At 42.5% G+C, this 40,554-nt stretch carries 34 protein-coding genes and 1 pseudogene (1 of these 35 only partly in view); 14 read left to right on the forward strand and 21 right to left on the reverse strand.

Annotated features, from left to right (window positions below):
* The 3 genes from MSI_RS02190 to MSI_RS02200 all read right to left on the reverse strand — a co-directional run.
* On the reverse strand, nt 1–1,655 hold the 5' portion of the coding sequence (locus tag MSI_RS02190) for a methyl-accepting chemotaxis protein (protein ID WP_009103202.1). Its footprint begins 232 nt before the window's first position; only the first 1,655 of its 1,887 coding nucleotides appear in the window; its start codon is at nt 1,653–1,655; the stop codon falls past the left edge of the window.
* Between the two features lie 196 nt (nt 1,656–1,851).
* Nucleotides 1,852–2,703: a YitT family protein gene (locus tag MSI_RS02195; protein WP_009103204.1), complete on the reverse strand. Its 852-nt coding sequence runs from the start codon at nt 2,701–2,703 to the stop codon at nt 1,852–1,854.
* Between the two features lie 15 nt (nt 2,704–2,718).
* Complete coding sequence (locus tag MSI_RS02200; protein WP_009103206.1) at nt 2,719–3,210, reverse strand: dCMP deaminase family protein; 492 nt, start codon at nt 3,208–3,210, stop codon at nt 2,719–2,721.
* A gap of 192 nt (nt 3,211–3,402) precedes the next feature.
* Between MSI_RS02200 and rny the strand changes: the two genes are divergently transcribed.
* Entirely contained in the window at nt 3,403–4,935 is a 1,533-nt protein-coding gene (rny, locus tag MSI_RS02205; protein WP_009103208.1) for a ribonuclease Y, read from the forward strand.
* Nucleotides 4,936–5,039: 104 nt separating this feature from the next.
* Here the strand turns inward: rny and MSI_RS02210 are convergent, their stop codons facing one another.
* The 11 genes from MSI_RS02210 to MSI_RS02260 form a co-directional block, all read right to left on the reverse strand.
* Complete coding sequence (locus tag MSI_RS02210) at nt 5,040–5,891, reverse strand: 1-acyl-sn-glycerol-3-phosphate acyltransferase (RefSeq protein ID WP_009103210.1); 852 nt, start codon at nt 5,889–5,891, stop codon at nt 5,040–5,042.
* Between the two features lie 21 nt (nt 5,892–5,912).
* A complete protein-coding gene (locus tag MSI_RS02215; RefSeq protein ID WP_009103213.1) occupies nt 5,913–6,488 on the reverse strand; it encodes a hypothetical protein in 576 nt (191 codons plus the stop codon).
* A gap of 1 nt (nt 6,489) precedes the next feature.
* Entirely contained in the window at nt 6,490–6,945 is a 456-nt protein-coding gene (locus MSI_RS02220) for an ASCH domain-containing protein (protein ID WP_009103215.1), read from the reverse strand.
* A gap of 12 nt (nt 6,946–6,957) precedes the next feature.
* A complete protein-coding gene (locus tag MSI_RS02225) occupies nt 6,958–7,257 on the reverse strand; it encodes a hypothetical protein (protein WP_009103217.1) in 300 nt (99 codons plus the stop codon).
* Nucleotides 7,258–7,270: 13 nt separating this feature from the next.
* The gene (locus MSI_RS02230; RefSeq protein WP_009103219.1) at nt 7,271–7,954 is read right to left on the reverse strand and encodes a hypothetical protein; all 684 of its coding nucleotides are present in this window, start codon (nt 7,952–7,954) and stop codon (nt 7,271–7,273) included.
* Between the two features lie 115 nt (nt 7,955–8,069).
* Nucleotides 8,070–9,122 carry a sugar ABC transporter substrate-binding protein gene (locus tag MSI_RS02235; RefSeq protein ID WP_009103220.1) on the reverse strand — a complete coding sequence of 351 codons (1,053 nt, stop codon included), beginning with the start codon at nt 9,120–9,122 and terminating at the stop codon, nt 8,070–8,072.
* Nucleotides 9,123–9,161: 39 nt separating this feature from the next.
* Nucleotides 9,162–10,730, reverse strand: a complete 1,569-nt coding sequence (locus tag MSI_RS02240; protein WP_009103223.1) for a response regulator — start codon at nt 10,728–10,730, stop codon at nt 9,162–9,164.
* A complete protein-coding gene (locus MSI_RS02245) occupies nt 10,723–12,273 on the reverse strand; it encodes a sensor histidine kinase (protein ID WP_009103225.1) in 1,551 nt (516 codons plus the stop codon). The genes MSI_RS02240 and MSI_RS02245 overlap by 8 nt, the downstream gene beginning before the upstream one ends.
* Complete coding sequence (locus tag MSI_RS02250) at nt 12,270–13,247, reverse strand: substrate-binding domain-containing protein (protein WP_009103227.1); 978 nt, start codon at nt 13,245–13,247, stop codon at nt 12,270–12,272. Before MSI_RS02250 ends, MSI_RS02245 begins: the two co-directional genes overlap by 4 nt.
* Nucleotides 13,248–13,260: 13 nt before the next feature.
* A complete protein-coding gene (locus MSI_RS02255) occupies nt 13,261–15,687 on the reverse strand; it encodes an AAA family ATPase (protein WP_009103228.1) in 2,427 nt (808 codons plus the stop codon).
* Nucleotides 15,687–15,998 (reverse strand): ATP-dependent Clp protease adaptor ClpS, encoded by a 312-nt coding sequence (locus tag MSI_RS02260; protein WP_237706476.1) that lies wholly within the window; start codon nt 15,996–15,998, stop codon nt 15,687–15,689. The genes MSI_RS02255 and MSI_RS02260 overlap by 1 nt, the downstream gene beginning before the upstream one ends.
* A gap of 64 nt (nt 15,999–16,062) precedes the next feature.
* Between MSI_RS02260 and MSI_RS02265 the strand changes: the two genes are divergently transcribed.
* The 4 genes from MSI_RS02265 to lptB are packed head-to-tail and all read left to right on the forward strand — an operon-like array spanning nt 16,063 to nt 18,944.
* Nucleotides 16,063–16,896 (forward strand): rhomboid family intramembrane serine protease, encoded by an 834-nt coding sequence (locus MSI_RS02265; protein ID WP_009103233.1) that lies wholly within the window; start codon nt 16,063–16,065, stop codon nt 16,894–16,896.
* 1 nt (nt 16,897) lies between these two features.
* Nucleotides 16,898–17,488, forward strand: a complete 591-nt coding sequence (gene lptC, locus MSI_RS02270) for an LPS export ABC transporter periplasmic protein LptC (protein ID WP_009103234.1) — start codon at nt 16,898–16,900, stop codon at nt 17,486–17,488.
* Complete coding sequence (locus MSI_RS02275) at nt 17,485–18,210, forward strand: LptA/OstA family protein (protein ID WP_009103235.1); 726 nt, start codon at nt 17,485–17,487, stop codon at nt 18,208–18,210. The genes lptC and MSI_RS02275 overlap by 4 nt, the downstream gene beginning before the upstream one ends.
* On the forward strand, nt 18,207–18,944 hold the full coding sequence (lptB, locus tag MSI_RS02280; protein WP_039923967.1) for an LPS export ABC transporter ATP-binding protein: 738 nt from the start codon (nt 18,207–18,209) through the stop codon (nt 18,942–18,944). The genes MSI_RS02275 and lptB overlap by 4 nt, the downstream gene beginning before the upstream one ends.
* A 14-nt stretch (nt 18,945–18,958) precedes the next feature.
* Here the strand turns inward: lptB and MSI_RS02285 are convergent, their stop codons facing one another.
* Nucleotides 18,959–20,914 carry a bifunctional diguanylate cyclase/phosphodiesterase gene (locus MSI_RS02285; protein WP_009103240.1) on the reverse strand — a complete coding sequence of 652 codons (1,956 nt, stop codon included), beginning with the start codon at nt 20,912–20,914 and terminating at the stop codon, nt 18,959–18,961.
* A gap of 130 nt (nt 20,915–21,044) precedes the next feature.
* Between MSI_RS02285 and MSI_RS02290 the strand changes: the two genes are divergently transcribed.
* The 3 genes from MSI_RS02290 to MSI_RS02300 all read left to right on the forward strand — a co-directional run bounded on the left by MSI_RS02290 (nt 21,045) and on the right by MSI_RS02300 (nt 25,085).
* Nucleotides 21,045–22,487: a hypothetical protein gene (locus MSI_RS02290; RefSeq protein ID WP_009103245.1), complete on the forward strand. Its 1,443-nt coding sequence runs from the start codon at nt 21,045–21,047 to the stop codon at nt 22,485–22,487.
* 211 nt (nt 22,488–22,698) lie between these two features.
* The gene (locus tag MSI_RS02295) at nt 22,699–24,402 is read left to right on the forward strand and encodes an AMP-binding protein (protein WP_039924030.1); all 1,704 of its coding nucleotides are present in this window, start codon (nt 22,699–22,701) and stop codon (nt 24,400–24,402) included.
* Between the two features lie 2 nt (nt 24,403–24,404).
* On the forward strand, nt 24,405–25,085 hold the full coding sequence (locus MSI_RS02300) for a tRNA-uridine aminocarboxypropyltransferase (protein ID WP_009103248.1): 681 nt from the start codon (nt 24,405–24,407) through the stop codon (nt 25,083–25,085).
* Here MSI_RS02300 and MSI_RS02305 read toward each other — a convergent pair.
* From MSI_RS02305 to trxB, 3 genes are read right to left on the reverse strand one after another with little or no spacing between them, the layout of a single operon-like run.
* Entirely contained in the window at nt 25,082–26,755 is a 1,674-nt protein-coding gene (locus MSI_RS02305; protein WP_237706477.1) for a glycoside hydrolase family 3 protein, read from the reverse strand. The genes MSI_RS02300 and MSI_RS02305 overlap by 4 nt on opposite strands.
* Before the next feature lie 22 nt (nt 26,756–26,777).
* Nucleotides 26,778–27,341 carry a hypothetical protein gene (locus tag MSI_RS02310; RefSeq protein WP_009103252.1) on the reverse strand — a complete coding sequence of 188 codons (564 nt, stop codon included), beginning with the start codon at nt 27,339–27,341 and terminating at the stop codon, nt 26,778–26,780.
* A gap of 9 nt (nt 27,342–27,350) precedes the next feature.
* Nucleotides 27,351–28,265 carry a thioredoxin-disulfide reductase gene (gene trxB / locus MSI_RS02315; RefSeq protein WP_009103253.1) on the reverse strand — a complete coding sequence of 305 codons (915 nt, stop codon included), beginning with the start codon at nt 28,263–28,265 and terminating at the stop codon, nt 27,351–27,353.
* Nucleotides 28,266–28,429: 164 nt separating this feature from the next.
* Here trxB and MSI_RS02320 point away from each other — a divergent pair, with 164 nt between their 5' ends.
* Nucleotides 28,430–28,927, forward strand: coding sequence for a DUF2147 domain-containing protein (locus MSI_RS02320; protein WP_009103256.1), 498 nt, complete (start codon nt 28,430–28,432; stop codon nt 28,925–28,927).
* Between the two features lie 410 nt (nt 28,928–29,337).
* On the opposite strand, the gene MSI_RS02325 is transcribed toward MSI_RS02320, so the two are convergent.
* The gene (locus tag MSI_RS02325; protein ID WP_009103258.1) at nt 29,338–30,681 is read right to left on the reverse strand and encodes an MATE family efflux transporter; all 1,344 of its coding nucleotides are present in this window, start codon (nt 30,679–30,681) and stop codon (nt 29,338–29,340) included.
* A 74-nt stretch (nt 30,682–30,755) separates the two neighbouring features.
* On the opposite strand from MSI_RS02325, the gene MSI_RS02330 reads away from it, so the two are divergent.
* The 4 genes and pseudogenes from MSI_RS02330 to MSI_RS14970 all read left to right on the forward strand — a co-directional run bounded on the left by MSI_RS02330 (nt 30,756) and on the right by MSI_RS14970 (nt 35,908).
* Nucleotides 30,756–31,973 carry a glycosyltransferase gene (locus MSI_RS02330; RefSeq protein ID WP_009103260.1) on the forward strand — a complete coding sequence of 406 codons (1,218 nt, stop codon included), beginning with the start codon at nt 30,756–30,758 and terminating at the stop codon, nt 31,971–31,973.
* 2 nt (nt 31,974–31,975) lie between these two features.
* On the forward strand, nt 31,976–33,652 hold the full coding sequence (locus MSI_RS02335; RefSeq protein WP_009103263.1) for a radical SAM protein: 1,677 nt from the start codon (nt 31,976–31,978) through the stop codon (nt 33,650–33,652).
* A gap of 51 nt (nt 33,653–33,703) precedes the next feature.
* Nucleotides 33,704–35,311, forward strand: a pseudogene (gene lysS, locus MSI_RS02340) (lysine--tRNA ligase); the annotation flags it as partial.
* A gap of 90 nt (nt 35,312–35,401) precedes the next feature.
* Entirely contained in the window at nt 35,402–35,908 is a 507-nt protein-coding gene (locus tag MSI_RS14970; protein ID WP_255324458.1) for a hypothetical protein, read from the forward strand.
* Nucleotides 35,909–36,065: 157 nt separating this feature from the next.
* Here the strand turns inward: MSI_RS14970 and udp are convergent, their stop codons facing one another.
* Together udp and MSI_RS02350 are read right to left on the reverse strand one after the other, a co-directional pair.
* A complete protein-coding gene (gene udp, locus MSI_RS02345; RefSeq protein ID WP_009103268.1) occupies nt 36,066–36,851 on the reverse strand; it encodes a uridine phosphorylase in 786 nt (261 codons plus the stop codon).
* A 27-nt stretch (nt 36,852–36,878) separates the two neighbouring features.
* The gene (locus MSI_RS02350; RefSeq protein ID WP_009103270.1) at nt 36,879–37,895 is read right to left on the reverse strand and encodes a ribonuclease III domain-containing protein; all 1,017 of its coding nucleotides are present in this window, start codon (nt 37,893–37,895) and stop codon (nt 36,879–36,881) included.
* A gap of 97 nt (nt 37,896–37,992) precedes the next feature.
* Here MSI_RS02350 and MSI_RS02355 point away from each other — a divergent pair, with 97 nt between their 5' ends.
* Nucleotides 37,993–40,485, forward strand: coding sequence for a glycoside hydrolase family 3 C-terminal domain-containing protein (locus MSI_RS02355; RefSeq protein ID WP_009103273.1), 2,493 nt, complete (start codon nt 37,993–37,995; stop codon nt 40,483–40,485).
* Nucleotides 40,486–40,554: the final 69 nt, after the last annotated feature.

The raw sequence follows: 40,554 nt of genomic DNA on the forward strand, positions 1-40,554 counted from the left end.
CTGTCATTCATGCCGCGAAGTGCATTACTAATCTGCATGGAACCTTCATTCTGTTCCTGCATTGCGTTCTTAATGTGAGTTACCAGCTGCTCTGTTTCGGTGATTTTTTCTGAAACCACACTGAAGGCTTCACTTGCCTCGGTAGAAGCAACTACTACCCCCGAAATTGATTCCCTGATGTTATTCAGCTGCTGCCCGATTGTCTTAGACTGGGCGCTTGAAGTTTCAGAAAGCTTACGGATTTCATCAGCAACAACCGCGAAGCCCTTACCTGCCTCACCTGCATGTGCCGCCTCAATAGCGGCATTCATAGCAAGAAGGTTTGTCTGACTTGCAATATTTGCAATTGCAACATTGGCCTCGTGCAGCATCTTACTCTGTTCTTCAATCTGCTGAATACGGGCATTTACATCCTGCTGTTTTTTAACACCAGTATCGGTATTATCTGCAAGCAGAGTAAAGGAGCCCGCCATCTTATCAACAGAAGAGTTTACAGAAGCAATATTTCCTATCATCTCTTCAACGGCACTTGAAGCATCCGTTACACTTGAGTACTGGCGTTCAATCATACTGTCTAGCTGTGTGATGTTTGTAGCAATTGTATCAACTGCATCAGCTGCCTGATGAACACCGTTTGTCTGCTCTGCAATCTGACCGCTTATGTTATCAATATGGGAAATAATCTGAGAAATTGCACTTGCCGTCCCCGAAGCATTCCCAGCAAGCGATTCACCAAGCGAATGCATTCCGCCAGCCTGAGTTTTAATATGAGCAATCGCCGTTCGAAGTTTTTCAATTGTGCGGTTAAAGTATTCACTTAAACGTGCAATCTCATCATTACCAGAAACAGGAAGTTTTGCAGTCAAATCTCCTTCACCTTCGGAGATATCCTTGAGATTTTCTGTAATTCGCGCAATCGGATGAACAAAGGTAATTACAATTACCAGAACAAAAATAACGCAGGCAATTACAATTACAATAAGTCCCATCAGTATCTGTTTTATGAGAATTGTATGGAACAATCCTTCCTGCTCTTTATGTTCCGCCGCAATTGCAATATCAATATCATCAATATAATTACCGGTACCGATTACCCATTTGTAAGGTTTATAAGGTGCCGTATAAGAACGCTTTGGCTCCGGTTTATCACTTCCAAGCTTTGGAAATTTAAAGTCTGTAAAGCCACCGGCATCAGTTTTTCCAATTTCAATAAAGTCTGCAACCATGTGTTTACCGTCTTCATCAGTCCAGTCAAGGCGGTTTGTACCCTCGGTAGCGGGTTTTGGCGGAAGCAGGACGTTCACGCCGTCAAAAGTATCAATCCAGAAGTAGCCATCACTTCCATAGCGGACACCGCGCATAATTTCCTTTACACGGGCCTGGCGCTCTTCAAGAGGAAGTCCTTCTTTCTGGTAAATTTCATCATAAGTTTTGATTACAGTGATTGCATTCTGAACCTGCCACTGAATTTTTTCATCATAAGCGCTGAGCATAAGACTCTGCTGTTTTTCAAGCGTATATTTCTGAAGTGACACAATAGTTCTCAGTGCAACACCGGTATAGGTTATGGCAACAGCCAGCAGAATAAAAACGGATATTCCACCGACTTTAAATTTCAAACTTCCAAAAAAGCCGTGATTTTTGATTTCAGCCATTAATTAAGCCTCCTGAAACTTGTCTAGTCTTCTCATTAATTTTTTGGATAAGAAAATTATAACATAGAATTATTTTCAGTAAAGTAAAAAGTAGCAGGAGGCCTAATCTTGTTATTTTCATCGCGTGGTAAAAATGCCTATTACAGTTAATTTATGCAGGTACCACGCTACACACTTCCGCTATCGCAGAAGTGTCCTAATCTTGTTTCTTCATGATAAAATTGCCCTTGAGCATTTTTGTCTGCATGATGTTTACAAAAGCTCCAGGGTCGGCTTCTTTTATAGAACGGACAAGCTTAAACTCTTCATCACTGGAAATTACAGTGTAAAGCATCTTTCTTTCAGCACCTTTATAGCAGCCCTTTCCGGTAAAAAGAGTTGCATCGTGGCCGGTAACCTGGCGGATTACACCAATCAGTTCGTCTGTATGGTCAGAAATAATAAAGAGTGTAGATTTTTGATAGCGTTTGTAAAGGGCATTTAAAAGCTGGGTTGTTGCAAACTGAAATACAATAGAATATAGGGCGCGTTCCCAGCCAAAAAGCAGTCCAAAAACAGCCAGCACCATAACGTTAAAAATCAGAATCATATTCCAGATACTTCTTCCAGTTTTTTCTGAAACATAAATCGATATAAAATCGGTTCCGCCGCTTGTTGCTCCGGCAAGAAGACAAAGGGTAATTGCAAAGCCGTTTAATAAGCCACCGAATATAGAACAGAGGATAGTATCATCAGATGCTACAATAGTAATGGCAGGAATGAAGTCTGTAAGAATACCAGAAAGAATAATCATCCATATAGAAAGAAGGGTAAAGTATTTTCCAACGTATTTAAAGCAGATGATTGCAGGAATAAGGTTGAGTCCCCAGTAAAATACCGTAAAAGGAATTTTTATGCCGGCAAACTTTAAAAAGATTTCCTGAAGTAAAAGGGTAATTCCCGTAAAGCCGCCTGGAAGCAGACCACCTGTATGAACGAAAGTCTTGATGTTTACTGCCATCAGGGCAGCCGCAAGCGAAACTACCAAAAAACGTAAAAATAGCTTCATTATCTGCCGCCTTTTTTACAGAGTGATTTTTATTTCCCTTCCGCTGCTTTCATAGTGAATGTATTTTACGCCGGCAGCATCAAACATCTTTTTAGATGCAATAACGCTTGGTGTTCCGTCGTATTTATTATCATCGTAAATTACAGTTTTAATTCCGCACTGAATGATTGCCTTTGCGCATTCGTTACAAGGAAAAAGCGAAACGTAGATTTTTGCACCTTCAAGACTTCCGCCCCTGTAGTTCAAAATTGCGTTCAATTCACTGTGAGTAACGTAAATATATTTTGTATTGAGGGGATTTTCATCTTCGCGTGACCAGGGAAATTCATCATCACTGCAGCCGCGAGGAAATCCGTTATAACCCATAGAAAGAATTTTATTGTCTGACGAAACAATGCAGGCTCCAACCGGAGTATTAGGGTCTTTTGAGCGCAGTCCCGAAAGCTTCGCAACTCCCATAAAATACTCGTCCCATGAAATGTAATCAGCTCTTTTTGGTGTAATCATAAAGTTAATTATATCATCAAATCCATATACGGGCAAACCAAAGAGAAAAATTCAAATAAATATAGAAAATAAAAAGTCTTAACATATTTTTATATTTTTTCTTCATATATAATTAAAAAGCCTTTGCATTTTCTTCTATTGTACGTTATTATTAATAAGAACATTCTAAAAAAATTATGCTAGGAGAAAAGTATGCCAAATGTAGTTTGGTTCATTTCTCTCCCTGTTGTTGGAATTGTTCTTGGATGGATTATTCGCTGGATTTATGCCAGATTTCAATTAACTGCTTCTGAACAAAAAGCAGAACGTGTTAAGCAGGAAGCAATTCGCGAAGCTGAAGCACAGAAAAAAGAAATTTTGTTAAATGCAAAAGATGAGCTCATTCGGGAAAGAAATCAGCAGGAAAGAGAAAATCGTGAACGCCGCGCAGATGTTCAGCGTTACGAAGCAAAAGTAAACAAGAAAGAGGAACTTCTTGATCAGCGTGCTCAGGAATTTGAAAAAGCTGAAAAAGAACTGACAGACAGAAAAGCTGCAATGACAAGACGTGAAGAAGCCCTTTCTAAACAGGAAGAGCATTACCGTCAGGAACTGGAGCGCATTTCTGGTCTTTCAGCAGCAGAAGCTAAAGAACTCATTATCAAGAACCTTGAAAATGAGGCTCGCCACGACGCACAGGCTCTCATCAACAAAATTGAACAGGAAGCCCAGCTCACAGCTGAAAAAAAGGCAAAAGACGTTCTTATTACAACTATTCAGCGCATTGCACCGGAAACAACAGGTGACATTACAGTTGCAACAGTTTCTTTACCAAGCGATGAAATGAAGGGACGTATTATCGGTCGTGAAGGACGCAACATCAGAACTCTGGAAACTTTGACTGGTGTTGATATTATCATCGACGATACACCGGAAGCAGTTGTAATTTCATGTTTTGATCCTGTCCGCAAGGAAATTGCAAAAGAATCACTTGAACGCCTTATTTCTGACGGCCGTATTCATCCGGCAAGAATCGAGGAAATTGTTCAGAAGGTTACTCATGAAGTTCAGAACAAGATTTACGAAGAAGGCGAAAAAGCCCTCTTTGATCTTGGTATCCACAACATGAATACAGACGGTATCCGCGCTCTTGGACGTCTTTACTTCCGTACAAGCTACGGACAGAACGTTCTTAACCACTCTAAGGAAGTTGCAAAAGCAGCAGCTATGCTTGCAGCAGAAATCGGTGCAGACCGTGAACTTGCAAAACGCGCAGCTATCCTTCACGATATTGGTAAGGGTGCAGAAAACGACAGTGACCAGAACCACGCAGAAGTTGGTGCTGAAATTGCCCGCAAGATGGGTGAAGATGCCCGCGTTGTAAACGCAATTGGCGCTCACCACAATGATATTCCTGCAGAAACAATTGAAGCAGTTATCGTTCAGATTGCCGATGCTATTTCTGCTGCCCGCCCTGGTGCCCGCCGCGAAACAATTGATAATTATGTTAAGCGTCTTGAAAATCTTGAAGCAATTGCAGAAGGCTTTGCAGGCGTTGAAAAGGCATATGCTATTCAGGCAGGCCGCGAGCTTCGAATCCTCGTTAATAACGAAAAGATTCCTGACAGCGACGTAAAAGACCTTGCAAGAAGCATTGCTAAGCAGATTGAAACAGATCTGCGCTATCCAGGCCGCATAAGACTTACAATGATTCGCGAAACACGAATTGTAGAGTATGCTCGCTAGAGCATACTCTATTAAGCGAAGCGACTTGAATTACGCACGCTAAACAAAACAGGCTGCCTTTATCGGGCAGCCTTCATTATTTAACAAGAGATTTTTAATTCAACTTAGTAATTATTATATGTCTGATATGAATGTGTTTTAGGATATTCAGCGCCAGCTGAGCGGATCAGACTTTCCATTTTTTCTGTTACATGCTTTGCAGCAATCGGTTCAGCAAGGTCTTTATATTCTGCAATATTAATTTCCGGTAATACCTGAATATCATAAACATAGCGTTCTACAGGATTGTAGGCAAAAAGAGGATCTTTTTTACCAAGACCGTATTTATCAGTTCCGCCGATAAAAAGAGGAAGCACATTTGCATTGGAATAAAGAGCTATGCGGGCAGCACCCTTTTTATAATTATTCTGACCATGGCGTGGAGAACGGGTTCCTTCAGGGAAAATGATTACGTTATTTCCCTTATCAATTGTTTCTTTACAGAGCTTACACAAATCTGCAAATTCAGTTGTATTTGTAATATAAGCCTGCTTGATTACACCTGCAAGCGGAGTTTTTGTAAGTCCACCACGAACGATACAGTTTGAATTAGGAACAAGCGACATAATGTAAACAAAATCCAGAAGTGAAGGATGATTTGCAACAATCACTTTTCCGTGAATATTTTTGAAAAATTCCCTGTCTTCTACGATTACTTTGGAACCACCGAAAAAGGAAAGCTGGGAAAGAAAATCGCGGAAGGTGCGCGAAACATAGGCTCTGGCAACCACACCAAAATCTTTATTGTGGGCATAAATTCGTAAAAAAGGAAAGACTACAATGGCAAGAACCATTGCGCCTACACCAAAATAAATCAAAAAGATTATTTTTAAAAGAACATTAAAAGAATAGGTAAAAATATTTTTGATTTTAGGAAGCCCTTCCCGGCTGTATTTTGCTTTTTCTTCAGCTGTCATACTAATATTAAACCTCAAAAACTAGAAATTTGCCATAATGTAGGCACAAATCATATTATCAAAATCGTGATTTCCTCGCGGTAAAATTTTCCAGAACAAACCGAGGGTCGGATAATAACGCGATTTTCCATCGTGGGCAAAATTATATTCAGCAAGCAGTTTTATTCCGTTTCCCCAGGCAGAAGTTGTTCCGTTTGCTGTGTAAGCAGGAGTTTCTACAAAATCTGTGCGGGCACCAAGAACATAGGCAAGACCTGCGCAAAAGCCTGCAAGATTTGGGAAAACCTTTATTCCAAGAGAAAAATCATAACTCAGATGATTTGCATGTGCCTCTGAACCGTGCCAGATAAAATCACAAAGAAGGTCACTGCCCAAAAAGAAGGTTGCATTATCAGAAACATTAAAGTGAATATCAGCAAGAGTTCCAACGATAATACGACTCTGGTCTGAAACATCATTATTCCAGTCGCGGACTTCAGAAGTTCCGTAAAAAGGAATTCCCGACATGAGTCCGACTGATGCGCCAAAGAAACTCTGGTAGGCAAAAAGTGAGTTGGCAGCAAAAAGCATTGCCAAAAGAATCAAAATTTTTTTCATATTATCCTCTGTATACTACTTTAAATGTCTGAAATACAAGTTTGATATCCGGAGTGAATTCAAAACCTACAAGGGCAGCTTCATCTTCCAGAGCATCCTGCTGGCGTTCCTTCCAGGCACCAAGATTTTCATCCTCTCCTTCCTGGCGGGCCATTTCCCAGGTAACCTCATTAAAAGGTACAATTTCTACACTTTCAAGTTCAATAACACAGCGGGGATTATTTGCCCGGTCAACAACAATGTAAAGCTCTCCAGAAACCGGAAGAGGTTCCATATCTATAGAAAAGGTTGGCCAGCTTGCAAAAAAAGCAGTTTTCTGTCCGCCAAGCACCAGGGCAACCTTTTCGTCACCGACAAAGCCTTTAGCTTCAAAATTTAAATCCCCGGCACATTTATCATCTTGGCTGCGGCCAGTTTCACTTATAAATTTATTCCAGTATTCGTCAAGTTCTGTCATAATTCACCCGTTCTAAGCCTGATTACTTTTTGAAAGCATTATTATAAATCCGATTATAAAAAACAAGGCAGGAAGACAAAGATTTAATAAAGAAGAAAGGGGAATTCCAAAAAGGAAAATACCTGTCTCAGAAAGTATTCCAAGCTCAATCAAAATCCCCCAGACGGTTCCTGCATATGAACACAAAAAGCCGCAGATTATGCTCATCCAGGCAGCAGAGCGCATTCTGGACAGGAGAAGAATTGCAAAAAATGTTACAAGTCCGTTTACTGCAAGCTTGATTATGTAAAACAAAATTTCAGGGTTCATCATTTAATTTTCGGAATTAAAAAGCAAAAGGTGAGTTTTTAATTTGCGAAAAGTTTCCTTTATCTACCTGATAAGGCACATAGGAAGTTCCCTCATAATGAGGATTGATGATGATATGATGATCCAGGCAGTAGAGCACGAATTCATCATATTTTTCCTTTGGCACTTTTGCAGTAAGGTGACAGCCGCTGCGCTCAAAATAATTATGAAGGAAGGTGTCGTAAATAAACCAGTCCTTTTCTACTCGAACTTTTTCTTCCTCCATATAATCATAGACAGCACGGGTAACGGCAGTCAAAAGAGGGAAAGAAAGGTGAGTTTCTTCAGGAAGCAGCTTTACAGTTTCCGGATCACATATAGGAGACTTTACACAGACCAGCCAGAAGGAATCTGTCCAGCCAAAAGGTGGAGCAATTACAACGCTGTCAAAGTCTGAATAATTGATTTTAGAAAATGGCTTCCAGACAATTGTTTTTTCTTTAGAGAAGATAAGGCTTGCTTTTACCGCTGTCTGCTTTGAAGGAAAAGCAAAGGCGCAGCGTGGCTCTCCACCCAAAAGAAGAGAAAGAGCTTTTTCCAGACGGCAGTTTTTTTCGCACTTAAAGCTTCCGCTGATTCCGCGCGAAAGCATATTCTTAAAATGTAAGAGGGCACTTCCTGCCCGCCAGCCTAAAACTGCACGCCCGTCCTCCAGATACATATCTGTAAGGCGAACGCCTTTTTTTTGNGTATAAAAAATATCCGCGGGCACGTGTAACTTCGCCGTAACGCTTAAAAATTTCCTGTGAAAGTTCTTTTACAGTCATTGCCTTTTCCTATTGGTAAATCTCAGATTTAGAATGGAAACCTGAGTTTATAATTATCTCTTCAATATTATTTTTGTCAACAAGAGCCGGTTTAAGCCAGAAAACAGGGACGTCTTTTTCTCCGTTGTTGATTTTTTCTGTAACCCCGGGAAGAGAAGCTGCGTCCTTAGACTTCCCAAGCTGAACCGCAAGTTCTGCAGCGCTTGCGGCAAGTTCTGTAATCGGCTTGTAGATTGTAAAATCCAGACTACCTTTAAGAACATTCTGGCAGCCTGCAATATCAGCATCCTGACCGCAGATAGGGATATGAGAATTAATTCCGTATTCTCGCAAGGCCTGAAGTACGCTGACTGCAATAGCGTCGTTTCCGCAGAGAATTACTTCCGGTACTTTTTTTGAGGCAAGAAGGTTCTGCATATGCTGATAAGAAAGGTCATAATTCCAGTTTTCGCTGTAGAAAATATTTTCTATATTAATATTTCTTCCCATAAGAGCCTGACGAAGCCCGGTAGTCAGCATTGTCATATTAAAATCTTCTTTTGCGCCAAGAATACAGTACCAGTTTCGTCTGGAAGTACGATTTATCATTCCGTTTGCCATAAGGCGGCCTACTTCATAGCAGTCAACGGTAATATACAAATCAACATCACAGTTTCTGATAAGGCGGTCATAGCTGACAACCGGAATATTTTTTGACTTAAGATACTGAATCGAAGTAGAAAGCTTATCTGCCTCTTTTGGAACTATGACAACGACATCCACGTCTTTTTCACCAAGATAATGAATCTGGCGGTTCTGTTCATCGATATTGTTTCCTGCATTCTGGACGATAACTTCGGCACCAAGTTCATTTGCCTTGTTCATAAAAACATCTACGTCGCGCTGCCAGCGTTCCATTGCAAGGGTATCAATTGAAAAACCGACTCTTACCCTGTGAGGACGGACTACATTTTTTTCGGCAGTCTTCTGATTTATTGAGAGCTGAGCCCGCTTAGAACAGGAATTAAAGCTTAAGAGAAGAGAGAAGATAAGACCTGTGTAAATCAATTTTTTAATTTTCATAACTTTTCCTTTTTCAGATATAGATGCAAAAAAATCATCCTAATTATTTCGGAATTCCGATGGAGAAAGGCCGAATTTATTTTTGAAAAGACGGCTGAAATAATTCTGGTCGTTATAGCCGGTAAAAGCTGTAATTTCCTTTATAGAATATTTTGTCTCGCTCAAAAGCTGGCGGGCACGGTCAAGGCGCTTGTTGGTAACAAAATTGATGATATTTTCACTCTTTTCTTCCTTAAAAAGCTTACTCAGGTAGAAGGTGCTGACGTCGGCAACAGAGGCAAGCACTTCCAGGGAAAGATCTTTATCCAGATTTTCATCAATGTAGCGGCAGACTTTTTCAATAGTCGGATTTTCCTTCTGGCTCTTTACATTTGAAATTGCGGAAACCAGATCTGTAATAAGCTGATTGACAAAATCCTTAATTGAGCTTGGATTATCTTCTGTCGCAAAATATGAAAAAAGATCTTCAAATTTTGGATTAGAATAAGAAGGAACAACCTCAAGCGCAATATTTTTGGCATTGATAAGAAATTCAATAAGCGAAGACTTAAGCTTTGTCTGATTCTGGCAGGATTTTTCAAGGCTCTGAAAATACTGGTCAAAGAGGGATCGGGCTCCTGCCGAATCACCGATTTTAAGACGGCTGTAAAGTTTTTTCTGAATTTCTGCAGTACAGACACTGGAATCAGCTTCGCCGGCAGCCCCTGCCCCGGAAGGCACTTCTTCACCAGAAAAGGCAATTCCGCCATCGTGAGCAACCTTACTCAAGGTCTGAAGGGAATCGTTATAAGCGACTATAATCTTATTTTTATCACTTTCTATAGCGCTTACTCCCATACGGATTCCGGTTCCTATTTTATTACTCAAAATCTGATAGATACGGCGAACTTCTGCCTTAAAAACTTCAGGCTCTGTAAGTTCAGAAGGAATCGGGAAGAAAACAGCAATTCTGTTGATTACAAAAGAACTTACTAAAAAGCGGTGCTGTTCATTGAGCACTGTTCGCAGGTTCATATAGGTATCGTGCTGATTGTTTTTTGTAACCCGGGGCACTTCAAGAGTAAAGAAACTCCAGACAGGATTTTCGATATTAAAATATTCCAGGTAAGAAGAAAGGTCTGTATTTACTTCATTGCTGAAAATGACCGAATACATAAAATCATTTTCAATCATCGGCGAGAACATATCCATTTTGCGCTGCAGGGCAACTTCGTCAAAAATCTGTCCCCGCTTGTTATCTACAATGTTCATGGATTCCCGCACCGTTTGAATAATTACGTTACGGTTTACAGGCTTGGTAATGTATTTGTAAACGCCCAGGTTCATTGCCTCCTGAGCATACTGAAAGCGGTCAAAGGCACTTATAATGATGATTACAGTATCGGGTTTGAGCTTATTAATGCAGCTTACCGTATCAAGTCCCGTAAGGCCCGGCATATTGATATCCATAAAAACAATATCAATTTCTTCCTGATTTATAATCTGCAGGGCATCTGTTCCTGACTGGGCCGTAAAAAGCTTTACGTTGGAATCAAAATTCTTTGAGATGATAAATTTCAGCGAGTCGATTGCAATCTGTTCGTCATCAGTTATAAGAATATTATACATTTGCCGGTATCCTTATTATGAATTTTGTTCCCTGTCCTTCATCATTCTGGGTAATATCAAAAACATCATCACGATGATAAAAAAGCTTAAGGCGCATAAATACATTTATAAGACCTGTTCCGTTGCTGCCTTCTTCCCGCTTAACTGCATTGGAATCAAGCGAAACCAGTACGTTCTGAAGGCCGTCCTTATCAGTTTTCTGGATGGCGGCAAAAATATCCTGGCGGATTTTCTCCGGAAAGCCTGAACCGTTATCCGAAATTGAAATCTGAATAGTCTTATCCAGCTCTTCAATTTTCAGCACTACCCTGCCGATTGAATTTTTAAGCCCGTGCTTGATGCAGTTTTCTACAAGAGGCTGCAGGGTCATCACAGGAATCTTCTGCGGGAACTGACTTTCTGGTATCTGCTTTTCAAAAACAAGGCGGTTTCCAAAACGCACACTCATTATATATACAAAATTATCAATCAATTTAAGTTCTTCGTCAATTGAAACGCTTTTGTCCTTCTGCTGGATATTGTAGCGGAAGAAGTCTGCCGTCTGCTCAATGAAGAAGCAGGTTTTATCGGCGCCTTCCATCATGGCAAGCTGGGCTCCGGTATTAAGGGTATTAAACAAAAAATGAGGATTAATCTGATTCTGAAGGGCACGAAGCTGGGCATCTGCATACAAAGCCTGCATTTCAACTTCCTTTTCCTTGAGTTCGGCTTCGGTAACGGCCTTTTCCCAGATTGCATCAATATATTCCCGGATACTGATAATCATGCGGTCAAAGGCGTCGCAGATATTTCCAATTTCATCGTGGGTCTTGGCATAAAAAAGCGGAACATTAAAGTCGCGCTGGGAAATTTTATGGGCAACATTTGAAATCTGCTTAAGAGGCTTAACAATCTTTGTAACGGAAAAATACATTACCGAAACAATGATTGAAGACACCATTATAAATAGAAGAAAAGAGATTTTATAAAGCGAATTGAGCTGCTCCAGGTTCTGGTTATAGTTTGTTGCGTTCTGCTGAAGAAGCAGTGAGCTCAATTCAGAAAGCTGGTTCATCAGCATATTGTAGCAGGAAATAGTTTTGGCATAGTAATAGTCCACCGCATTAAAGTCGTTGGCACGGCGGGCATAAATTGCCTTTCCGCTGAATAAAAGGAAGCTCTGGGCAAACTGAGACACAAGATATTCCTTTTGCAGAACTAAATCCTGTGAAGGCCGCAGCTGCATGTTTTCCATGTATTCTGAAACCTTGGAGCGGGCACTGTAGTAAGTATCGATACTGTCGAAGGTGTGGAAGTTTACGTAATTTTCTACGGCTTTTTCTGTAAGATTCAGAGAATCTGAAAAAGCTGTGAGTTCCATGTTGGATTTGTAGGCACCACCGATCAGCCTTACAGAATGATACTCAATTCTATAAACCGAAATCAGGGTAACCATAAGAATAAAAATCGAAATGAAAATTGAGAGCATGATACGCCAGCGGAGACTCTTGCTCTGAAAATATTTTAAGGTTCGGACAAAAAAGAAAAGAAGGTTTCTTATCATTTTCCAGCCTTCCTTACCTTAAGCTCTGCCGTAATGTAATTGTTTGAATGACGTAGGGCCAGATACTCAAAAATCTCTTTTATGGCGGAAATTCCGATTTTTTCAGGATCTACCGAAATAATTTCAGAAATTGCGTGACGCTCAAAAAGGCTCTCTGTAATTTCGCTGTTACCGACGCAGATTATATCAGTATGAATTGAAGTATAGGCAGAAAGAATCTGGGAAGCCTGAACCGCAGCCATTTCATTTAGAGTGATAAAAACAACTCTGTCATCTTCTTTTAAATTATAATTCTGAATAAGTTCCTGCTCGTGAAGAACCTGATCAACCACGTGAACTGCACGAACAGAAGTTTCTTCCTTTGAAAAGCCTGATGAAAAAGAGTTCAAAAAGTTTGAGTTCTGGCTCACGCTTCCAACTTCACCCTGAAGTAAAAAGACCAGGCCATCTTTTCCGGCAAAGGCAGCGGCTTCTTCTGCAGTCTTTTTTCCCATTTCTGAATAATTAATTCCGATATAGGCAACCTGAGGAATCTGAGGATGATATGTGCCGATTGTGATGAGAGGAATGGGAATTGCATCTTTTTTTATAGGAATTACGATATCATCAAGGTCTTCATTCTGAGAAAAAAAGGCAATTACGGCATCTGCATTGGCAAAAGAAGCGTAATCAAAAAGTTCCTGAAGGGAAACGTTCTGGGCATAAGACTGAGGAACGTAAAGTTCTACAATTGAATTGTAATCTGAGCTGATGGATTCTGCGCCTTGAAAAACCTGACGTAAAAAAAGCTGATTTTCGTAGTCGCCGGTTACAAGAATGTGATAGTTACGGTCTTCAAGATAATTTTCGAACTCAAGATTTCGCTGTTTTATGTAGCTACAGAAACTTAAACAGAAAAGTACCACCGAAATCAGGGTAATAGACAAAAAGAGAACTGAAAAAAAACTGACTTTTTTAACTTTTACGGCTTTCACATTCTTACCGCTTTTAATTTATGCTGAACTCAAATTCTTTTGAAGCTTCATCGTAAGAGACTAGACATTTTCCGCCTTTTTCAAGCTTTCCAAAAAGAACTTCGTCAACAAGAGAATCTGCAATTTTATCTTCTACTGTGCGGGCAATATTTCGAGCACCGAATTCCTTTGAATAGCCAAGTTGAGTAAGCTGGGTAACTGCCTGGTCAGAAAGTGTAAGCTGCACCTTCTTTTCTTTCATGCGGTCTGCCAGGCGGGCAATTTCCTTGCGGCAGACTTTTTCGGCAACTTCCATATCAAGGTAGCCGAATGGAATTACCGCATCAAGGCGGTTACGGAACTCCGGCGGGAATTCCTTGTTTACAGCCTCTTTCAGAGAAGCATCAAGGTTATCGTTGTTTTCTGAGCCGAAGCCTATTCCCTGTTTTTCCAGGTCACGGGCACCAGCATTACTTGTCATGATAATAAGGCAGTTACGGAAATCAGCCTTGCGTCCCTGATTATCTGTAAGGCTTCCGTAGTCCAGCACCTGAAGAAGAATATTATAAATGTCTTCGTTTGCCTTTTCGATTTCGTCAAAAAGTACAACCGCCTTTGGATTTTTACGGATATCTTTTGTAAGCTGACCGCCTTCTTCAAAGCCCACGTATCCCGGAGGAGAACCAACAAGACGGCTTACACTGTGCTTTTCCTGATATTCACTCATATCGTAGCGCAAAAGAGGCTCATTAAGGATTTTAGCAAGGGTTCGGGCAAGTTCTGTTTTACCGCAGCCTGTCGGTCCTACAAAGAGGAAGCAGGCTTCAGGCTTATCAGGATTGCGGAAACCAGCTCGGGAACGTTTTACAGATTTAGCAAGAGCAAGAATAGCCTTTTCCTGACCGTAAATCTCTTTACGCATGGAGTCTTCAATCTGGCGCAGGGCATCTTTATTTTCACCCTGAACGGCATCTATAGGAAGCTTTGCAATTTTAGCAGTAACCCTGCGGATTAAAGCCGGCGTTACAAGAGGAGAAGGAGCCGGCACCTGGTGTTCTGTCATTGCAAGCTCATCGTAACCGGAAATTGTAACGACAGTTTTGTCTTTTGAAATTTTAGCCCCGCCGCTAAAGCCGCCGTTTTTTGTAATATGGAGATAGGCCCCAGCTTCATCAAGAATGTCGATTGCCTTATCCGGCAGACGGCGCTCCGGCAGATACTGAAGGGAAAGCTTTACGGCATCTTCGATTGCAGCAGGAGCATAGCGCACGTGATGATAAGCCTCGTATTTTTTTACAAGGCCTTTGAGGATTTTTACGCTTTCTTCTGAAGAAGGCTCCAGAACATCAATTTTCTGGAAGCGTCTTGCAAGGGCCCGGTCTTTTTCAAAGTTTTTGGCATATTCTTCAAAGGTTGTAGAACCAATGAATTTTACTTCGCCGGTTGCAAGCACTGGCTTTAAAAGATTTGCCGCATCCATCTGGGAACTGCCGTTTGAACCAGCCCCCATAATCATGTGAATTTCGTCTATAAAAAGAATGACCTTTTTTTTCTGCTTAAGTTCATCAATAATTGAATGAAGGCGCTCTTCAAAATCACCGCGGAATTTAGAGCCCGCAAGCAAAAGTCCGATATCAAGAGAGTAAATAGTAAAATCTTTAAGATCTTCAGGAACCTTTCCCTGCACGATTCTCTGGGCTAATCCCTGGGTAAGGGCTGTTTTACCAACGCCCGCGTCGCCTACATGCAGCGGATTATTCTTACTGCGGCGGCAGAGCACCTGAATTGTGCGTTCAAGTTCTTCTTCCCGGCCGATAAGTTCATCAAAAAGCCCTTTCTTTGCAAGCTCTGTAAGGTTTGTTGCAAAGCGCTCAAGGCCGCCGGTATTATTGGACATAAATTCCGGATAGCCGTTCTGATTCTGCTGACGGTTACGCTGGGCATTTGCATTTGCAGCTCCCGCACCATCGCGGACATAAGGTCTGTTACGGCTTATATTTTCCAGCAGGCGCAGACGATCCACGCCGCTTGTTTTCAAAAAGTAAGAGCAGTAGTTACGGCTTTCATCATACATGCTGACAAGTACATCTGTAATATCAATTACATCACTGGCACTTGAAACGCAGTAGAAAACCGCCTTATTCATCATATTCTGAAAGCCCGCAGATTCAACAGGGCCTTTTACAAATTCCGAATTAGCTTCTTCCGAAACTACAGGCATTTTTGTATTAAGATAATCGTGAAGATGGGTCTTTAAATGTTCAGAGTTTGCACCGCTGTCTGCAAGCAGGTTAATTACAAATTCATTCCTTATGGCAGCCGCAAGCACGTGCTCGGGCGTAAAAAACTGATGATGAGACTGTTTTGCATTTAAGAGGGATTCTGACAGAATCTTTGTAAGCATTGGACTTACCTTCATCTGGCGCACGATACCCCTTTGTGAATCATCATTTTTTGCCATTACTCAACTTCTACCCTCAAAGGAAATCCGTTTTTCCGTGCAATCTGTTTTGTAAGATTTGCCCGCGAAACGGCAATATCAAAAGTATATACTCCCACTACAGAAGAACCTTCCTGATGCACAGTCTGCATAAGGCTTTCTGCTTCATCGTGAGTTTTATTATAAATTGATACAAGAACGTCTACCACAAAATCCATTGTGGTAAAATCATCATTATAGAAAACTACCTTGCGTTCCGGTGGAAGTTCAATGCCAGTTTCTTCAGCAAGTCCGCTTCCCGCATTTTCCATCTGATTATTATAATCGCTCATAAACATTAATATACCACAAAACAAGAAAGTAGAAAATAAAAAATATCCATATATAATAGAAAGTATGGCAAATAAAAAATCGTTCTTCGGACTTAAATTTATATATGATGCACCGGCAACTTTGACCTTTGCTTTTGTATGCATAATCCTTTTTGCACTGGACACTTTTCTTTTTAAGCAGAAACTCACTTCCCTGATATTAACTTCACCTGTAAACGGAGGTTCAGCAGCCCTGTCTGGCGGCGCTTTGGGAGTTGCAGGGGCAGCAGCCTCTAATCTTGCCTTTTCTGCTTCAAATCCTCTTTCATATCTGAGGCTTTTTACTTATGTACTGGGAGCCGCTTCCGGCGAAATCCTTGTATGCAATATGATTTTTGTACTTTTACTGGGACCTTCAATGGAAGAACGTTACGGAACAGTGGTAATTGCAATCATGACCTTTGTTTCAGCCCTTTTTTCCGGCGTTCTGAATGCCTGTTTCTGTAAAAGTCCTTTGCAGGGCTGCGAAGCAATCATTTTTATGATGATTTTTTTAAACTCCTTTGTTTCCCTTTCTAAAAAGAAAATCCCTTTCAGTTTTGTTCTTGTTTTTATCCTTTTTGTACTGAGGGGAATTTTTGCAGTAGATTTTAAGACGGCTTCTTCTGCAATTCAGATTATCATAAACGTTGCGGGGGGCCTTTGCGGAAGCCTTTTTGCCTTTTTAACTTCGCCAAAAGCTAAGGCGGCAAAGAAAAGTGAAAAGCAGGAAGGGGGACTTTTGAACCGGGCAGAAAACTACCGGGAAAATCAAAAGACTAAAAAATCACTTTTCGGAAAGAAAAAGGATGAGGATACCCAGCAGAGCTACAGCGGTGGAGATGAAACTGTTATAAGCAGCATGAGGTTTGACGACTAAAATGACAGAAAAAATTATCTTCAAGGCTTTTCTTTTTCTCTCTCTTACAGCAGCAGCTTCCTGTTCGCTCAAATATGCAGACACCGTAGATGTTGACGACACCGTGCCGGAGCTTTATTTTACAAAGGCAAAAATCACCCGTTACGAAAATGACAGGGTTACCGTAGAAATGGCGGCAGACACCGTTGAACAGTACAAGGATTCTTCTGAAAGTTATGCTAAAAACCTGTCTTTTGCCGCCTACGATGATGACAATCAGGTTACCACCGAGGGCAGCTGCGGCTACCTTTTTGCAGATACTTCTAAAGAAGTATACGAGCTTTATAACGGAATTGAACTTTACAATCATTCTGACAAGACAAACTTTTTTGCAGAGGTTTTACGCTGGAATAAAAAAACAGAACAGCTTACAAGCGGAGTAAATTCTGAGGTTCGCGTAGAAAAAGATGATACAGTGATGACAGGACTGGGCTTTTCTGCAAGCGGAATCAGTAAGACCTTCTCTTTTTCTGGCGGCGTAGACGGAGAAATTGAAACTTCTAAAAAGACTGAAGCAATAGAAGAAGCTGATGAAGAGGAGGCTGAAGAATGAAGAGAGCCTTAGGTCTTATCCTCTTATTAACTTACTGCTGCCTTCCCCTGCTGGCAGAAAAAATCTCCTTTTCGGCAGATTCTATGAGCGGGCAGGCTGGAAATTCTAATACAACTACCACAATGAGCGGAAATGCCAGCGTTTCTACAGAATCAATTGAAATTAAGGCCGACTCACTGAAGCTTTCGGGCGAAGAATACCGAAATATTTCTGCAAACGGCAATATTTCGGGCAAAAACCTTGAAACAAACATGGAGTTCAACTGCGATGAACTGAATTACGACCGCATCACAAAAAAAATTATTCTTAAGGGAAACGTAAAGCTTGTAGATGTGGAAAACAATGTAACCTGCGGAGCCCAGATTATTGAATACGATCAGGATAAAGACATTGCCATCATGCAGATTCAGATTTCCCTTACTCAAAAGGATAATGTCTGCTCGGGAGCCTATGCGGTTTACTACAAGGACCAGCAGCTTCTGGAAATTTCGGGCAACGCTCAGGTAAAACAAAACGACGATACCTTCCGCGCTCAGTTTATTACCCTTGATCTGGACAGCCAGGATATTACGCTTGGCGGAAACGTTAAGGGAACTGTAACTGACACAAAAGAAAAGAAAGAGCCTGAAAGCAGCGAAAGCGGAGAGAACGAGGAAGAGGGGGCTTCTCTGGAAAACAGCCCTGACAGCATTGAAAACACAGAAAAGCAGGGAGAGGAATAATGGCAGAAAATCATATCTTACGGGTTTCAAGTTTATATAAAGCCTTTGGCCGCAAGGAAGTTGTACGCGGAGTAGAATTTTCCATGCAGGTAGGAGAGGTTCTGGGACTTCTGGGACCAAACGGGGCTGGAAAAACCACAACATTTTACATGGTAGTAGGCTTTTACAAACCGACCGCAGGCGAAGTTTTTCTTGATGATATGTGCATTACAAATCTACCTATGTATAAACGTGCCCGTCTTGGCATTGCCTACCTTCCTCAGGAGCCTTCGGTTTTCAGAAAGTTCACTGTAGAAGAAAACATCTGGTCTATTCTGGAAACAAGAAAGGATTTAACAACCGGGGAAAAACGCGACCGTCTTGAACGCTTAATCGACGAATTTTCTATCGGACATATACGAAAGCAGAAGGCCTTTACCCTTTCCGGAGGGGAACGCCGCAGAACAGAAATTGCCCGCTCTCTTGCCATGGAACCTAAGTTTCTTTTGCTGGATGAGCCTTTTGCAGGAATTGACCCGATTGCCGTTGCCGACATCAAGGGAATGATTCACCTGCTGGCAGAAAGAGGAATCGGCATTCTTATTACCGACCATAATGTCCGCGATACTCTGGAAATTACAGATCGCGCCATCATCATAAACCGGGGCACAATCATGACCCAGGGCAGCAAGGAAGATATTTTAAATTCCGAACTTGCCAGAGAGATTTATTTAGGTAAAGATTTCAGTATGTAAGGGAAGCAGCTGTGCTACTTCAAAAGGCTTACATCGTATACGCCCTCTTTTATCTTCTGCAAAAGCTCACTTCTAGTCATAGGCTTTCCAAAAAGATAGCCCTGAAGGCGCTGACATCCGATTGAACGCAGAAAATCACGGGCTTCTTCTGTTTCCACACCTTCCGTAAGGGTCTGCATGCCGATTTTCTGGGCAAGACTTACAACGCTCGAAAGAATTGGCTGAGTCTTTGCATTTTCCGAAAACTGACTTAAGAATTTCATGTCAATTTTCATCATATCAAAAGAAAAATCCTTAAGGACATTCAAGCCCGAATAGCCAGAGCCAAAATCATCAAGCCACAAAGAATAGCCTGCAGCCCTGAAATCTTCCATAGCCTTCTGAAGCTTTTTATCGCTGTCCAGAAGGGCACTTTCCGTAATCTCCACGTGAATATCTTCTTTTGAAAGACCATAGCTTTTTATGCAGTTTTCAATTTCCTGAACCGGAGAAGCAAGTTCAAAATCAAGACGCGAAAAATTTATCGAAGCAGGAATTACTGCCTCGTGATTCTTATAGGAAAGATGAAGGTCTTCGCAAACCTGGCGCATAATGCACATGTCAAGCTTATGAATCAAATGATACTCTTCCAGAACCGGAACAAACATGGCAGGCGACAAAAATCCTAATTCCGGGTCATTCCAGCGGGCAAGAGCTTCTACACCGCAAAGTTTTCCGTTTTCTGCCCATACAACCGGCTGATAGTAAGCCTGAATCCAGCCGTTTTCAACTGCATTATCAATATTATTAATAATGTATTTTTTCTGCTTGAATTCGGAATCCATTTCCTCATTATATTCAGAAATAGTTTTGTTAAAATGCTTTTTTATGGCTGCACAGGCATAACGCGCGTGATCCAGAGCAATAGTCGGGTCTGTATAGCGGGCCTTAGGTGTATAAATTCCAGCTTTAATTCCAAGCTGTATTTCGCTTTCCTGTTCTCTGATAAGGTCTCTGACCTTTTCAAACTTTACTTCAAGTCCTTCAGCCTTTGTAAAAACAACAAAATGGTCATCAGAAAGACGGGCAGTCAGTTCACCTTCAAAAGTCTCCTTGATTATATTTCCGACAGTCCTTAAAAAGGTGTTACCTCTTCTAAAGCCGTATTTTTCGTTATAGTTTTTAAAATTTTCCAGATCAATATAAACAAAACGCATTTCGCTGACTTCAGTGTCTTCATTCTGCAAAAGCTCCATTACCACACGCTGAAAGCAGTCCAGATTTGCAAGCCCGGTCAGTTCATCAACAAGCGATTTATTTTTCAGATAAAAATTCAGTTTTTCAAGATTTTCATCCTTCTGGGCTTCTATTCGCCTCTGATGATGAATGTTAATTCCGCTCATCAGCATTGCAATCCACAGAGTAAAGGAATTAATCTTTATGCTGTAAGAAAGTGGAGCAAGCCTGTTCTGAAGATAAAGATAAAGGCCGAAAGTCAGGGTAAGAATTATAAAAGTAAGAAAAGGATGCCAGATTAAAAGTCCCAGGCAGAAAACTTCCATGGTAACAAAAGCAAAGACCTGTCCGCTTTTATCATAGCTGATATAGGAAATATAAAGGCCGAAGGCAAGACCAGTCACAGAAAAGAAAATCTTAATTCCCTGCCCTATCAGCTTGTTTTTGATTTTTCCATTAAGATAGAGAATTGCATAGATGAACATTATTACGGCTGTGGACAAAAGAAGCAGATAACAGCAGGTATGCTGAATAGTCCAGAGGAAGCTTCTCTGGCCGTCGCTCATAACCACACCGGAAATTACATTAATCAGCATCCAGATTTCAAGCGCAGAAACAACCACGCTCAAATAAATGCTTGAACGAACATCAGAAACAAAAAGATATTCCTTAACATAATCGCTGTAGAACAGATGCTCTGAGATTTTTTTTATTGTCCCTTTGATTTTTATAACAAAGTTTTTTATAAAATTCATCAAATTTGATTATAACCCCTGCTAAAAAGAAATACAAAAGAATTATAAGACTTTATTTAATAACGTTATTTTCCAGTAACGATTCTCTCCGGCTTTTGTGTTCTTTATAAATCAATTTTCGAGGTAATTTATGAAAAAATGCATTCTTATGATTTCAGGACTTTTACTTGTTTTAGGCTTATATGCCGTCCAGAATAAAACAGAATTAAGGCAGCCGCCGAAAGGTATGCCTCCAAAGGATTTTGCAGATGGGGAATTACCACCACCGCCAGACGGACTTCCGCCGGAGGGTATGTCTGGTGAGTTCGGCCATATTCCTGATGAAAAAGAACCGGAGCTTACAGCTACAATTACAGTAAGCGGCGAAGAAAAAACAATTAGGTCTGGCGAATACACTTGCGAAGAAGCGGATAAAAGCGTTCTTCTGGCAGAAAACAGAGCAAAGGTCAGCGTAAGTGATTCAAGTTTTTATAAAAATGCCGGCGACTCTTCAAATGGAGGCCAGAGTAATTTCTTCGGGCTAAACGCGGCTGTAATTGCAAAGGGAAAAAGCAGCCTGAGCCTAAAAAATGTAAATATTACTTCTGACGCAGACGGTTCTAATGCTGTTTTTGCAACTGGAGAAGGCACTGTAATTGAGGCAGAAAACCTTAAAATCCGCACAAAACAGAATTCATCACGAGGTCTTGATGCAACCTACGGCGGAAAAATCCTTGCAAAAAACGTTGATATTGAAACTCAGGGTGCTCATTCAGCAGCTTTTGCAACTGACCGGGGCGAAGGAGATGTAATTATAAACGGCGGAATTGCTGTTACAAACGGAGAAGGTTCTCCTGTCATTTATTCAACCGGCAACATCTGTGTAAAAAATATTGAAGGACAGGCAAATGGCTCTGAAATTGCAGTTATCGAAGGAAAAAATTCTATTCTAGTAGAAAACTCAAAGCTTTCTGGCGGCACAAGAAAAGAGGAAAGTAAGCATCTCAAGGAAGCTTCCAAGGCAATCATGCTTTATCAGAGTATGAGCGGAGATGCAGATCAGGGAACAAGTGTCTTTACTGCAAAGGATTCAAGACTTACAAGCACTTCAGACGGCGCTTTCTTCTATATTACTAACACTCAGGGAATCATCAATCTTGAAAATACAGTAATTGAAAACCCCGGCGATGTTCTTTTGCAGGCAGAAGGAAATGAATCTGAACGCGGCTGGGGACGCAAAGGCAATAACGGAGGAATGGTAACCGTAAATACTAAAAATCAGATTCTTAATGGAGATATATTTGCCGATGAAATCAGTTTTGTAATTTTAAACTTTGGCGAAGGAAGTGAATACACAGGCTCTATTAACAAAATGATAAAATCAACTCACGTAAACCTTAAGCTTGATAAAAAAGCGACTGTAAATTTGACAGCAGATTCTTATGTGGAAGTTTTTGAAAACGGTGATAAGAAATGCACAAATATCGTTTCAAACGGACATACACTTTATTACAATAAAAAATCTCCTGACAACAAATGGCTGAAGGGTAAGACCATTAAGCTTAAGGACGGAGGAGAAATAAGAGGGATTTAGACAAAATTGACGCAAGGAAGCAGAGTATGGGGCAAAAACATTCTATTTTTGGGTGCCGCGCTAGCGGCCTGTTCAATAGTTTCCTTCCAAAAATAGCATGTAGCGAGGTACCGAGCGGTTTTGAACCATACTCTGCGACCGGAAGTCAATTTTGTTTATCATGCATTTTATGCGTTTGCTCATCGTTTGCAAAAATGCTATGATAAAGGTTATGGAACTTTCACATGAATTTTTAGTTGAAGACAGAGAATTTAAAGATTACGACGATTTTAAGGCTAACTGCCGCTTGAAGACTATCCCTGACTTCAACTTTGCATACGACATTGTTGACCGCTACGCAAAGGACTGCCCGGGAAAACGCGCCCTTGTATGGATTGACGATAATAACGACGAAGAAACTTTCACTTTTGATGATATTTCACGCGAATCAAAACGCGCCGCTTACTGGCTGACTTCCAAGGGAATCAAAAAGGGCGACACTGTAATGCTGATTTTGCGCCGCCGCTATGAATGGTGGATTTTGATGCCGGCTCTTCACAGAATCGGTGCCATTGTAATTCCTGCTACCGACCAGCTTTTGCAGAGCGATATTGAATACCGCACAAACGCTGCCGACGTAAAGATGATTATCACCTACAACAACCCTAACATCATGGGCGAAATTGAAAAATCAATGCCAAAGTCGCCTAGCGTAAAATACCTTGTAACTGTAGGGGAGCCTCACGGCGACTGGATCAGCTTCCACGAGGAATATGAGCGCCTGCCTGCAGAATTCCCTCGCCCGGTAGGTGACGCTGCAACTCACAACGATGACCCAATGCTTCTCTATTTTACTTCGGGAACTTCGGGCTATCCAAAGATGGTTTTGCAGAACTTTGACTACCCTATCGGACACATCATCACTGCAAAATACTGGCACGGCGTTCTGGACGACGGTCTTCACCTTTCAATTGCAGAAACCGGCTGGGCAAAGGCTACCTGGGGTAAGCTTTACGGTCAGTGGATTTGCGGAACTGCTCAGTTTGTTTACGATATGAATATGTTCAAGCCTGCAAAAATGCTTGAAATGATTTCTAAATACGGTCTCACAACCTTCTGTGCGCCTCCTACCGTTTACCGCTTCCTTGTTCGTCAGGATCTGGACAAATATGATTTGAGTAAATGCGTGCGCTTCAGTACAGCGGGAGAAGCTTTGAACGACGAAGTTTTCAACAAGTGGCTTGAAAAAACAGGAAAGAAGATTTTTGAAGGCTATGGTCAGACTGAATCAACAATCATCTGCGGAAACTTTATGGAATATTCTCCGATAAAGCCTGGTTCAATGGGTCGTCCTAACCCGCTTTATGATGTAGCAATTCTTAATGAAAACAACAAGCCTGTTCCGACAGGAGAAGTCGGCGAACTTTGTATTCACGTTGAAGACGGACATCCTTTCGGACTCCTCGTTGGTTATTACCGCGACGTTGTTCTTACTGCAGACGCTTTTGACGGTGGCTGGTATCACACAGGTGATAACGTTTACATGGACGAAGACGGCTATGTTATGTTCGTTGGCCGCAAGGATGATATCATCAAGACTGCCGGTTACCGTGTAAGTCCTTTTGAAGTTGAATCAATTTTGCAGAAGCACCCTGCCGTTATGGAATGTGCAGTTACAGGTGTAGACGACCCAAAACGCGGTATGGCAATCAAGGCTACAATCGTGCTTTCTCCAGGATATGATTCAAAAGACCCTGCCGATATGGAGCGCGAACTTTCTACCTTTGCAAAAGAAAACACAGCTATGTATAAATGTCCCCGCATCTTTGAGTTTGTAAAGGAGCTTCCAAAGACAATTTCGGGAAAAATCCGCCGTGTTGAAATCCGCGAAAAAGACAAGGGAAAAGATACCCAGAACATCAAGCAGGATTTCTAGCCGTGAGCGAACGCTGCTACAAATGCTTTAAGCCCGCCTCTAACTGTTTATGCCGCTTTACCCGCGAGTTAGATCCGGGCGTAAAGTTTGTATTTTTAATGCACCCGAAAGAGGCAAAGCGAAACCGCACAGGAACAGGTCAGCTTGCCCACATCAGCCTTAAAGACTCAGAAATCATACAGGGGCTGGATTTTTCCCAGAACGAAAGATTACAGACTCTCTTACACGATCCGAAATATTTTCCAATGATGATGTACCCCGGCGACCAGGCTTGGAACGCAAAAAAAGAAGGATTTAAGGAAGTTGTTGGTGACCGAATCCCGCTTATAATTATTCTTGACGCAACCTGGTTCTGCGCCAAAAAGATGATTGATCACAATCCTTTTTTACTGGAATATCCCCGTCTCAGCTTTTTCGGTGATTACCGCTCGATTTTTACTTTTAAACACGAACCAAAACCCGAATATATCAGCACAATCGAAAGCTGCTACTATATGATTAAGGAATTGCAGACCTGCGGACTTGCAAATGCAGCCGTAAATCCCGAGCCTCTTATGGATGTCTTTAAGGAAATGATTAAGTTCCAGCTGACTGCCGAAAACGAGCGCATTATGGGGCTGAGACCAAGCACCCATAATTATGACGCTAAGTATAATAAGCTTAGAGAAATACCGGAGTTTTAATTTTCTGCGTAGGGTTTCTCGCCTATTGCTTCAAACTCGCCGGCAAGAACGGCAATCATGGCGGTAAGGGAATAATCACAACGCCAGCTGTAGCCCAGAAGAACTGTATCTGCCCAGTCCAGACGTTCGCCGAGTTTTGGAGACATTGTATTCAGGATTATAACCCGCTTTCCGCTCTTCTTAAAATATTCTGCAACTTTGGCGTGATTTTCGCTGGAAACACAGATGATAAGAGTGTCGTAACCGCTGGCAAGAGGCGGAAGGTTGTCTAATACCCACTGTGTTCCGTTTGGTCCTAAATCGTAGTCAAAGCGGAAGAAACCTGCTTCCGGCCAGCGTTTTTTTGCTTCTGAGAAAAAGTTTGGAAGACTTCCGCACAAAAGGATTCGACCGGCATTTGCCTGAGTAAGGGGCATTGTACCCTTCTTTTCAACGGTAATAGAACGGCAGGCCTGCTCAAGGAAGAATTTCATTCCTTCGCGGTCCGGCACGTATTCATCAATCGTATCAGGATTTGGATAAAGAGGAGCGGGATTTTCGCTCTTAAAATAATCAAGTTTTGCCTTGATAACACGGCGGGCAGCATCCTTTACCCGTGCACGGAATTCATCATCATGATCCATTAAATCAAGGTTTTTAACCCAGAGCTGCTCGTTCAAAAGAGGAGTTGAGGAAGAAAGAATTATATCGTTTCCGGCTTCCAGAGCCATTTTAAAGGCAGCTGAAAGAGAGCCCGCATAACTTGTAGCGCCAACCATAGCCATATCATCAGTGATGATAAGTCCTTCGTAGCCCATCTGATTGCGAAGGATTTCTGTGAGGAAGTATTTTGAAAGACTTGCAGGAGCACCGCTTTTTTCGATTAGAGGAAAACTCAAATGACCGGACATAAGAGCCGGGCAGCCTTCTTTAAAAAGATAGATATAAGGAACTAACTCGCGTTTTTTAAGGGTTTCAAAATCTACGTTGATAACAGGAAGCTTTCCGTGTGAATCCAGGCTTGTATCGCCGTGCCCCGGAAAGTGTTTTACAGTCGGAATAACGCCTGCAGCCATACTTCCGCTCAAGAAAGCACTTCCAAGAATGCCGGCCTTGTCCGGGTCGTCACCAAAGGCTCGGGTTCCTATAATCGTTGAATCGTGGTTTGTAAAAAGATCAACGGTCGGGGCAAAGTTCATGTTGATTCCAAGCACCTTGATTTCGCGGCAGATGTAGTAGGCGCTTTTCCAGGAATCAATAGGATAGCCGGAAGCGCCGATTGCCATATTGCCCGGCGCAATTGTAGTGTCTCCTTTTACGTGGCGAACCCAGCCGCCTTCCTGGTCTGTGGCAACAAAAAGAGGAATCTGAAAGCGGCCTTCCGCAGATTTATGCTGCATGGTCGCAACTGATTTTGCAACCGTGTGAATGTCGTCCGTGTTCCAGCCGAAAACCTTAATGCTGCCAAGTCCGCGCTCAACCCACCAGTGCAGAAGAAGAGGAGGTTCAGCGCCCGCCCAGCCGAACATAAAGGTCTGACTGAGGAGTTCTGAATTTGTCATCTGGTCGGTAATAAGGCGGGAAAGCTCGTCTGCAGGAATGTCTGACCAGAAGGTGACATTGCGGTTTTCCATTACATTTATCGTCTGGGCAAAAAAGTCCCCGCCACTTCCAATCAGAAGTGACGCCATTATTAAGCATTTAACTAAGAAGCTAGGCTTTTTCATCTATTTTTCCGCCTGTTTGATTTAATGTTTTTAATATATTGAGGATTGAAGTTTCCTCATAGTCGTAATGTTTAGTTTCGGCAGGAATAAATTCCAGAAAACGTTCGCCGGAAGTAAACTTATATATAGAAGGAATCCATTCTTTTTCGCCATGAACTGTCTGCAGCCAGTAAGTAAGATAAAGCAGATTTTTTCCATAAAGGTATTCCTGCTTCTGGCACAAGGGAGATTTAAAATCAAGCTGGTGAATTGAAGTCTGCTTTTCTTTTTTTTGAGAGACTTCGGTCTGTTCTGCATTTTTAGCAGCCTTGAAAATTCGGAGGGCCGATAAGACCGCTTCTTCATCTTCTTCAATTTCTCTGGAAACAGGATTCAGATATTTTCCGTATTGGGCCTTAATCTTTTCAATCTTTTCTTCTTCAGTCAGATTTATTTTTTTCTGAAGGGCGGCATCCTTACTTTGGGGCTTTACAAATTCCTTATCTTGGGCCTCTTCAAAACGGGAAAGCTTTTTAGAAAAATTCGAAAGTGCTTCTGTAATATTTTTCATTTCCGCCTCTTATCTTCCTAAAAATTTCTGAGCCGAATGAGCTGCAATTGCACCGTCATTAACCGCAGTTACAATCTGACGGAAAGGCTTTGAGCGGACATCACCCGCAACAAAAAGTCCTGGCATGGCAGTCATCATATTTTCATCCGTTATGATATAACCCGCCTCATCCTTTGGAAGCATATCAACAAGGGAAGTCTGAGGAAGCATTCCCGTAAAAACAAAAAGGGCATCGGCAGGAACTTCAGTTACCTTACCAGTTTTTAAATCTTCCAGCATAAGCCATTCAACCTTATGCTCGCCAAGAACTTCCCGCACCACTGTATCGTAAAGAGGCTTAACACCAGCCTTCAGCATTTTTTCCACAACAGCCTTCTGGGCCCGGAAGGAATCCCGTCTGTGAATAATGCTTACATCATCTGAAATGTTTGTAAGGAAAGTTGCCTCGCTGCAGGCTGAATCGCCTCCACCTACGACAAAGATTTTCTTACCGGCAAAAAAAGGTCCGTCACAAACTGCACAGTAAGAAACACCCCGACCCTGGAATTTATCTTCACCAGGAATTCCCAGCTCTCTATGAACAGCACCGGTTGCAATACAAAGCGCCCTTGCATAGTAAATAGTCTTTCTTGTAGTTACGATAAAATTTTCATCCCGCTTGTCGATTGAAGAAACAAAGGCTTCTACAATTTCGGCTCCAAAAGCTTCTGCCTGTTCTTTCATTGTCTGCATAAAAGCTGAGCCGTTCTGCGATGGATAAAGTCCCGGATAATTTTCGAGATCAGAAATCTGTCCTACCTGCCCGCCTGACATTGAGGCATCGAGTACTACACACAAAAGGCCTCCGCGAGCTGCATATTGAGCAGAAGCAAGTCCAGCAGGACCAGCTCCAATAATCACATAATCGAAAATCCGAGTATCCATACTTAAATTATATACAATTTTCCGCCCTTAATCTTAAAAAATCGAAGAATTTTGAAAAAAAAACTTGCAATTATATGATAGTTCTCCTATACTATTGATAGTAAGACTATCACGTAAAGAAGAGCACACTTCACAGAAAAAAGCAATTTGGAGGATTTAAAAAAATGAAAAAAATTACTGCAATTCTTGCTGCTTTATTTATCGGTTCTGTATTCTGCTTTGCAGACCCTGCAGAAGGTTACTGGATTTCTTATGATGAAAAAACCAACGAAGCAACTGCCGGCTGGTACATCTATCAGAAAGACGGAAAACTCTTTGGTACTATGACAGCCGTTCACGGTGAGCCACAGGATCAGGTTGCTTACGGTGCTAAGAAAGCAACTCCAAAAGATTTCCCAAAACAGGGACCTTTGTGCGAAATGGTAATGGTTGGTACAGACTGGATTTACAATCTTGAAAACCTTTCTGAAGGTGTTTGGGGAAAAGGCAGCATCGTTGACCCGGGCGACGGAAGCAAATATACATGTAAAATCGCATTCCACGCTGCAGACAACAAAAAATATTCTGTAGATACATTGGAAATGCGCGGTTCAATCGGACCAATCGGTCGCAGCCAGTACTGGAAGAAAGCAACTGAGGAAGAAGCCCGCGCTATCCGTTAGTTAGTGCGACTGCGGTGCAAAATGCACAAGAGCACCGCAAGTAAACTTCCTGCCATAATTTAGCTCCTTTTTTTAGATATATTTATAGCCGCCCGTGAGTTTTTCATAGTTTCTCGCGGGCGGCTGCCTTTTTATTGGCGTGGTCGTAATCTTAACACCAACTTCCAGATGCCCGTAACCACGCCTTAACTTGCGCAAGCGCAAGTTGCTGGAAAACAAGACACGGCGGGAGCGTGGAGTGCGCCGCAGGCGGCCAGCCACAAGGTGGATGGCTGAGCGTAGCGGAACACGGAAGGCGACTTGGAATTACGACTCGCCTCTAAAAATAAGGATGAACCTGAATGCGGATGCGCGCAGCGCAGACGGCAGGTAGTGTCGCGGCACTTGTACCTGTAGCTAACATTTTTACGCTACCGAGTGATATCCTTGAGCCAGCCTTTTTTAAAGTAATGAATAACGCTTGGCGGCATTTTTACAAACTCATCGAGGAAGAGAATAAAGTAGACTGTGAGCGGCGGCAGCTTGAGGACGAAGGCGCAGATAAGCCCCACAGGAACCGCAACGCCCCACATAAAGCAGGCATCCAGAATAAAGCCGAACTTTGAATCTCCACCGGCGCGGAAAATACCGCAAATCAAAACTGTGTTGATTGTAGCCCCGACGATTGAGTAGGAATTGATAAACAAAAGAACATTTCTGTAATGAGCCGCAGTTTCTGTAAGCTTGGCAAGATGAGGCATAATCGGATACATGCAGATCATGGCAAGACCGCCTAAAAGCCCTGCGGCAATGGTACTTCGCACAAGACGTGAACCGTTACGTTCGGCAAGAGCCATATCGCCCGCACCAATTGTTTTTCCTAAAATTATTGCACCACCGTAAGCCATACCAAAGCAGATAATAGAAGCAAGATTACGCACAACGTTTACAATTGAATTGGCAGCAACAATATCTTCTCCAAGATGGCCAAGAATTACAGAATACATTGAAAAAGCGGCTCCCCAGACCAGTTCATTTCCAAGGGCAGGCAGAGAATATTTGAAAAAGTCGTGGGTAAGATCCTTGCTGCGGCGGAAAAGAACTGACATTGTAAGGCGAAGTTCCTTCTGGCGGGCAGCATAAATAAGGCAGACAGCAAGTTCAAGCGCGCGGGAAATTGAAGTTGCAATTCCAACACCCATGATTCCAAGTTTTGGAGCGCCAAAAAGTCCGAAAATGAATACGGCGTTCAAGCAGACATTGGTTCCTAGAGCCAGGAAAGTCAGGGCTGTCGCAATTTTTACTTTTTCTACACTTTTGAAGGTGGCACAGAAGGTCTGGGTGATAGACATAAAAATATAGGAAAAGCCCACCACGCGAAGATAAACAACACCGGTTTCAATCAAGTTTGGATCAGAAGTAAAAATCTTCATTAAAAAATGCGGAGTGAACATTGCCGCAAAACCAAAAATAAGACCAACAGTCAAAGAAATACGCAGGGCAATTCCTGTAAGGGTGCGGATTGAATCCAGATCCTTTTTTCCCCAGTACTGGGCACAAAGCATTCCAAGGCCGGAAGAAAGACCAATGGTAATCATAAAGAGAATAAAGACAACCTGACCTGCAAGAGAACTTGCGGCAATTGCGGTCTGACCAACATAGCCCAGCATGATTACATCCACAGAGCTAACTGCTGCAGAAATAAGGTTTTGAATTGCAATCGGGGTAACGAGTCTTGCCAGTGATTTATAAAAATCTTTTGCTTCTGTATTCATAAAAAATCCAAAAAATTAAAAAACTAAAAATGTTCTAATACCATTTTTCTTCATTTTGATGTAAAATTAAAGTTATGACAATTGCTTTATTTTCAGACAGTTATTTACCCACAAAGTCAGGTATCGTTACAGTGGTTGTTCAGCTGAGGGAGCAGCTTATCAAAATGGGTCACCGGGTAATTCTTGTGACCGTAAATACAACAGATGAATATACAACAGATGATCCGGATATTTACCGCGTTCATTCAGTTCCGCTTGGACTTGGCACAGACCAGTTTTTAGCCCTTCCTGCAATGCATCCTCTTGTTCATTATTTGAAAGCCCAGAATGTAGAAATAATTCATTGTCATACTGAATTCGGAGTTGGAAAAGCAGGCCTTCGCGCCGCAAGAATCCTGAAAATTCCTGCAATCTGTACAACACACACTATGTGGGTCGATTTTTATAAATATTATCTTCCTCATGTTCAGAAAATCATGCGTCCTTCTATGGTCGTAAGCTTTATGAATCACTTTTACAAAAAATTCCATGCTTTGATTGGCGTTTCAGTAAAGGCCCGTAATTACTACAAGCAGCCGGATATGATTCCTCAGGTGCCGTCAGTCATTATTCCAAACTCAATTGACAGCTCAAAGTTTATGGCAGAGCATGCAACAGAAGAAGAAAAACTTGCCCTCCGAACTCAGCTTGGAATAGACAAAGACGACATTATGCTTTTGTTTGTCGGCCGCGTTGGAGAAGAAAAGCGGGTAATTGAGCTTGTAAAGGTTTTCCAGAATGTTACGGCAAAAAATCCTAAGATTAAGGCGGTTATTGTCGGAAACGGCCCTGCCTACGAAGAACTGGTTTACGCTGCCCGCAACGAAATCTTAGAGAAAAAAATCATCTTTACAGGCTTTGTTGACTGGCAGAAGGTTCACACCTACTACGAAACAGCAAATATTTTTGTTACCTGCTCGCTTTCTGAAATGCATTCCATGACAATTCTTGAAGCCCAGATGACAGGACTTCCTCTTGTACTCCGCCGCGACGACAGCTATCTTGATTCTGTTTTTGACGGTCAGAACGGCTACCTTTGCGATACAGAACGCGAAATGGAAAAGCACATTCTGGAGCTTGCAAAAGACAAGCACAAACGGGAACAGTTTTCACGCCGCAGCCTTGATGTAACTAAAAAGTTTACTATCGAAACTCACGTAAAAAAGACAATCAAGGTTTACGAAGAAGTAATTAAGGCTTATCCGAAAAAAATCGACGAAAACAAAGTGATGAAGATGCTCGAAAAAATCTAGGTATGAAGCCCTTAGTAATCTGCACCACCCTTTTAGTAGAAAAATCTCCTCAGGCCCTGCCCCTTGGCGCCGCTTGTATTGCCTCTGCAATAAAACAAAGCGAGCTTAGCCGGGAACTCTGCGACGTAAAACTGACAGCCTTTTCCATGGAAGACCAGGACTGCTCAGCCGCTTCAATTTTCAGAAAATTAATAGAAGAAAAACCTCAAATCGTATGTTTTTCAGTCTTTGTCTGGAACCGACTCCTTCTGGAAGAAGTTTCTCAAAAACTCCGCGAAAAAGGAATTATCACAATTGCGGGCGGCCCCGAAATTACGGCTCACCCGGAAGTTTTTACAGCCTTTGACTACACCGTTTCCGGCGAGGGGGAAATTAAAGTCCCTGCTCTTGTGGCAAAACTGCTAAGTGGGACGGAAGATAATACTAAACCGGCGAAAGACGGCCATCATCAGATAGAAAAAGAATGCCAGCTTGCAAACGCACAGATTGACCTTGCAAGCCTCAGCTCTCCCTACCTGGACGGCACAATTGACCCGGCTGAATACGGCGGCGCCCTCTGGGAACTTGCCCGTGGCTGCCCTTTCAAATGCTCCTACTGCTACGAATCAAAAGGAAGCAAAACCGTCCGCCTCTTTCCAATGGAACGAATCCGCGCCGAACTGGAGCTTTTTGCTGCAAAAAAAATCCCCCAGGTCTTTGTACTCGACCCAACCTACAACGCTAACAAGGAGCGCGCCCTTCAGATTCTCCGCCTTATGGCTCAGAAAACGCCCGATACATTCTATTATTTTGAAGCCCGGGCCGAGTTCATCACGCCGGAGCTTGCCCGAGCCTTTACAAAAATCCCCTGCGCCGTGCAAATCGGACTGCAAAGCGCAAATCCAGACGTGCTTGCCCTGGTTCACCGCCCTTTCAATAAGAAGAATTTCACAAAAAATATCGCAATTCTTAACCGCGAAGGTGTAATTTTCGGCTTCGATTTGATTTACGGGCTTCCCGGCGAGACTCTCCGCGGCTTTAAAGACGGAATAGACTTTGCAATTTCCCTCTACCCCAACAATCTGGAGCTATTCTGCCTTTCAGTGCTGCCCGGAACTGACCTTTTTGACCGCGCCAGCGACCTGCACCTGACATTTGAGCCACAGCCCCCATACCACATCATCCACACAGATTTATTTTCCAAGGATGATATTTCCCGAGCCGCATCTCTTTCCGCTGCCTGCGACCTTTTCTACAATCAGGGCCGGGCCGTACCATGGTTCAACACAATCTGCCATGCAGCAAAAATCCGCCCCTCTCAGTTTTTCTCTCAGTTTGCAGACCACTTAAACGCCTGCAAGGCTGGCGGCACGGGAAACGGCCACCTTCCAAATCTTACAAATCTGCAGCATCCCCAGATAGAAAAACTGCAGCTGGACTTTATAAAAAAACTTTTCGACCGCACAGGCCAGCAGCGCCTCTTCAGCGCGGCAAAAGACCTTATAAGTTTAAACGGAGCCCTTGCGCGAACCCAGGAAAGCGGCAAATCCGAAAAAGTCAGCCTCTCCTACAACGCCGAATACCTCTTCAGCGAATACGCCAGCGACCTCAGGTTCTTCTGCCAGAATGTCCGCCCCTCTCCTTGCAAAATCCAGACCTTCATGAACGGGCATATTTCGGATTTCAGGATTGTGAAGTAGAAAATTCCCCCTCAATGACAAAATATTTGCTTTTTACTATAATATTGTGCTATGAGTAACAATAACGAAAATAAGAAAGACCCTTTACTTTGCCACTGGGCAGATCAGATGGCTGACAAAATTATTCGTGAAAAGGGTGATTTGGATTCTTACACCTGTGCGTCGGGAATTACACCGTCGGGAACAGTTCATTTGGGAAACTTCCGCGAAATTATTACTGTAGATTTAGTTGTTCGCGCGCTTCGTGACCGCGGTAAGAAAGTACGCTTTATTTATTCATGGGACGACTACGACGTATTCCGCAAGGTTCCAGCTAACATGCCGGATCCTGAAATTCTTGAAAAATATCTCCGCTATCCTATTACTATGGTTCCGGATACTACAAGCCGCAACGAAAACTATGCCCGCCACCACGAGGTTGATATTGAACAGCAGCTTCCTCGCGTTGGTATTGCGCCGGAGTTTTTGTATCAGGCTAGCCGCTATCGTGCAAACCGCTATGCAGAAGGTATGAAGCTTGCAATGCAGAACCGCGACGTTATTAAGGGCTGTCTGAACGAATACCGCGATGACGCTCACAAAATGAAGGACAGCGACGTTTATTGGCCTGTTGCTATTTTCTGCGGAAAGTGTAACAAAGACACAACTGAAATTACTGATTACGATGGAGAATACGGCATTACTTACAAGTGCGAATGCGGTCACTGCGAAACTGCTGATATCCGCACATTTAAGGGTGCTAAGCTTGGCTGGCGTGTTGACTGGCCTATGAGATGGAACGAAGAAAAAGTAGTATTCGAGCCGGGTGGAAAGGATCATATTAGTCCTGGCGGAAGCTACGATACAGCAAAACTTGTTTCTAAACGCATTTACGGCTGGGACGCTCCGGTTACCATGCGCTATGACTTTGTAAACCTTAAGGGAGTTCCAGGAAAAATGTCTTCTTCTAAGGGTAAGGTTATTGCTTTGCCTGATGCTCTGGATGTTTACCAGGCTGAAGTTTTGCGCTACCTCTTTGCGGGAACCCGTCCTAACACAGAATTTGCCATCAGCTTTGATATGGACGTTCTTAAAGTTTACGAAGACTACGACAAGACTGAACGTATTGTTTATGGCGTTGATAAGGCAAAATCTGAAGACCACTTTAATAAAGAAAAACGCATTTACATGCTTTCTCAGATTGACGGAAAGATTCCTGAAACAATGCCTTACCAGATTACAATCCGTATGCTTTCAACTCTGCTGCAGATTTATTCTGGCGATGCAGACAAGGTTATTGCTTCTTTGGGTGATGTAAAACCTGAGCAGGAAGAACGTCTTCGCCGCCGTATTGCCTGCGCTTGGTTCTGGATTCAGCATTCAGCTCCAGACTGCGCTCCTGAGTTCTGCTTTGCTTTGCGCAAGGAAGGAACTAAGGCTAAATTGCCACAGGATATGGCTAAGGCTGTTGCTAAGGTTTTGAGCGACGTTGTTCCAAAGATTGATACTTTCCAGATTGATAAAGACTGTCAGGAAGCAATTTACGCTGTTGCAACTGAGCTTGGTCTTGACGCTAAGGCTTTGTTTACAGCTTTGTACCAGGCTTTGATTGGAAAAGATCAGGGGCCTCGACTTGGAAGCTTTATGAGAATTATCGGAAAGGATAAGCTTGAAAAACTTTTGGGCAGCGTTGAAGGAGTTTCTGAAGAAGAACTTAAAAAGGCTGCTTCAAACAAAAAACTTACTCCTGCGGAAATCGATAAATTGCCATTGGCAGAACGATTCAGCCGCCGTGTAATTCTTAAGGTCAGCAAAATTGAAAAAGTAGAGCAGCATCCGGGCGGAAGCTTCCTTTACATTTTGACTTTGAATACAGGTGACGCAGAACCTCGCCAGATTGTAAGCTCAATCGTTCAGTTCTATAAGCCGGAAGAGCTTTTGAACCGCAACATTGTTCTTGTTTACAACTTGAAGCCAGCAAACTTCCGCGGAGTTCGCAGTAACGGTATGCTTCTTGCAGCAAGCGAAGGCGGTGCAGATGACCACGATACCTGCGAAGTTATTTTTGCTGATGATTTTGAACCAGGTACTATTCTTGAACCGGAAGGATTCGATGTTCCAGCTGACGTTGCAGAAATGTGCTTTGTAAAACCTGAAAAATTTGCAGAAATGAATCTTTCTACTAAAGACGGATTTGTTGAAGTTGAAGGTAAAAAGATTGGTTCAAACGGTAAGTTCATTACTGTAGAAAAGTATAAGAACGGCGCTATACACTAATGCAAGGGTCGTAATGTAAATTACAGTTTGCAGCAACACCAACCTTTGCTTAACATTTTGCTTTTAGCAAAATGTTGTGGCAATTTTTTCTAGCAACCATAACAAAAAGGGGAAGCCTGAGAGCTTCCCCTTTTCTATTTAACCTTATTGTTTCAGCTTATTTACCAGCAGCCTTATCCTGTTTAATCAGAATGCGGAGGGCTTCTACCGCAGTTTTAATTGCAAGTTCGGTATCGTGAGCCTGTTTGTTTTCAAGGCCTTTCTTTGCACGCTCCTGATTTGCAACTACTAAGAAGCAGGAACCTACACGAACGCGGAGGAAGCTTCCGGCTACGAAGAGGGCGGCGCTTTCCATTTCGCTGGCAAGACAGCCAAGTCTCAGCCAGGCTTCCCATTTATTCTGAAGTTCGTAGCTTACCGGCATGATTTCAGGTTCGTGCTGACCGAAGAAAGAATCCTTACACTGAACAACTCCGGCGTGATTGCGGATTCCAAGATTTTTTGCGGCCTGAACAAGGGCATTTGTAACGTCCAGGTTTGGAACGGCTGGGAATTCAATCGGGGCAAACTCGCGACTTGTACCTTCCATACGGATGGCGCCGGTTGCAATTACAATGTCGCCGCCCATAACGTCTTCCTGCATACCGCCGCAGGTGCCGACGCGAATAAAAGTCTTTGCGCCGCATTTAGCAAGTTCGTCAATCGCGATGGAAGCAGAAGGACCGCCGATACCTGTAGAAGTTACGCTTACCTTAACTCCGTCCAGCGTTCCTGTGTAGGTAACGTATTCGCGGACATCTGCAACTAATTTTGCATTGTCAAAGTGTTCTGCAATTTTTGCGCAGCGTTTTGGGTCGCCCGGCATAATAACATATTCGCCGATGTCTGCAGGTCCAACTCCTGTGTGATACTGTTTTCCTGAACCTTCTGTATAATCTACCATAATTTTTTTCTCCTTTTGGTTTTCAAACTAAATATATCTTTCCAAAATCAGACGCAAAAGACCTTTACCGCGGCCGGTTTGTTCTTCGCGAACCTGATTAAGTATTATGCACAATGCTTTTAGTGCGGCGGCGTTTTTTGCCTTTTTCTGAGAAGGCTTTTCAACCTCTACGACTACCGTTTTGTCTTCCGAACGTTCTACCGTACAGGTACAAGTCCAGAGTGATTTTTCAAGCTGACTGCATTCGTATTTTGCGCTCAAAATCCACTTGTTCTGCCTGAGCGAATTCAGCTGGCTCACAGGATTTTCTATCCATTCTTCAGCCGGCTGATAAAGCCAGAATTTTTTGATAAAAAGGTAGGCGGCACGGGCAACGCTGAGTTTAGCTCCAATTTCCGTCTTTGCCTTCTGGCTGAATTTCTTTATATCCCCGTCGCATTCAAGGGTAAGCTTTGAAGTATAAGTATTATCCTTATTTGCACTTATCTGAAAATTAGTAATCTGAATTGCACATTTTTTGCAGAGTTTTTTCAAAAGGATTATAAAGCTTTCTTTTTCATAATCATTTTTTTCAAAATCCGAAGCAGGATTTAAAAGTGCATCCACAACCTTTTGAATTGCTTCAACATTCCATTCAGAATCAACTGCAACTGCACCCAGAATTGATTCCAGTAAATCACCTTCCCTCTTTCCGATTATCCGCTCAAAGGGAAGTTTTATTGTAAATTTGTTTAACCCGGCAATTTCAATTTTTTCAGCAAGATTCTCGTTCTTTATCAGCTCTGAATTGCGCTGGGTAAGAGAACATTCGGTTTCATTAGAAGAAAACTGCTTTTTCTTAATCTTACAGAAATGTTCTGCAAATTCCTTTGCAAGAATAAAAGTCAGAACCTTATCTCCAAAGAATTCCAGAAGCTCATAATCCATATGCTCGGGATTCTGCCTTGAATAAGCCTTTGTCGTAAAAGCCTGTTCCAGAAGCTTTGGATTTGAGAAAGTGTAGTTAATTTTTGTCTGAATGACTTCAAGGTCTGCTTTTGTCATAAACTATCTAATTATATCACAGCGCAATGAATTGCACACATAAATTTACAACAATATTTTTTACACTTTTCTTCACTCCTCGTTTATAATTTTTTATATGACTGTAAACGAAATTTTAAAATCTCTTACTCTTAAAGAGAAAATCAGACTTTTGAACGGCGTAGGCGGCTGGTACACTTTTGATGCTGCCGGAAAACTTCCAAAAATCATGATGACAGACGGACCTCACGGACTTAGAAAACAGGGCGCAGGTCAGGTTGATATTAACGACTCTATTCCTTCAACCTGCTTCCCGACCGCAAGCTGCGTTGCAAACTCCTGGGATCTTGATTTGATAAAAGAAATGGCGGGAGAAATTGCTGACCAGGCCCTGCAGGAGGAAGTGGGAATCGTACTTGGCTGCGGAATGAATATTAAGCGTTCGCCTATGTGCGGACGAAACTTTGAATATTTTTCGGAAGACCCTCTGCTGGCAGGTTCTCTTGCCACCGCATACGTAGACGCAATGCAGAAGAAAAACGTGGGAACTTCCATCAAGCATTTTGCCTGCAACAACCAGGAAACCCGCCGACAGTCTTCGGACTCTATTGTTGACGAGCGAGCCCTCCGCGAAATCTATCTGCGACCTTTTGAAATTGCGGTTCGTAACGCCCAGCCTTCAACAATCATGGCTTCTTACAACAAAATCAACGGAAAATACACCTGTCAGAATAAAAAAATCATCAAGGACATTCTGCGCGACGAATGGGGCTTTAAGGGCGCTTTGATTTCTGACTGGGGTGCCGCAGTTGATTTCCCGACCTGTATTAAAGCCGGCCTCAACCTTGCCATGCCTGATTCCGGCGGCTATCAGCCAGGTCAACTTGAAAAGGCCTTTAAGCGCGGCGAAATCACAGAAGAAGAAATTAACCGCGCCTGCGAAAAGGTAATTGAAGTCGTTCTACGTTTTGCAAACAATCAGAAAATAAAGGCTGATTACAATAAGGCTCATTTGACCGCGAAGAAAATTGCTGAAAACTCGGCTGTTCTTCTTAAAAATGACGGGGCACTGCCACTCAAACCTCAGAAAATCATCATTCTGGGACAGATGGCCGAAGACATGCGCATTCAGGGAGGCGGTTCAAGCCACATCAACGCAACTCCTGGCCCTAATGTAATCGAATGCCTCAAGCATAAGGGCTTTGAAATTGAATACGAGCCTGCATATCCGGCTGATGATAAGGTTGAAAGCACTTCTGACCAGGAACGCAAGGCTTTGGCAGAAAAAGCTGTCGCTCTTGCAAAAAAAGCAGCAGAAGAAAATACCCCGGTTCTGCTTTTCTGCGGTCTAACAAACCGAACAGAAGGCGAAGGCTTTGACCGCCACGATATGGCTTTACCAGCAGAGCAGTTAAAAGTCATCAATAAGATTTTTACTGTAAAGGCAAAAGTAATTGCCGTAACTTTTGGCGGCTCTCCCTTTGCCCTTCCTTTCTATGATGATTTGAACGCTATTCTTCACATGGCACTGGCAGGAGAGGCTTGCGGAGAAGCCTGTGCAGCACTTCTTACAGGAGAAGTTAATCCAAGTGGAAAACTTTCTGAAAGCTTCCCCTTCTCAGAAAAAGACCTTCCATCGCGCGCAACCTGGGGCAAGGAGGAAAGTGCTATTGAATACCGCGAAAGCATTTTCACAGGCTACCGCTACTACGACACCTTCAAAGTGCCTGTACGCTTTGACTTTGGCTTCGGACTTTCCTACACAAGCTTTGAATATTCAAAACTGAAAGTTTCTGCATCTGACTTTGACGCGGCAGATGCTAACGAGGCACTTGGAAACGTAGGAGGCAAATCTGGTTACGGTGACACAGCAAATGCAACAAATAAGCTGACAGTAACTTTCACCCTGAAAAACACAGGAAAGCTTGCCGGCTCAGAAGTCGTTCAGCTTTACGTAAAAAATCCTCAATGCGATTACCTTCGCGCAAACAAGGAACTTCGCGCCTTTACAAAAGTTTTCCTCCAAGCCGGAGAAGAAAAAGAAGTTACTCTGGAACTTGACGCAAAAGCCTTCATCCTCTTTGATGTTGAAAGTGGAAAATACATAGCTCCGTCTGGCACTTACGAAATCCAGATTGCGGCATCGCTTTCTGATGTAAAACTGTCTGAAAAAATCACTGTAAAAGGCATGGACTACAAGGCAAATGATAAAGAACGTCTTCCTTCATACTTTGAAGCCGTTGACGGAGAAATGTTTAATCACAAGGATTTTGCCAGCCTCTACAAAGAGCCTCTTCCTGATGACTCTGCACCGGTTCCAGGCACTTTTACAATTTACAATTCCCTTGCAGAAGGAGCTGCAATCAGCAAAGTCTGCAAAAAGCAGCTTGATAAGATTGTAAACGGAATTATTGAAGACAACAAAAAAATGGGCCGCAACGAAAACGACCCTGCCGTAAAAATCGCAGTCTGCGGTATGACCGAAAACCCTATTGAAAGCATCATCCTTTTGACAGCCTGCAAGTTCAAGCCAAAATTCGCCAGAGCCCTGGTACACCTTGTAAACCGCAGGTTCTTAGCCGCATGCAGGGAACTTATATTTGGAAGGTAAAGTTAAAAAAAATCAGCGCGAGGGAGCAGGGTGTGGGACAAAAACATTCTATTTTTGGTGCCGCGCTAG

The organism is Treponema sp. JC4, assembly GCF_000260795.1.
GTDB lineage: Bacteria > Spirochaetota > Spirochaetia > Treponematales > Treponemataceae > Treponema_D.

Excerpts from the sequence above, each read along its gene's own strand:
- MSI_RS02195 (WP_009103204.1), bottom strand. The coding sequence starts at position 2,703 with ATGAAGCTATTTTTACGTTTTTTGGTAGTTTCGCTTGCGGCTGCCCTG.
- MSI_RS02200 (WP_009103206.1), bottom strand. The coding sequence starts at position 3,210 with ATGATTACACCAAAAAGAGCTGATTACATTTCATGGGACGAGTATTTT.
- rny (WP_009103208.1), top strand. The coding sequence starts at position 3,403 with ATGCCAAATGTAGTTTGGTTCATTTCTCTCCCTGTTGTTGGAATTGTT.
- MSI_RS02210 (WP_009103210.1), bottom strand. The coding sequence starts at position 5,891 with ATGACAGCTGAAGAAAAAGCAAAATACAGCCGGGAAGGGCTTCCTAAA.
- MSI_RS02215 (WP_009103213.1), bottom strand. The coding sequence starts at position 6,488 with ATGAAAAAAATTTTGATTCTTTTGGCAATGCTTTTTGCTGCCAACTCA.
- MSI_RS02220 (WP_009103215.1), bottom strand. The coding sequence starts at position 6,945 with ATGACAGAACTTGACGAATACTGGAATAAATTTATAAGTGAAACTGGC.
- MSI_RS02225 (WP_009103217.1), bottom strand. The coding sequence starts at position 7,257 with ATGATGAACCCTGAAATTTTGTTTTACATAATCAAGCTTGCAGTAAAC.
- MSI_RS02230 (WP_009103219.1), bottom strand. The coding sequence starts at position 7,954 with ATGTATCTGGAGGACGGGCGTGCAGTTTTAGGCTGGCGGGCAGGAAGT.
- MSI_RS02235 (WP_009103220.1), bottom strand. The coding sequence starts at position 9,122 with ATGAAAATTAAAAAATTGATTTACACAGGTCTTATCTTCTCTCTTCTC.
- MSI_RS02240 (WP_009103223.1), bottom strand. The coding sequence starts at position 10,730 with ATGTATAATATTCTTATAACTGATGACGAACAGATTGCAATCGACTCG.
- MSI_RS02245 (WP_009103225.1), bottom strand. The coding sequence starts at position 12,273 with ATGATAAGAAACCTTCTTTTCTTTTTTGTCCGAACCTTAAAATATTTT.
- MSI_RS02255 (WP_009103228.1), bottom strand. The coding sequence starts at position 15,687 with ATGGCAAAAAATGATGATTCACAAAGGGGTATCGTGCGCCAGATGAAG.
- MSI_RS02260 (WP_237706476.1), bottom strand. The coding sequence starts at position 15,998 with ATGAGCGATTATAATAATCAGATGGAAAATGCGGGAAGCGGACTTGCT.
- MSI_RS02265 (WP_009103233.1), top strand. The coding sequence starts at position 16,063 with ATGGCAAATAAAAAATCGTTCTTCGGACTTAAATTTATATATGATGCA.
- lptC (WP_009103234.1), top strand. The coding sequence starts at position 16,898 with ATGACAGAAAAAATTATCTTCAAGGCTTTTCTTTTTCTCTCTCTTACA.
- MSI_RS02275 (WP_009103235.1), top strand. The coding sequence starts at position 17,485 with ATGAAGAGAGCCTTAGGTCTTATCCTCTTATTAACTTACTGCTGCCTT.
- MSI_RS02285 (WP_009103240.1), bottom strand. The coding sequence starts at position 20,914 with ATGAATTTTATAAAAAACTTTGTTATAAAAATCAAAGGGACAATAAAA.
- MSI_RS02290 (WP_009103245.1), top strand. The coding sequence starts at position 21,045 with ATGAAAAAATGCATTCTTATGATTTCAGGACTTTTACTTGTTTTAGGC.
- MSI_RS02295 (WP_039924030.1), top strand. The coding sequence starts at position 22,699 with ATGGAACTTTCACATGAATTTTTAGTTGAAGACAGAGAATTTAAAGAT.
- MSI_RS02305 (WP_237706477.1), bottom strand. The coding sequence starts at position 26,755 with ATGGCGTCACTTCTGATTGGAAGTGGCGGGGACTTTTTTGCCCAGACG.
- MSI_RS02310 (WP_009103252.1), bottom strand. The coding sequence starts at position 27,341 with ATGAAAAATATTACAGAAGCACTTTCGAATTTTTCTAAAAAGCTTTCC.
- trxB (WP_009103253.1), bottom strand. The coding sequence starts at position 28,265 with ATGGATACTCGGATTTTCGATTATGTGATTATTGGAGCTGGTCCTGCT.
- MSI_RS02320 (WP_009103256.1), top strand. The coding sequence starts at position 28,430 with ATGAAAAAAATTACTGCAATTCTTGCTGCTTTATTTATCGGTTCTGTA.
- MSI_RS02325 (WP_009103258.1), bottom strand. The coding sequence starts at position 30,681 with ATGAATACAGAAGCAAAAGATTTTTATAAATCACTGGCAAGACTCGTT.
- MSI_RS02330 (WP_009103260.1), top strand. The coding sequence starts at position 30,756 with ATGACAATTGCTTTATTTTCAGACAGTTATTTACCCACAAAGTCAGGT.
- MSI_RS02335 (WP_009103263.1), top strand. The coding sequence starts at position 31,976 with ATGAAGCCCTTAGTAATCTGCACCACCCTTTTAGTAGAAAAATCTCCT.
- udp (WP_009103268.1), bottom strand. The coding sequence starts at position 36,851 with ATGGTAGATTATACAGAAGGTTCAGGAAAACAGTATCACACAGGAGTT.
- MSI_RS02350 (WP_009103270.1), bottom strand. The coding sequence starts at position 37,895 with ATGACAAAAGCAGACCTTGAAGTCATTCAGACAAAAATTAACTACACT.
- MSI_RS02355 (WP_009103273.1), top strand. The coding sequence starts at position 37,993 with ATGACTGTAAACGAAATTTTAAAATCTCTTACTCTTAAAGAGAAAATC.